Source organism: Parageobacillus thermantarcticus (assembly GCF_900111865.1).
GTDB lineage: Bacteria > Bacillota > Bacilli > Bacillales > Anoxybacillaceae > Parageobacillus > Parageobacillus thermantarcticus.
Genome location: NZ_FOJS01000003.1, coordinates 1 through 57,671 on the forward strand (window position 1 = coordinate 1; position 57,671 = coordinate 57,671).

55 protein-coding genes and 3 pseudogenes (1 of these 58 running past the window's edge) are annotated in these 57,671 nt (G+C 43.8%); 7 read left to right on the forward strand and 51 right to left on the reverse strand.

What is annotated here, in order from left to right:
• From BM278_RS03190 to rpiB, 7 genes and pseudogenes are all read right to left on the reverse strand, one after another.
• On the reverse strand, positions 1 to 240 hold a 240-nt coding region (locus BM278_RS03190), incomplete at its 3' end, for a DUF4277 domain-containing protein (RefSeq protein ID WP_025039372.1).
• A 268-nt stretch (positions 241 to 508) separates the two neighbouring features.
• Positions 509 to 2,153: pseudogene (locus tag BM278_RS03195) on the reverse strand (IS1634 family transposase).
• 415 nt (positions 2,154 to 2,568) lie between these two features.
• A complete protein-coding gene (locus tag BM278_RS03200) occupies positions 2,569 to 3,432 on the reverse strand; it encodes a class II fructose-bisphosphate aldolase (protein WP_013401204.1) in 864 nt (287 codons plus the stop codon).
• A 106-nt stretch (positions 3,433 to 3,538) separates the two neighbouring features.
• Positions 3,539 to 4,477 (reverse strand): class II fructose-bisphosphatase, encoded by a 939-nt coding sequence (gene glpX, locus BM278_RS03205; RefSeq protein WP_244151081.1) that lies wholly within the window; start codon positions 4,475 to 4,477, stop codon positions 3,539 to 3,541.
• Between the two features lie 366 nt (positions 4,478 to 4,843).
• Entirely contained in the window at positions 4,844 to 5,503 is a 660-nt protein-coding gene (gene dhaL / locus BM278_RS03210; protein ID WP_013401206.1) for a dihydroxyacetone kinase subunit DhaL, read from the reverse strand.
• Between the two features lie 309 nt (positions 5,504 to 5,812).
• Positions 5,813 to 6,814 (reverse strand): dihydroxyacetone kinase subunit DhaK, encoded by a 1,002-nt coding sequence (locus BM278_RS03215; protein WP_013401207.1) that lies wholly within the window; start codon positions 6,812 to 6,814, stop codon positions 5,813 to 5,815.
• A gap of 82 nt (positions 6,815 to 6,896) precedes the next feature.
• Positions 6,897 to 7,367, reverse strand: a complete 471-nt coding sequence (rpiB, locus tag BM278_RS03220) for a ribose 5-phosphate isomerase B (RefSeq protein WP_041269496.1) — start codon at positions 7,365 to 7,367, stop codon at positions 6,897 to 6,899.
• A gap of 487 nt (positions 7,368 to 7,854) precedes the next feature.
• Between rpiB and BM278_RS03225 the strand changes: the two genes are divergently transcribed.
• Positions 7,855 to 8,625, forward strand: coding sequence for a DeoR/GlpR family DNA-binding transcription regulator (locus BM278_RS03225; RefSeq protein WP_013401209.1), 771 nt, complete (start codon positions 7,855 to 7,857; stop codon positions 8,623 to 8,625).
• Between the two features lie 249 nt (positions 8,626 to 8,874).
• On the opposite strand, the gene BM278_RS03230 is transcribed toward BM278_RS03225, so the two are convergent.
• The 3 genes from BM278_RS03230 to yneA form a co-directional block, all read right to left on the reverse strand.
• The gene (locus BM278_RS03230) at positions 8,875 to 9,105 is read right to left on the reverse strand and encodes a DUF896 domain-containing protein (RefSeq protein WP_013401210.1); all 231 of its coding nucleotides are present in this window, start codon (positions 9,103 to 9,105) and stop codon (positions 8,875 to 8,877) included.
• 165 nt (positions 9,106 to 9,270) lie between these two features.
• The gene (locus BM278_RS03235; protein ID WP_013401211.1) at positions 9,271 to 9,912 is read right to left on the reverse strand and encodes a YneB family resolvase-like protein; all 642 of its coding nucleotides are present in this window, start codon (positions 9,910 to 9,912) and stop codon (positions 9,271 to 9,273) included.
• A gap of 20 nt (positions 9,913 to 9,932) precedes the next feature.
• Positions 9,933 to 10,238: a cell division suppressor protein YneA gene (gene yneA / locus BM278_RS03240; protein ID WP_090947932.1), complete on the reverse strand. Its 306-nt coding sequence runs from the start codon at positions 10,236 to 10,238 to the stop codon at positions 9,933 to 9,935.
• Between the two features lie 150 nt (positions 10,239 to 10,388).
• Here yneA and lexA point away from each other — a divergent pair, with 150 nt between their 5' ends.
• Entirely contained in the window at positions 10,389 to 11,012 is a 624-nt protein-coding gene (gene lexA, locus BM278_RS03245) for a transcriptional repressor LexA (protein WP_090947933.1), read from the forward strand.
• A gap of 54 nt (positions 11,013 to 11,066) precedes the next feature.
• Here the strand turns inward: lexA and glnA are convergent, their stop codons facing one another.
• The 13 genes and pseudogenes from glnA to BM278_RS03310 all read right to left on the reverse strand — a co-directional run bounded on the left by glnA (position 11,067) and on the right by BM278_RS03310 (position 24,573).
• Positions 11,067 to 12,401 carry a type I glutamate--ammonia ligase gene (gene glnA, locus BM278_RS03250; protein ID WP_090947934.1) on the reverse strand — a complete coding sequence of 445 codons (1,335 nt, stop codon included), beginning with the start codon at positions 12,399 to 12,401 and terminating at the stop codon, positions 11,067 to 11,069.
• A gap of 38 nt (positions 12,402 to 12,439) precedes the next feature.
• Positions 12,440 to 12,844 (reverse strand): MerR family transcriptional regulator, encoded by a 405-nt coding sequence (locus BM278_RS03255; RefSeq protein ID WP_090947935.1) that lies wholly within the window; start codon positions 12,842 to 12,844, stop codon positions 12,440 to 12,442.
• A 75-nt stretch (positions 12,845 to 12,919) separates the two neighbouring features.
• Positions 12,920 to 14,188, reverse strand: coding sequence for a methionine gamma-lyase family protein (locus tag BM278_RS03260; RefSeq protein WP_090947936.1), 1,269 nt, complete (start codon positions 14,186 to 14,188; stop codon positions 12,920 to 12,922).
• 13 nt (positions 14,189 to 14,201) lie between these two features.
• Positions 14,202 to 15,452 carry a GTPase HflX gene (hflX, locus tag BM278_RS03265; RefSeq protein WP_090947937.1) on the reverse strand — a complete coding sequence of 417 codons (1,251 nt, stop codon included), beginning with the start codon at positions 15,450 to 15,452 and terminating at the stop codon, positions 14,202 to 14,204.
• 190 nt (positions 15,453 to 15,642) lie between these two features.
• Positions 15,643 to 15,855 (reverse strand): annotated as a pseudogene (locus BM278_RS03270) (steroid 3-ketoacyl-CoA thiolase); the annotation flags it as partial.
• Between the two features lie 8 nt (positions 15,856 to 15,863).
• Complete coding sequence (locus BM278_RS03275; protein ID WP_090947938.1) at positions 15,864 to 16,943, reverse strand: CaiB/BaiF CoA transferase family protein; 1,080 nt, start codon at positions 16,941 to 16,943, stop codon at positions 15,864 to 15,866.
• Positions 16,944 to 16,958: 15 nt separating this feature from the next.
• Positions 16,959 to 18,104: an acyl-CoA dehydrogenase family protein gene (locus tag BM278_RS03280; protein WP_167359572.1), complete on the reverse strand. Its 1,146-nt coding sequence runs from the start codon at positions 18,102 to 18,104 to the stop codon at positions 16,959 to 16,961.
• Between the two features lie 204 nt (positions 18,105 to 18,308).
• A pseudogene (locus tag BM278_RS19130) lies at positions 18,309 to 18,593 on the reverse strand (AMP-binding protein); the annotation flags it as partial.
• A gap of 167 nt (positions 18,594 to 18,760) precedes the next feature.
• Positions 18,761 to 19,693 carry a stage V sporulation protein K gene (gene spoVK, locus BM278_RS03285; protein WP_167359570.1) on the reverse strand — a complete coding sequence of 311 codons (933 nt, stop codon included), beginning with the start codon at positions 19,691 to 19,693 and terminating at the stop codon, positions 18,761 to 18,763.
• Positions 19,694 to 20,101: 408 nt separating this feature from the next.
• Entirely contained in the window at positions 20,102 to 20,326 is a 225-nt protein-coding gene (gene hfq / locus BM278_RS03295; RefSeq protein WP_064550928.1) for an RNA chaperone Hfq, read from the reverse strand.
• Between the two features lie 33 nt (positions 20,327 to 20,359).
• Positions 20,360 to 21,307, reverse strand: a complete 948-nt coding sequence (gene miaA, locus BM278_RS03300; protein ID WP_090947941.1) for a tRNA (adenosine(37)-N6)-dimethylallyltransferase MiaA — start codon at positions 21,305 to 21,307, stop codon at positions 20,360 to 20,362.
• Positions 21,308 to 21,434: 127 nt separating this feature from the next.
• Positions 21,435 to 23,126, reverse strand: a complete 1,692-nt coding sequence (locus tag BM278_RS03305; RefSeq protein ID WP_090947942.1) for a methyl-accepting chemotaxis protein — start codon at positions 23,124 to 23,126, stop codon at positions 21,435 to 21,437.
• 94 nt (positions 23,127 to 23,220) lie between these two features.
• Entirely contained in the window at positions 23,221 to 24,573 is a 1,353-nt protein-coding gene (locus BM278_RS03310) for an MDR family MFS transporter (RefSeq protein ID WP_090947943.1), read from the reverse strand.
• Positions 24,574 to 24,798: 225 nt separating this feature from the next.
• Between BM278_RS03310 and BM278_RS03315 the strand changes: the two genes are divergently transcribed.
• Positions 24,799 to 26,310: a glycine betaine uptake BCCT transporter gene (locus BM278_RS03315; RefSeq protein ID WP_090947944.1), complete on the forward strand. Its 1,512-nt coding sequence runs from the start codon at positions 24,799 to 24,801 to the stop codon at positions 26,308 to 26,310.
• A gap of 209 nt (positions 26,311 to 26,519) precedes the next feature.
• The gene (locus BM278_RS03320) at positions 26,520 to 26,765 is read left to right on the forward strand and encodes a WGxxGxxG family protein (RefSeq protein WP_090947945.1); all 246 of its coding nucleotides are present in this window, start codon (positions 26,520 to 26,522) and stop codon (positions 26,763 to 26,765) included.
• A gap of 222 nt (positions 26,766 to 26,987) precedes the next feature.
• Here BM278_RS03320 and BM278_RS03325 read toward each other — a convergent pair whose 3' ends face one another.
• Positions 26,988 to 27,500, reverse strand: a complete 513-nt coding sequence (locus tag BM278_RS03325; protein WP_090947946.1) for a DUF3231 family protein — start codon at positions 27,498 to 27,500, stop codon at positions 26,988 to 26,990.
• A 296-nt stretch (positions 27,501 to 27,796) separates the two neighbouring features.
• On the opposite strand from BM278_RS03325, the gene BM278_RS03330 reads away from it, so the two are divergent.
• The gene (locus BM278_RS03330; protein WP_090947947.1) at positions 27,797 to 28,216 is read left to right on the forward strand and encodes a hypothetical protein; all 420 of its coding nucleotides are present in this window, start codon (positions 27,797 to 27,799) and stop codon (positions 28,214 to 28,216) included.
• A 257-nt stretch (positions 28,217 to 28,473) separates the two neighbouring features.
• Positions 28,474 to 28,905 (forward strand): CBO0543 family protein, encoded by a 432-nt coding sequence (locus tag BM278_RS19435; protein ID WP_279625737.1) that lies wholly within the window; start codon positions 28,474 to 28,476, stop codon positions 28,903 to 28,905.
• Here the strand turns inward: BM278_RS19435 and BM278_RS18625 are convergent.
• Together BM278_RS18625 and BM278_RS03340 are read right to left on the reverse strand one after the other, a co-directional pair.
• Positions 28,862 to 29,071 carry a hypothetical protein gene (locus BM278_RS18625; RefSeq protein ID WP_167359571.1) on the reverse strand — a complete coding sequence of 70 codons (210 nt, stop codon included), beginning with the start codon at positions 29,069 to 29,071 and terminating at the stop codon, positions 28,862 to 28,864. The genes BM278_RS19435 and BM278_RS18625 overlap by 44 nt on opposite strands.
• An 18-nt stretch (positions 29,072 to 29,089) precedes the next feature.
• Positions 29,090 to 29,320 (reverse strand): hypothetical protein, encoded by a 231-nt coding sequence (locus BM278_RS03340; RefSeq protein ID WP_090947949.1) that lies wholly within the window; start codon positions 29,318 to 29,320, stop codon positions 29,090 to 29,092.
• A 177-nt stretch (positions 29,321 to 29,497) separates the two neighbouring features.
• On the opposite strand from BM278_RS03340, the gene BM278_RS03345 reads away from it, so the two are divergent.
• Entirely contained in the window at positions 29,498 to 29,668 is a 171-nt protein-coding gene (locus tag BM278_RS03345; RefSeq protein WP_244151082.1) for a YjcZ family sporulation protein, read from the forward strand.
• Between the two features lie 261 nt (positions 29,669 to 29,929).
• Here the strand turns inward: BM278_RS03345 and BM278_RS03350 are convergent, their stop codons facing one another.
• From BM278_RS03350 to BM278_RS03470, 25 genes are all read right to left on the reverse strand, one after another.
• Positions 29,930 to 30,265 (reverse strand): L,D-transpeptidase, encoded by a 336-nt coding sequence (locus BM278_RS03350; protein WP_090947951.1) that lies wholly within the window; start codon positions 30,263 to 30,265, stop codon positions 29,930 to 29,932.
• A 230-nt stretch (positions 30,266 to 30,495) separates the two neighbouring features.
• Positions 30,496 to 32,355 (reverse strand): DNA mismatch repair endonuclease MutL, encoded by a 1,860-nt coding sequence (gene mutL, locus BM278_RS03355; RefSeq protein WP_090947952.1) that lies wholly within the window; start codon positions 32,353 to 32,355, stop codon positions 30,496 to 30,498.
• Positions 32,356 to 32,368: 13 nt separating this feature from the next.
• The gene (gene mutS, locus BM278_RS03360; protein WP_090947953.1) at positions 32,369 to 34,960 is read right to left on the reverse strand and encodes a DNA mismatch repair protein MutS; all 2,592 of its coding nucleotides are present in this window, start codon (positions 34,958 to 34,960) and stop codon (positions 32,369 to 32,371) included.
• 139 nt (positions 34,961 to 35,099) lie between these two features.
• Entirely contained in the window at positions 35,100 to 35,645 is a 546-nt protein-coding gene (locus BM278_RS03365) for an outer spore coat protein CotE (RefSeq protein WP_090947954.1), read from the reverse strand.
• Positions 35,646 to 35,838: 193 nt separating this feature from the next.
• The gene (locus tag BM278_RS03370; protein WP_090947955.1) at positions 35,839 to 36,276 is read right to left on the reverse strand and encodes a YlbF/YmcA family competence regulator; all 438 of its coding nucleotides are present in this window, start codon (positions 36,274 to 36,276) and stop codon (positions 35,839 to 35,841) included.
• A gap of 1 nt (position 36,277) precedes the next feature.
• Entirely contained in the window at positions 36,278 to 37,849 is a 1,572-nt protein-coding gene (miaB, locus tag BM278_RS03375; protein WP_090947956.1) for a tRNA (N6-isopentenyl adenosine(37)-C2)-methylthiotransferase MiaB, read from the reverse strand.
• Between the two features lie 187 nt (positions 37,850 to 38,036).
• Positions 38,037 to 38,903 (reverse strand): 2-oxoacid:ferredoxin oxidoreductase subunit beta, encoded by an 867-nt coding sequence (locus BM278_RS03380; protein ID WP_090947957.1) that lies wholly within the window; start codon positions 38,901 to 38,903, stop codon positions 38,037 to 38,039.
• Positions 38,904 to 38,905: 2 nt separating this feature from the next.
• Positions 38,906 to 40,642, reverse strand: coding sequence for a 2-oxoacid:acceptor oxidoreductase subunit alpha (locus BM278_RS03385; protein ID WP_090947958.1), 1,737 nt, complete (start codon positions 40,640 to 40,642; stop codon positions 38,906 to 38,908).
• A 194-nt stretch (positions 40,643 to 40,836) separates the two neighbouring features.
• Positions 40,837 to 41,760 carry a dipeptidase gene (locus BM278_RS03390; protein ID WP_090947959.1) on the reverse strand — a complete coding sequence of 308 codons (924 nt, stop codon included), beginning with the start codon at positions 41,758 to 41,760 and terminating at the stop codon, positions 40,837 to 40,839.
• Between the two features lie 90 nt (positions 41,761 to 41,850).
• A complete protein-coding gene (gene spoVS / locus BM278_RS03395; protein ID WP_003251598.1) occupies positions 41,851 to 42,111 on the reverse strand; it encodes a stage V sporulation protein SpoVS in 261 nt (86 codons plus the stop codon).
• A gap of 126 nt (positions 42,112 to 42,237) precedes the next feature.
• Positions 42,238 to 43,032 (reverse strand): TIGR00282 family metallophosphoesterase, encoded by a 795-nt coding sequence (locus BM278_RS03400; protein WP_090947960.1) that lies wholly within the window; start codon positions 43,030 to 43,032, stop codon positions 42,238 to 42,240.
• An 83-nt stretch (positions 43,033 to 43,115) separates the two neighbouring features.
• Positions 43,116 to 44,681 (reverse strand): ribonuclease Y, encoded by a 1,566-nt coding sequence (gene rny, locus BM278_RS03405; RefSeq protein ID WP_090947961.1) that lies wholly within the window; start codon positions 44,679 to 44,681, stop codon positions 43,116 to 43,118.
• A gap of 461 nt (positions 44,682 to 45,142) precedes the next feature.
• Positions 45,143 to 46,195 carry a recombinase RecA gene (gene recA / locus BM278_RS03410; protein WP_090948078.1) on the reverse strand — a complete coding sequence of 351 codons (1,053 nt, stop codon included), beginning with the start codon at positions 46,193 to 46,195 and terminating at the stop codon, positions 45,143 to 45,145.
• 163 nt (positions 46,196 to 46,358) lie between these two features.
• Positions 46,359 to 47,606, reverse strand: coding sequence for a competence/damage-inducible protein A (locus BM278_RS03415; RefSeq protein WP_090947962.1), 1,248 nt, complete (start codon positions 47,604 to 47,606; stop codon positions 46,359 to 46,361).
• A 103-nt stretch (positions 47,607 to 47,709) separates the two neighbouring features.
• Positions 47,710 to 48,288 carry a CDP-diacylglycerol--glycerol-3-phosphate 3-phosphatidyltransferase gene (gene pgsA, locus BM278_RS03420; protein WP_090947963.1) on the reverse strand — a complete coding sequence of 193 codons (579 nt, stop codon included), beginning with the start codon at positions 48,286 to 48,288 and terminating at the stop codon, positions 47,710 to 47,712.
• A gap of 54 nt (positions 48,289 to 48,342) precedes the next feature.
• Positions 48,343 to 49,218, reverse strand: coding sequence for a helix-turn-helix domain-containing protein (locus BM278_RS03425; RefSeq protein ID WP_090948079.1), 876 nt, complete (start codon positions 49,216 to 49,218; stop codon positions 48,343 to 48,345).
• 24 nt (positions 49,219 to 49,242) lie between these two features.
• Positions 49,243 to 50,034, reverse strand: coding sequence for a DUF3388 domain-containing protein (locus BM278_RS03430; protein ID WP_064550971.1), 792 nt, complete (start codon positions 50,032 to 50,034; stop codon positions 49,243 to 49,245).
• Positions 50,035 to 50,172: 138 nt separating this feature from the next.
• Positions 50,173 to 50,421 (reverse strand): DUF3243 domain-containing protein, encoded by a 249-nt coding sequence (locus BM278_RS03435; RefSeq protein ID WP_090947964.1) that lies wholly within the window; start codon positions 50,419 to 50,421, stop codon positions 50,173 to 50,175.
• A 62-nt stretch (positions 50,422 to 50,483) separates the two neighbouring features.
• Positions 50,484 to 51,200 carry an elongation factor P 5-aminopentanone reductase gene (ymfI, locus tag BM278_RS03440; RefSeq protein WP_090947965.1) on the reverse strand — a complete coding sequence of 239 codons (717 nt, stop codon included), beginning with the start codon at positions 51,198 to 51,200 and terminating at the stop codon, positions 50,484 to 50,486.
• A 39-nt stretch (positions 51,201 to 51,239) separates the two neighbouring features.
• Positions 51,240 to 52,532: an EF-P 5-aminopentanol modification-associated protein YfmH gene (yfmH, locus tag BM278_RS03445; protein WP_090947966.1), complete on the reverse strand. Its 1,293-nt coding sequence runs from the start codon at positions 52,530 to 52,532 to the stop codon at positions 51,240 to 51,242.
• 2 nt (positions 52,533 to 52,534) lie between these two features.
• Positions 52,535 to 53,815 carry an EF-P 5-aminopentanol modification-associated protein YfmF gene (gene yfmF / locus BM278_RS03450; RefSeq protein ID WP_090947967.1) on the reverse strand — a complete coding sequence of 427 codons (1,281 nt, stop codon included), beginning with the start codon at positions 53,813 to 53,815 and terminating at the stop codon, positions 52,535 to 52,537.
• Between the two features lie 139 nt (positions 53,816 to 53,954).
• A complete protein-coding gene (locus tag BM278_RS03455) occupies positions 53,955 to 54,914 on the reverse strand; it encodes an ABC transporter permease (RefSeq protein WP_090947968.1) in 960 nt (319 codons plus the stop codon).
• A complete protein-coding gene (locus tag BM278_RS03460; protein WP_090947969.1) occupies positions 54,915 to 55,985 on the reverse strand; it encodes an ABC transporter permease in 1,071 nt (356 codons plus the stop codon).
• On the reverse strand, positions 55,982 to 57,511 hold the full coding sequence (locus BM278_RS03465; RefSeq protein ID WP_090947970.1) for an ABC transporter ATP-binding protein: 1,530 nt from the start codon (positions 57,509 to 57,511) through the stop codon (positions 55,982 to 55,984). Before BM278_RS03465 ends, BM278_RS03460 begins: the two co-directional genes overlap by 4 nt.
• A 133-nt stretch (positions 57,512 to 57,644) precedes the next feature.
• A protein-coding gene (locus BM278_RS03470) for a BMP family lipoprotein (protein ID WP_090947971.1) crosses the window boundary here: on the reverse strand, positions 57,645 to 57,671 show its final stretch. Its footprint extends 1,059 nt past the window's final position; the window shows 27 of its 1,086 coding nt (coding positions 1,060–1,086); the start codon falls outside the window, past its right edge — the gene reads right to left on this strand; it ends in the stop codon at positions 57,645 to 57,647.

Genomic DNA, 57,671 nt, shown 5'->3' on the forward strand with positions numbered 1-57,671 from the left:
GGGACGGATGAGTTTCTCTAGATCGATCTCCTGAGCCCATCGTTCCACGTGAACGAGGGCTTGCCGGCCGTCAAACATATTGTAGATGATGGCCTGAACGGCATCGCTGACTCGAGTCTGGCACTGTGGATCAACGGGAACGAGATGGTCAATCAATTGGGGCAGGCCCAGTTTCTTGAATAGGGCACTTATTATATTCAAATAATAATTGCGATAGACCTTTTTGACTTGAACGTTCATGAGAGAAAAACTCCTTCACTTTCCTTGTATGTCAAGGATTCATTCGACGATGGACACAAAAAATCCTCCCGATTTTCGTTGGGAGGGTGCGAAATGTGAGTTTTAAAAAGAAACACTTCAGCAATGATTTTTTCGATACCGGCGGTCTTCCTGTTACATACGGTATCTCTGGTAACCCCGAGTTCGACACTTACTAGGTAAACAAATCGTTCATCAGCCCCTATGGATCAAGGGGTGATGAGCGATCGGGCATACTTCACGCGTGTATCTATGAGTTTGGCTGAATGTCTGGGATTCTTGGAGGACGCTCCACTCCTACAACCGCAAAGATTTGACGCTGTTTGGCAGTGGGCTCTTGTGCACTGATACAAGTCACCATATTTCGAAGAAAAATGGCCTAAAGTCAGTCGCTGTAGCTCGTCCCGCACTTTCCGCCAGGACTCCCCGGTACGAATTTCGATCATTCGGACTAATAAAAGGGCCAGCCAGCTAATCAGCACATGTGTACGAATGCGGCCTTCCAAGCGATGATACATAGGTCGCAATTCAAGCATGGATTGGAGTGTTCGAAAGGTATCCTCTACGTCTACCAGTTATTTAGAGCCACTTCTTCGGCAGACAATGTATCATGGACGTTCGGATGAGATACTTCCCATCATACTTCTCCGCGTACCGAATCGCCTATTTATCGATGCGAAGCGTTCCATCTTTTAATTGGCGTAAATATTTCCCGTAGGAAGGATTAGAACGCAAACGGCATGGCGCTTTATATGGGCTTCATTTCGCAGCTGCCAAAGTCCCTTTAATTCCACCTGCAGCGCCTCCAACCATTTCTGGCACTCTTGTCGTTGACGATCAGCTTCTTTCGGGTTGTAGGTTGTACACCAGCACATAGCGCTGACGTGTCTCGCTATCTTCAACCATGATCTCTTTGACATGTAAATTTTCTCGAACTTGGTGATATCGATCCCGGCGGCTCATCGCTTCTTCCGTGGCGGCCTTTGCCAACCGCATTTTTTCGCCTACAATATTATGTCACCCCACGCTGTAAGATTCGTAAGTTTTCGTCGAAGGAAAACCCACGATCCATGACGATGACGACCCGTCACAGTTTCCAGCCAATCAAGTCTTTTTTCACCTGCCCGGAGGACACTGTCATGTCCATCGTATTTCCCTGCCACCCCCAGACGCTGATTGGGATTCCTTCGTGGGTGACAGCAAGTCCAATGACGACTTGCAAGAGATCGGAACGTTTATCTTTCGAAAATCCTTGTTTTCGGAAGGTCTCGTCTTCCGATGCTTCGGACGGATCCACTTCAAAGTAGGAAGATGTTGTATCGAAGTAAAAAAGATCCGCTTCCAAATTCAACAGATCCGCGACAGCATAAAACACTTGACGTTCTAGTTCGGATTGAACAGCAAGCAATCTATCCATCCATCGCCCGGTACAACTGGTGACTCGCCACTTGTGGAAGATCCGGAATATAGACTTCATCTTGAACCTAGTCCTCTATCGCTAATTTGCTGGAAGGATGAAGAGCCCTATTCGCTACCATAGCGAAAATCAAACCATTCTAAGGGGATATGATGGTGACGGGAAGCAAATAGCTTCTCGAGAATCTTATCGAATCCCAATTGATCCACAGCCAAACGCCGTCAAGACGTTTGCAGGATTGGAATAAAAAATCAGACGCTTCTCCAATCGCTTCACATGCTTCCCATGCCTTCTCGGGAGAAAGGAATCGCGAGATGCTTTTGACCAGACGTTCCAGTATAGCACGGTCGACTTTGCCTTCACGTACGAAAGAATAGCTCACCTTCGCTTTCGCATATTTAGCCTTCGGATCCCATTTGTTATGAGCAAACCGGAGATAAGCCGTTGTGGTTCCATTTTGTTTTTGTTTGTTACTCATCGAATATATAAACTTGCATTATAAACCATAAACCTTTATATTAAAAGGATAAATTTACAAAACGTGTGTCTATGAAATTCGGCGATTTTTTCTAGCACAGCGGCTTCAAAACCCTTTATACAAAAGGATTTAGGAAATTTTATTTACCTAAATTGTGCTTCAAACTGTCGAACTCGGGGTAACGATAGAGAATCAATATATCAAAATAAGGCTTCTAAAAAGTGGGGCGATTTCATAGTACTGTGCATGTTCGCTGTTCCAATTGGAAATCATGATAGTGTCCACCCCTTGGCAGTTGTTTTTGGTCAATGTATATGATTTCCGAGGTGGTGGATTTTTTGCATCCTTTATACATCGATTATGCGTTTTGCAACACGTTCAATAATCCTAACCTAATATTAACTAGTTATCGATGTTACGATAATGCCTTTCCCGAGGAACCAAATTCACGCATTTTACGAATTACTGTTTCTTTAACAGCTTCACGTCCAGGACCAATAATTTTGCGCGGATCATATACTTTTTCGTCTTTTGCTAATAGCTCGCGGACAGCTTTTGTAAATGCTATTTGGTTTTCCGTATTAACGTTGATTTTGGACGTACCAAGAGAAATGGCAAGCTGAATTTGTTCGGTTGGAATACCTGTGCCACCATGAAGCACAAGGGGAACACCTGTTAAGTCACGAATCATTTCCATTTCGGCAAATCCTAGCTTTGGCTCTCCTTTGTACGGTCCATGAACAGAGCCTAACGCTGGAGCTAAGCAGTCAATACCTGTCCGTTTGACCAATTCTTCACATTCTTTTGGATCAGCATAAATAATTCCTTCCCCCATAGTATCATCTTCTTGACCACCTACAATACCCAATTCAGCTTCCACCGATACGCCACGTGCATGAGCGTATTCAACCACTTCAGATGTAATTTTGACATTTTCGTCAAATGGGTAATGGGATGCATCAATCATCACAGAAGTAAATCCTGCATCAATAGCTGCTTTACATTTTTCAAAACTGGAACCATGGTCAAGATGAATGGCCACAGGAACGGTAATGTTCATGTCCCACATTAATCCTTGTACTATATTTACTACAGTTTTGAATCCCCCCATATAACGAGCAGCCCCCTCAGATACGCCTAGAATGACTGGTGATCTTTCTTCCTCAGCTGCTGCTAAAATCGCCTGCGTCCACTCCAAGTTATTAATGTTAAACTGACCAACGGCATATTTTTCCTGAAGTGCTTTATGAAGCATTTCTGTCATAGAAACTAAAGGCATACGAAAAACCTCCCTGCTCCACATCATAAATTACTTTATAAAATTTACTTTTTTTAACGACTTTAATAATCAAGAAAAAACAAAAAGCGATACAAAGATAGCACTTTTAAAACACATAACACGGGGAATGATGGAACGACTGAATAAATTGATATCCTTTAGAGCCGCCGTAAGTCAAAAATGAATGTGTAACCTTTTTGCCTGAATAGGTACTGTGAACCCCTTTTAAGAGTATTCCATCAGTAATCCCTGTCGCAACAAAAATACAGTCGTCTGTTTTTATAAGATCATTCATCAACAACTTTTTATGAGGATTTTCTAGCCCCATTTGTAAACAACGACCATATTGTTTTTCATCTTGGGGTAAAAGCCTTCCTTGCAGTTCTCCCCCAATTCCTTTTAATGCAACAGCTGCAACTACACCTTCAGGTGCACCCCCGATGCCAATAAACATATCAACATTTAATTCACTAATAGCAGGAGCAATAGCTGCTGTTACATCTACATCGGAAAAAAGAATTACACTCGCTCCTGTTCTTTGAATTTCATCAATAATGTACTCGTGCCTTTCTCTCTCCTGTACCATAACCCTTAAGTCAGATACACGTTTATTCTTTGCCTTCGCTACATTTTTTAAGTTTTCATATACTGGAACATCGAGGTCTATACATCCTACCGCTTCCGGACCAACTGAAATTTTTTCCATATATATATCTGGTGCACAGAGAAGCTTTCCTCTAGGCGCCGCTGCAATAACAGCAATAGAATTCCCCTGACCTTTTGCAACTAAATTTGTACCGTCTAACGGATCCACCGCAATATCAATATCAGGTCCTTCTCCAGTTCCTACTCTCTCCCCTATATACAGCATAGGAGCTTCGTCCATTTCTCCTTCTCCTATTACGATGACACCGTTCATTTTTATTTGATTTAATTGACTTCTCATAGCTGCGGTACAAGCACCATCAGCTTTTATTTTATCTCCTCGACCTATCCATTCTAATGAAGCTATAGCTGCTTTTTCTGTTACTTTCACAAATTCCATTAGTAAGTGTTTCACTTCCTATCTTCACCTACTTTCAAGAAAAGGATTAGCTAGTTTTCTATGAAAATAGCCATACCGCTTATGAGAGATAAGTAACCTCTCTATTCACATACTTAATAACCCAAACTAGTTATATTAACAACCAACATGAGTAAGAGGTTTAAGTTAGACAAAAGAACGGTTGAAATACTTTATACAATATATGTCGAAAAATCAATATTCAATTTATATACATTAACTCTCATTACATATTCCTGATTTTCTAAGCATAAAGTAGGGGATTCTTTTATTTTAGATTTTACATTACATTGGAGAATCCCCTACCTTCCGAACTTATAGAAATATTTTATTGATGATAAGTATGAACTAAACATTATGTTTTAATTGGGTATTTTCCAAGTATTGTAAAAAAGCAGAAAGAATAAAATAAGCAGACGTAGCACCTGGATCCTGATTTCCTAAAGACCGCTCACCTAAACGGCTAGACCGACCCTTTTTAGATATCATATCTTTTGTTGACTTCATTCCTTCTTCTCCCGAAGCAACCGCTTTCCTAAATCCGGTTAAAAAATCTTCTCCTTGTTCATACGATTGCTCAAGAGCTTGTACTGCCGGTGAGATGGTATCCCACATTGTTTTATCCCCGACTTCAGCTTTTCCTCTCTCCTGAATTCCTTTCCCAGCACTAATCCAAAACTTATAAAGATCCTCATCATTCAGCTCTGTTTTTCCTTGTAATACCTTACTGCCTCTTAAAAATGCAGTTGCATATAAAGGACCTACCGATGAACCCACTGCGTTCAAAAACGTTTTTGCAACTACTTTGCAAATTTCCCCACAATCCTCTTCCTCTTTTAAATCTGTATTTAGCTTTTCAACGACTGCTTTCCATCCTATTGACATTGTCACCCCATGGTCGCCATCTCCTATGGCACGATCCAGTTCAGATAAATATTCTTTTTCTACTTCTATTTTGTTAGCAATATCCTTTAAGGCCTGTTTAAATGAATCTGCCTTTATTAACATTACTATATCCTCCCTCATATAAACATTGATTTTCTCCTTGTATATTCAGTTAACATACAATTTTTCTTCCTTTTGCAATTTCATTAGAGAGGGAAGGGCTCTCATAGTATATTCTATCCCCTATATAGTCTTTGCAATAATGGTCATCTTATTACCATAGGACAATTTTAAAAACATCTTAGAAAGTTTCGTACCACTATTAATCAGAAAATTTATTTATCGTATTTGTGAACTAAATAACCTATTAAAACGATTACAACATACACTTAACAAAAACTTCTAGTACGTCAAACTTATTACTTTAGAGTACTATTTTTGCACAAACATCGGGCAATCAGCAGGATAGTCTACTAATTGTGCTAATTCCTCATCTAATTTCATGAGAGTTATTGAACAACCGCCCATTTCAAGAGATGTAACATATTCCCCTACATAAGAACGATAAATCTCGATTCCTTTTTCGGCAAGTACTTGAGATACTCTTCTAAACATAATATATAGTTCTAAATAAGGAGTAGATCCTAACCCATTAACAAGAACCGCAACTCTATCCCCCTTTTCAAGTGGCATATCAGCCAAAATAGTATTAAGCAGTCTATCCGCTACTTCATCAGCTGGTTTTAATTCTCCACGTTCTACCCCAGGTTCACCGTGTACCCCTAAGCCTATTTCCATTTCATTTTCTCCTAACTCAAAGCTAGGCTTTCTAGTTTGTGGAATTGAACATGGGGTCAATGCAACCCCCATTGTGCGAGTGTTATCGTTTGCTTTCTTTGCTAAACGTACAACTTCATCCAAACTATGTCCCATAGCCGCCGCAGCCCCTGCAGCTTTATACACAAAAAACCCACCTGCAATCCCCCGACGCTTCTCAATTTCTGAATTAGGTGCAGATGCTACATCATCAGTAACACGTACTGTTTCAACACGAATATTTTCTAACTCTGCCAATTCAGCAGCCATATCAAAATTCATACAGTCACCTGCATAATTTCCATATAAGTAAATAACTCCTGTACCTTTATCTACAGCTTTTGTAACCTCTAGGATTGGATCCGGCGGCGGTGATGCGAAAATATTACCAACCGGAACGCCATCTGCTAATCCTTCTCCTATATAACCAATAAAAGCTGGCTTATGCCCAGACCCCCCACCGATGACAACTCCAACTTTCCCCGGTCTAGTTTCCCGATTAATTACAATAGATCGTTTATTTTCCGGCAACTGTCTAACATATTGAGAATGGGCTTTTACAAATCCCTCTAACATTTCATCAACAACTAGTTCTGGATTGTTTATAAGTTTTTTCATAATTTACCTCCTTTTATAGTCAACATGTCTTATTAGCCGCTTTTTTAGAAGCAGTACATAGAATGATTTTTAATCCTGTCTTCTACATTATTGTATTGCCCCAGGATTTCAACAACTCTTTTTCTTGATCAATGATTTTTTGAACCTTTCTCGCTGAATTTCCACCATCAAACTCAGAATTCATCCATACCTCTACTATCTTTTTTGCCAACTCCGGCCCAATTATTTGTGCACCCATCGTCAAAATTTGTGCATTGTTACTTTTTCGTGCTCTTTCCGCAGAATACGTATCATGGCATAACGCAGCTCTGATACCTGGTACTTTCCCAGCAGCAATCGCCACCCCAATACCTGTACCACATATTAAGATTCCTCTATCCATCTTATTAGCGGCAATATCTTTCGCGACTTGAAATGCAACATCAGGATAGTCTACTGCCTCGCATGAGTAGCATCCATAATCCACAACATCGTATCCTCGCTCTTTAAGAAACTCTTTAATAATCTCTTTCATATTGAAAGCGTTATGATCACAACCAAGCGCGACTTTAATCGCCACTTCCCCACTCCTCCTTATTCTTAAAATTAATTCAATATTAAATATTTCAAAAAATGAAAATCATATTTACTAACATTCTACACCATATAGATTTTTTGTCAATCCATTTTCTTTTGATTATTTTCATTTATTTTTGTTTACTATCGTTTATTTTTTTGTTATTTTTGTTGAATATAAATTTATTTTAAAATATTATAGATTTATACACATTAATAATACCTGTTTGTTCTTAACACTATTACTTATGGTAGCCCTCTCTCATATCTTTATATTTACTAAGAATATGAAAACAAAAAAATATACAAAACAACAGATCAGTGCCATGATGAAATAATTGTTATTGAAAAATGCCTTTTGTTCTAACTAATCGGGTATTTATGTATTGGAAAACAATAGGTATTGCTCAATAATGCTTTGGATAAAATTTAGCTTGTAACACGGGGATTATAAAAAATAAATATAAAAGAAAAAGGTGATTTTTATGGCTAAGATGTTTGTTACAGAAAGAAGGAATAAAATTCTTGAATATTTAAGCATCAAAAAAAGAGCGACTGTAAAAGAACTTTCGGAAAAGCTGAGTGTTTCTGAGGCTACCTTACGTTCTGATTTAAATGATATGGAAAAAGAAGGACTTTTAGTAAGAACACATGGGGGAGCAGTTCTTCATGACTACATTAAACCCGAGTTAAATTTCTCTACAAGGGAAAAACAAAATCATAGTGAAAAAGTCATTATCGGTCAGCTAGCTGAAAAATTAATCGAGGGAGATCAATGTATTCTGCTCGATGCTAGTTCAACTGTACTTGAATTAGCAAAAATTTTAAAACATAAACCAATGCGTCTAACCGTATTAACTAATGGAATATATACTGCTCTAGAGTTACGTGACAATCCCGAAATAACAGTAATCATGCTGGGGGGAATTGTCCGGATGGGGTCGAGCTCTATAGAAGGAACCTTAGGGGCTAACATTTTAAATAATATTAACGTTGATATAATGTTTACTTCCGCTCATGGTTTTACCTTTGAAAATGGATTAATGGATTTTAACATATATGAGGTAGAGCTAAAAAAAGCTATGGTTGAGTCTTCGAATCGTGTAGTTGCCTTATTGGATCATAGTAAGTTTGGAAAAAATTCTATAGCAACATTTTGCGATATTGAAAAAATTGATACTATAATTACAGATCGCCCCCCTACTGAAGAATTCATAAAAGAATTAAAACAAAAAAATATACACCTCGTTTACTAAAATGATCAGGCATGTAAAACAGAGAAAAGAGCTGAACTTACACAGCTACTTTTCTCTGTATCTAATTATAGAGCAAACCGCTTTAAAAATTCTTTTGTAAACACATCCACTGTCATCAACTGCCGCTTGTTTTACAACCGAAACATTACAATTATTAGGTTCGTCTTAACTCCCTTTGGATCAGTTTCTATTGTTCCGTTTTCTAACCATTTATTAGTTAAACATACAACAAATTAAGATGTGTTTATTTTAATGAAACCGCTTCTTTTGACTTTCTTTTAATTTTTTTGGAGTCACATCATTGCCATTGGGATCGATAACCGTTACGGAATGCAACATATCCTCCATCGCTTCGCGAAACGCTTGAATATATTCGCGGCGAAGCTGCTGCTGCTCAAGCGTTTCTTCCTCCGTTAAACCAGATGATTTTGCCTTTCTGGCCAGTTCGTTAATTCGCGCCATTTTTTGTTTTGATAACATAGCTGCCTCCACCTTATCATTGTATTGCTACTCCCCCATCTTATACGACAGCAACGGAAAGCGCAACTATCTTGCTTTTCCGCGCGCCAAGCATTCGCGATAAAACGTTCCGGCCGCAAAATGATTTGCCCGGTGCCTTCTGCATAATAAAAAACGGCGTGATCCTTAATCAGCATCGATATATTCCCGGTAGCGGCGGTGAACGGTCGCTTTTGAAACATCGTAGCCAAATCCGCGCAATGTCGCGGCGATTTCCGCAAACGTCAAACCATTGTGGCGCAGGCGGACGATTTCTTCAATGGGAAGGTCCATTTTCTCTCTTCCCGCATTTTTTCCGACGCTCTTTAAATTTCGCTCAGGACGATACCCTTGGGCAATCGCCCGCTGCATTCCGCGCTTGATTTTTAAATTATGTATTTTCCGCTGATATTCTTCGACAATGCTGAGAATGTTTAATACCATCGAATCCGCCTCTGATAGCTGCATTTCGCCGTTATGGGTGATCGTATATATTTTCACTCCTTCTTTTTGGATGCAGTGAAGAAGCGCGATTCTTGCGTGCCCGCGTCCCAACCTTGTCTCATCTTGAACGAGAAGCGCATCAATCTGCTCCTCTTTTAATGTGGAAAGCAGATCAAACACGCCGTCTCTGTCCACTTCGTAGCCGCTGGCCTGCTCCATAATGATTTTGACCACCTCAAAACCGTGCTGTTCAGCAAGGCGTTCCAGCTCTTCCCGCTGGCGTTCCAGCGATGTTTCTTGTTCTTCTTTATTTGTGCTGACACGACAATAAATAACCGCCTTCATGTAATACCATCCTCACGATTTTATTTTCTGACGACGAGCGATTCATTTTCCTTTGATTTTAGCACAGGAATAACAATTTTTTCACCGGCGACAATTTGCTGACTCGGTAAATGATTGACATCGACGACCCACTCGATAAATTCCGCTGTCGAAAGCCGATGTTGTTCTTCATATTCCTTCGCCAGCTTCCAAAGCGTATCTCCCGACGCAACCGTAATTTCCATATATTTATCTTTTTCAATCGGCTTGTTCGCGTATAAAAACGCCCCGATCACCATAAACAAAAGCGCTGAAAAAATCATGTAATGAGCAAACATACGTTTCATATCGCCCACCTCTTAAGAATGTTTGTTCGGTTTACCCACATTATAATGAAGAACATTTGTTTGTGTCAATATAATTTTCGAACTTATGTTTGTTTTTTCAAATTCCGCATGCTATAATGTAGGCAAATGATGTGGTAAGAGGTGTATACGATGACGAAATTATCAAAGCGGCAACAGCAAATTTTGGATTTTATTAAAAAAGAGGTAAAAACAAAAGGTTACCCACCTTCTGTCCGCGAAATCGGCGAGGCGGTCGGACTCGCCTCCAGCTCCACCGTACATGGGCATCTTGCGCGGCTTGAAAGCAAAGGATATATTCGCCGCGATCCGACAAAACCGCGCGCCATTGAAATATTGGATGCTGATTTCTCCATGCGAAACGAAACGGACGACGTCATCTCGGTGCCGATCATTGGCAAAGTGACAGCCGGTCAACCGATCACGGCCATCGAAAACGTTGAAGACTATTTCCCTTTGCCGAAGCGGCTCGTTTCATCGGAAGACCACGTTTTTATGCTGGAAGTAATGGGCGACAGCATGATCGAAGCGGGGATTTTAGACGGGGACTACGTGATTGTGCGGCAACAGCAATCCGCCGATAATGGAGACATCGTTGTCGCGATGACAGAGGAAAACGAAGCAACGGTAAAGCGGTTTTTTAAAGAGAAAGATCATATTCGCCTGCAGCCGGAAAATTCTAATTTAGAACCAATTATCGTTCGCGATTGTACAATTCTCGGCAAAGTCATCGGCGTCTATCGCGTCATTCATTAAACATCTGCAAACAAACAAAGGCTATCTCGTTTCGTGCGAGATAGCCTTTTGCTTTTAATAAAGTTCCATATATTGGTCGCGCTCCCATTGATGCACGGCCGTGCGGAACATATCCCATTCGATTTCTTTCGCTTCAACGAAGTGTTCGAACAAGTGTTTTCCGAGCGCTTGAACGATGACTTCGTCCGATTTCAAGTTTTCGAGCGCTTCTGCCAACGTCGCCGGCAAGTCAACGATTCCTTCTTCCAATCGCTCTTCTTTTGTCATCACATAAATATTACGATCCACCGGAGCCGGAGGAGTTAATTTGTTTTTAATTCCATCTAGTCCAGCTGCTAACAATACCGCCATTGCTAAATACGGATTCGCCGATGGATCGACGCTGCGCACTTCAATGCGCGTGCTCATTCCGCGCGAAGCTGGAATACGAATCAGCGGACTGCGGTTGCGGGCAGACCATGCCACATAGCATGGCGCTTCATAGCCAGGCACAAGACGTTTGTATGAGTTCACCGTCGGGTTTGTCACTGCCGTAAAGTTCGGCGCGTGTTTCAGCACACCGGCGATAAATTGGCGCGCTGTATCGCTTAATTGCAAATCGGCGTTTGGATCGAAAAACGCGTTTTCATTATTTCTAAATAACGATAAGTTGCAGTGCATTCCAGACCCGTTAATGCCAAAGATCGGTTTTGGCATAAATGTTGCGTGTAGGCCGTGTTTACGCGCGATCGTTTTGACAACAAGCTTAAACGTTTGAATGTCGTCGCACGCTTTGACCGCATCTGCGTATTTAAAGTCGATTTCGTGCTGGCCAGGCGCTACTTCATGGTGCGAAGCTTCAATTTCAAATCCCATTTCTTCTAATTCAAGAACGATGTCGCGGCGGCAGTTTTCTCCTAAATCGGTTGGCGCCAAGTCAAAATAACCGCCTTGGTCGTTCAATTCAAGCGTAGGGCGCCCATTTTCATCGAGTTTGAACAAGAAGAATTCCGGTTCCGCGCCTAGATTGAAAGCGGTGAATCCGAGCGCTTCCATTTCTTTTAACATCCGTTTTAAGTTATAGCGAGGACACCCTTCAAACGGAGTGCCATCGGCATTGTAAATGTCGCAAATAAAGCGGGCTACTTTTCCTTTTTCTGCCGTCCACGGGAAAATAACGAACGTATCTAAATCAGGGTATAAATACATATCTGATTCTTCAATGCGAACAAATCCTTCAATCGAAGAACCGTCAAACATAATTTTGTTGTTTAACGCTTTTTCCAGCTGGCTGATTGGGATTTCCACGTTTTTAATGGTGCCAAGAATATCGGTAAATTGCAGACGGATATACTTGACGTTTTCTTCTTTGACGATGCGCATAATGTCTTCTCTCGTGTACTTTGCCATTTGTTAATTCCTCCCCGGCTCCCAATTTTAATTATTTATTAGTGAAAGAAGCGAGCGAGATCTCCTTGGCGAAGTGATGCACGATGGAAACGACCCGCCTGCATTAGCTCCGTTCGCAAAATTTCGCGCAATTCCTCATCGGACAAGCTTTGTTTTACAACTTTTTCGACCTTTTCCCCTTGTTTTTCATGCTTATCCGATTGTCGCGCCGCAAAAATTTGCTTAATGCCGGCCAAGTTGACTCCTTGATCGATCAAATCCTTAATCTCCAGAAGGCGATCGATGTCGTTTAGCGAAAACAAGCGGCGATTTCCTTCTGTGCGCGCAGGAGAAACAAGGCCATGCTCCTCGTAATAACGGATTTGGCGGGCAGACAATTCTGTTAATTGCATCACTATCCCAATCGGAAACAATGGCATGGAACGACGAATATTACTATTCATGCCAATTCCTCCTCGCTTATGATGAATTTATTTTATATCATGTTAAAATATATGTCAATATTATGTTAGATTTTATCACAAAGAAATTAATCGTTTTTCGAGCAACTGATCAACTGCCGTACAAATCGCGATTTTTACGTGCGAATACGTCAGTCCTCCTTGCACGTAAGCGACATATGGGGGGCGGATCGGACCATCCGCAGTTAATTCAATGCTCGCTCCTTGAATAAACGTTCCTGCCGCCATAATGACGTCGTCTTCATAGCCGGGCATATAGCTTGGATACGGGGTAAAATGCGCGTTTACCGGAGAGGAAAATTGAATCGCTTGGCAAAACGCGATCATTTGCTCCGGATCATTAAATTGCACTGATTGAACTAGATCCGTCCGCTTCGCATTCCAAGACGGCTGCGTATTTAAACCGATCCGTTCAAGCATCGCTGCCGTAAAAACCGCTCCTTTCAACGCTTGGCCGACGATATGGGGAGCGAGGAAAAACCCTTGATACATTTCATGCAAGCTGTATAACGTCGGACCCGCTTCAGCGCCGATGCCCGGGGATGTCATACGATATGCGCATGCTTGCACATATTGTTTTTTTCCAACGATATACCCTCCCGTTTTTGCGAGCCCCCCGCCGGGATTTTTAATCAGCGATCCTGCCATTAAGTCGGCACCGACGTGGCACGGTTCTTTTTCTTCGACAAATTCGCCATAACAATTGTCGACAAAAACAACAACGTCCGGCTTAATCGCTTTGACAAACGAAATCATTTCCCTTATTTCCTCAATCGTAAACGATGGTCGCGTCGCATATCCTCTCGAGCGCTGAATGCCGATCATTTTTGTCCGCTCGTTGATCGCGTTTTTGACAGCGGCAAAGTCGACGCGTCCTTCCGGCGTTAGCGGCACGCTTTGATAATGAATATGAAATTCTTTTAAGGAACCGACGCCGCTGCCGCGAATGCCAACGATTTCTTCTAACGTATCATACGGGTTTCCCGTGATGTAAAGCAGCTCATCGCCCGGGCGAAGAATGCCAAATAGCGCGATCGAAATCGCATGTGTGCCGGAAATAATTTGCGGGCGGACAATTCCCGCTTCGCCGCCGAATACGTCCGCATATATTTGTTCGAGCGTATCTCTGCCGATATCGTCATACCCATACCCTGTCGATGGGATGAAATGGCTGTCGCTCACTTTATGGCGCCGAAAGCTATCCAACACCCGATATTGATTGATATCGATCCGTTCATCAATCTCTTTGTGAATTGGCGCGATTTGCGCTTCGATTTCTTTCACAAGTGCAGCGATTTTTTCTCCATGTTGCAACTGTGTAAACATATAATGACCCTTTCTATTTTTGATATTGTCGCAATTGTCCGGATAGGGGATGTTTTGGCATCATATAGCCACTACATTCATACATGCCGCATTTTTCATTATAATGCAACTCTCGTAAAATGGTTTCCGCTTTTAACTGAGCAAGCAATTTCCCTTCATAGCTCGGAATCGATACGCGATAATGAATCATTTGCTTCATCATCGCTTCTTCAATAAATTGCCGCAGTCTCCGCAAATCATGTACATTAAAAGCGCTGATGATGATTGCTTCCGTCTTCGTGCTTGGAACAAAGCTGTGATGAGCGATATCGCGTTTGTTATACACAGTAACGATCGGAACAGTGGAGACACCCAGTTCATCGAGCAATTCGTAAACCGTCTGTTCATGATGATAATAATCCGGATTCGATGAATCGACAACGTGCAAAATTAAATCCGCTTCTTTGACTTCTTCGAGCGTGGAACGAAACGCCGCCACTAACGTTGTCGGCAAATCTTGAATAAAGCCGACCGTATCCGTTAAAAGCGCCGTATAGCCGCTTGGAAGCGTTATTTTTCGCGTGAGCGGGTCAAGGGTGGCGAACAATAAATTTTCTTCTAACGAATCCGCGTCAGTCAGACGATTAAATAGCGTCGATTTTCCCGCGTTCGTATATCCGACAAGCGAAATTTGAAAAGCGCGATTTTTTTTGCGGCGCTCCCGGTATCGCTCGCGGTGTTCGGCAACCAATTTCAATTGTGTTTTAATTTCATCGATGCGCCGATAAATATGGCGGCGGTCCGTTTCCAGCTTCGTTTCCCCCGGTCCTCTTGTTCCGATTCCGCCGCCAAGGCGAGATAATTCCGTTCCTTGTCCGCTTAAACGCGGCAATAAATATTGCAATTGCGCGAGTTCTACTTGCAATTTCCCTTCTTTCGATTGTGCGCGTTGCGCGAATATATCTAAAATCAGCTGCGTCCGGTCAATAATGCGGACGGATAGCCGCCTTGACAAATTGCGGTTTTGGCTCGGCGATAATTCATCATTAAAGATAACAACATCCGGCTCTAATTGTTCGACAAGGCGGGCAAGCTCCTCGACTTTCCCCTTTCCGATATATGTTGCCGAATGAACCGCTTCCCGCTTTTGCGCAACGGTCATGATGACTTCGCCGTTTGCCGTGCGCACTAGCGATGCTAATTCTTCCATCGAATAAAAAAACCGTTCGTCATCCATATGGGGAAGCTGGCATCCGACTAAAATCACTTTTTCTCGTTCTTCCAATGCTGCACCTTCTTTCCACTGACGTAACTTAACCTGCATCCATCATAACAAATCTTATCGCAAATCGCTATATAATGAGCATAAAGCCTTCTGGCTATGCTACGTGCATTGGAAACTTTCGCACCGTTTATCGCAAAATCAAGCGATGATCGTTCTAAAAAAAACGGCGCATTCATTGCGCCAATTCTCATCACAGCCGTTCGATAATCGTTGCGGTAGCCATTCCGTGGCCGATGCAAATCGTGAGCAACCCGTATTTGCCGTTTCGCCGTTTAAGTTCGTAAACGAGCGATGTCATTAATTTCACACCGGTCGCCCCCAACGGATGGCCTAACGCAATGGCGCCTCCGTTTACGTTCACTTTGGAAAGCGGGGCGCCGATTTCTTTTTGCCACGCTAACACATCATCGTTCACCACTCCTTCTTTCGCAATAGATCGCCATGTTCATCTAGTGACGGCGCCGGTTTTCGTTTTTGTAATAATGTTTCGTCATACCGGGTCGCTACTTCTATGCGCCGTCCGGCAATATGAATCATTTTGCGATAGCTGTCCGCGGCAAACAGCGCTTTCGCTTCATCTGTTTCCAGCACAGGAGCAAGGCAGCAATCGACCGTTTGGCTAAATTCGATCCATTCTTGAAGCGTTTTTGTTTGAAATAGATGAACAATCTCATGAAAAATTGGATTTTCTTCGCTTGCGGGCGAATCATGATGCAAAATCCACTCCGGCTTTTCAACAGCATGGCAAAAGTTTTCCCAAAATTTTTTCTCAAGCGCCGCTAAGCTGACATACCGCCCGTCTTTCGTTTCGTACAAGCGGTAGGAGACGACCGTGTCGGCAAGTTCGGCGATGCCGTTTTTTCTTCCTGTATCATGCTCGATAACAAAATGGTTCATCATCATCGATAGCAATCCATCGACTAACGAAAGGTCAATGTACGTTCCTTTTCCTGTCCGCTCACGGTAATATAGCGCAGCGACGATTTGCTCTACAGCATGGATGCTCCCAATCAAATCGGCAAGCGTAATCGTCGGATGAATAGGGCGTCCTTCTTGATCTTTCAACTGCGCCAGCACACCGGTCATCGCCATGTAATTTAAATCGTGGCTTCCAAATAAAGAATACTTGCTCTGTTGCCCGAAGCCGCTGATCGAACAGTAAACGACCGTTTCATTCATCGCACGGATATCTTCGTAGCTTAAACCGAGCCGTTTCATCACTCCCGGACGAAAGCTTTCAATGATGACATCGGCCTTTTGGATCAGCTGTTTTGCCGTCTGTAAATCTTGTTTGTTTTTTAAGTCAAGGGCAATGCTTTTTTTGCCTGCATTGTTTGCGCGAAACACGCATTCCTCCGCAAGCGAACGCATCATATCTCCCGTTTTTGGTTCAATTTTGATGACTTCTGCTCCTAAATCAGCCAAACGCAGGCTGGCGAATGGACCGGGAAGGTAGTGGGAAAAATCGATAACCGTTACTCCGTCTAACACGGCGTCACCTTCTTTCTATAATTCAAGGTTCCTCGCAATAATCGTTTTCATCATTTCATTCGTTCCGGCGTAAATCGCGCTGACAGGGATATCACGGTAACGTCTAGCAATCTCGTATTCTTCCATATACCCGTAGCCGCCATGAAGCTGCATGCTTTCCGCGGCAATTCGTTTCGCCATTTCCGTAATCCACCATTTTGCCATCGAAACGTGCGCTACCACGTTCTTTCCTTGCATATGCTCTTCAATAACGCGGTCGACAAACGTCCGACCGATGGCGATTTCCGTTGCCATTTCGGCAAGGCGGAATTGGACGGTTTGAAACTCGCTAATTCGCTTTCCAAACGCCGACCGTTGCTTTACATATTTCTTCGTCAACTCAAACATAACTTCCGCTGCCGTCTGCGCAGCAATCGCCACTACAAGCCGCTCTTGCTGGAGCTTTTCCATCAAATAATAAAATCCTTTTCCTTCTTCGCCAAGCAAGTTTTCTTTCGGCACTTTCGCGTCGTGAAAAAACAATTCGGCCGTATCTTGCGCGCGCAATCCGACTTTATCAAGCTTTCTTCCGCGCGTAAATCCTGGGGTATCGCGCTCAACAACAAGAAGGCTGATGCCTTTATGCGGCGGTTGGGCCTTTGGATTCGTTTTGCAAGCAACGACGACTAAATCCGCGTGAATGCCGTTTGTAATAAACGTTTTTTGTCCGTTGACGATATAGTAATCGCCGTCTTTAATCGCCGTTGTTGAAATCCCCGCCAAATCCGATCCGGTTCCTGGCTCGGTCATCGCAATCGCGGTAATGATTTCACCGGATATGCATTTCGGAAGCCACTTTCTCTTTTGTTCTTCCGTACCGTAAGAGGCGAGATACGGAACGACAATGTCGTTATGCAGGCCGATGCCGATCATGCTCGAACCAACTTTTTCTAATTCTTCGTTAATTACAACCGAATACGCAAAATCAGCGTTGAAACCGCCGTACTTTTCATCAACCCACGGACAGAGAAAGCCGTTTTCCCCCATTTTCGCCCAAAACGAACGGGGAATGATTCCTTTCTTTTCCCATTCGTCATAGTATGGATATGCCTCTTTTTCTAAAAACTTGCGAAAGGCATCTCGGAAAATGTGATGCTCTTCGCGTAAATATGCGGCTGTCATCCCATCCCCTCGCTTTCGGCCAAGTCTTAATGTTTGTGTAAAATCCGATTCCCAGTCTAGTGAACACATGTCTCCGGAAAATAAAACCGATTTATGCCCGCTTCTTTTTTTACACAAATTTCTGGGCTTCATCCTTTCTTTCAGTTTTTTGTCGCGTTTTTCATTTGTTCGCGGAGCAAAAATTTTTGAATTTTCCCGTTTCAAACGAAAATTAATCGGATTGAAAATCGCTCCAATTTTTGCGCAGGCAAAAAACGCCGTGCCAAGTTCCAATGTATTGAACAAAACAGTCGACACGCGATCTCCTTTTTGAACACCGGCTTCTAACAGCGCGTTCGCAAGACGGTTTACCTCCTTTTCCCACTGTTCGTACGTATAGCGGCGCCCTTTCGCTATATCGACAAGCGCTTCTTTTTTCGGAAATTTCCGCACCGTCTGGGAAAATACTTCGCCAATCGTCATATACATGCTCCACACCCTCCTTGTCATTTTCAAACATCACTATTATCTTATTGTGTTAATATAAATAAAATATAAAATATAAATACTATTCTGAATATTAATCACCCGATTTCTTTATGTGTAAACTATTCTACACATTATTCAAAACTCCTCTATTTGCATAAAAAAAGAAAGGGCTGTTTCCCCTTTCTCGCTTACGTACCTACTATAAGATCCCGGCTGCGGATTAGCGTTAATTCCTTTTTATCATATTTTCCTTCGTGCAACAAGCGCACCGCTTGTTTGCGAATCGCTTTTTCAATCAAGTTGCGCACATAGCGCCCGTTGCTGAATTTTCCGCATTGCTTCGCCTCAATCATTTCTTCCATATGATAATATAGCTTTCGCTCCGCTTCCGGCGTGAATTCGTATTCTCGTTCACGCAACATTTGTTTAGCGATTTTCACCAGTTCGTCGACCGTATAATCAGGGAACTCGATCGTCAATGGAAAACGGGAAGGCAACCCTGGATTTAACGATAAGAAATAGTCCATCTCTTTTGGATAACCGGCTAAAATGACGACTAAATCATCGCAATAATCTTCCATTCCTTTTACAAGCGTGTCGATTGCCTCTTTGCCAAAGTCTTTTTCCCCGCCGCGCGCAAGGGAATACGCTTCATCGATAAACAAAATGCCGCCGCGCGCCTTTTTAATCAAGTCTCTCGTCTTGTTTGCCGTATGCCCGATATATTCCCCGACTAAATCAGCCCGCTCCGCCTCGATAAAATGTCCTTTCGAAAGAACGTTCATTTCAAAAAACAGTTTCCCTAACAAACGCGCCACCGTCGTTTTCCCCGTGCCTGGATTTCCTTTAAAAATCATATGAAGCGCCTGCTTATTCGATTTTAACCCATTTTCTTTGCGAACTTTGTTAATATATAGCCATGCATAAATTTCTTTAATGATTTTTTTGACGTGATCAAGCCCGACCAGTTGGTTCAATTCTTTTTGGATATCTTTTAACACACGATGCTCTTCGTAATTAATCACTTCATTCCGATCGTCTTTGACAAGATGGTTAATATTTTTCGAATTGAGGACAACATTAATTTGCCCTTTTGCTTTGTTCATTGTCAATTCCGACAATGGGGTGTCACCTCACTTTCCCGTTTGCTTCATTCTTTATCAGTATACGGTTTTCATCGTCAATTCGTGACAATCGCCCAAACGAAAGGAGCAAGCGGGAAATTTCGCTTCGGCGGTCAAACGGCAAATCGCTGTTCTCCAATAGCGTGCTTGAAAAAACGCCATCCCTCATTATTGTGCAACGTTCCCCACTTCGCTCAATGAACTCAAGAAAGCAAAATCGCTTTTTTGCCGTCTTCTTTTTATCCATTTCAAGGAACTTAACCCGGAACATGATTCCACGAACTTTAAAAAATAAAGTTTTGTATATTTTATTCAGCACGATCTGTTTTTACGCGTAAAAAAGCGCCCGTCTTCTTTGACGGGCACTTTTGCTGTTTTCGTCGCTATCCAACTTGGACACGACGATTACTCTGTTTCAAATTGAACATTTTTTTCCGGCGCGAATGTAGAAATCGCGTGCTTATAAATAAGCTGTTGCTTTCCTTGCACTTCCAACAGAACCGTAAAGTTGTCAAATCCTTTAATATAACCGCGAAGCTGAAAACCATTCAATAAAAATACGGTGACTTGTGTTCCTTCTTTTCGCAATTGATTTAAAAATTGGTCTTGAATGTTAATCGAATTTTTCATGAGACGTCCTCCTCTTTTTCTCTCTACCTAATTTTATATATTCGCTTCTAATTGAAGCTTTCCTGCTACGTATTGAAAAATTTCCTCCACTTTTTCATCAAACATTGCCACATCGGTCATATCGAACCATTGCACAGGCATTTGATTGCGAAACCATGTAAGCTGGCGCTTCGCATAGCGGCGTGAATTTTGTTTTAGCTGTTCAATCGCTTCTTCCAAAGAGACGCGCCCCTCAAAATAGGCATACAACTCCTTATAACCAATCGCTTGGACGGATTGGCAATCGCGAATGCCGCGATCGTATAATGCTTTCGCTTCTTCGAGCAACCCTTCGGCGAGCATTTCGTCTACCCGTTCATTAATACGGCGATACAACTGTTCACGTTTCATCGTCAGTCCAATAATCGCTGCATCGTAAAGAAGCTTTTTTGTTTGTCCCTGCTGCCATTCTGTCATCGTCTTACCCGTGCAATGATATATTTCTAGTGCGCGGATGACGCGGCGAACGTTGCGCGGATGAATCCGCGCCGCGCTTTCCGGATCAACCGCTTTCAGCATGTCGTAAAGAGCCATTTCCCCTTTATCCTCGGCGATCTGCCGCAGCTGCCGGCGATACGCTTCATCGGAAGGAGCCGCCGAAAAACGGTAGTCGTAAATGACGGATTGAATGTAAAGCCCTGTTCCGCCAACGATCATCGGCAAGCGCCCGCGCTCGGAAATTTCATGGATTAGCGAACGAGCAAGATGTTGAAATTCGACAACGGAAAACGATTCCCACGGTTCTTTAATGTCAAGCAAATGATGCGGAATCCCTTCCATCTCCTCCGGTTTAATTTTCGCCGTGCCGATGTCCATTCCTTTATAAATTTGCATCGAATCGCCGCTGATAATTTCCCCATGTAACCGCTTCGCTAAAGCGATGCTTAATTTTGTTTTTCCTACGGCAGTCGGCCCGATGATGACGACAAGCTTCTCTCCCATCAATAACTTCACTACTTTCTTTCAACAATTATGTACATTTATTTATTATATCCAAATCAGCAAAAATTTTGCATGTATTTTTCATGACAAAATGACAAAAAGAAACGAACGCCGCAATGGACGTTCGTTACACGTTGAATCGTTTTACAAGTGACTGCAAGTCTTCCGCCATTTTTGCCAAAGAAGCGGAGGAAGCAGAAATTTCTTCCATTGATGCAAGCTGTTCTTCCGTTGCCGCCGATACTTCTTGCGTTCCCGCCGCGGCAGATTCGGCAATTTGCGTCACTAGATGCACCGATTTCACTACTTGTTCCGCAGCAGCCGACATTTGCTGTACGGAATCAGAAACGTCTTGAATTTGCGCGGCAACTTCATGAACAGCAGCCTGAATTTGTCGAAAAGCTTCTCCAGATGTACTGATGGCATTGGCCCCAGTCGCCACTTCTTTTTGCACCGTTTCCATCGATTGAACGGCCTCATTCGTTTCCTCTTGAATCATCTCAATTAACGAAGCGATTTGTTGCGCCGACTGCGCCGATTGTTCCGCCAACTTCCGCACTTCATCGGCCACAACGGCAAAACCTCGCCCATGCTCGCCTGCCCGCGCGGCCTCAATCGCCGCGTTCAGCGCCAAAAGATTCGTCTGCGCCGCAATTCCGCTGATCACTTCGGTAATTTTTCCGATTTGTTCAGAACGATTTCCTAATCCTTTTACGATCCCTGCAAGGCGCTCAACGGTATCATTGACTGTCTTCATTTGCGCAACGGCTGTTTGGACCGTTTTAACGCCTTCCGACGCTTTTTCCGACGTTTGCATCGCAATTGCCGACACGTTTTGCGCGCGTTCAGAAATTTGCTGAATTCCTTCGGACATTTGATCGATCTTTTCTGATGTTTCTTCTACGCTTTGCACCTGTTTTTCCACACCTGCGGCAACATCTTGAATCGTTAACGCAATTTGTTCCGTCGCTTTGCTTGTTTGTTCGGCACTTGCCGTCAATTGTTCGGAAGACGCCGCGACTTGTTCAGCGCTCATCGTCACTTTCTCCAACACATCACGCAAATTTATTTCCATTTGGTTAAACGATGCGGCCAACTCCCCGATTTCGTCACGATTATGAACGACAATTTTCTTTACAGTTAAATCGCCGTTAGCAATTCGTTTTGCTGCTTCAGAAAGAGTAAGAAGCGGACGGGAAATGATGCGGCTGATATAAAAGGTAACGATGCTGCCGATGATAAGCGCCACCACTCCAATGATGATCATCCATGATTTAATGGCCGCAGCTCCTGCGGTTGTCTCTTTATTTGCCTGATTCATATCCTTTTGTTGAATTTCCGTCAGCTGTCGAGCCAATGTGTCAAATTGCGATGTAATGTCTCTTCCTGTCGTAGTGATTAGCTGTGTATATGCCGCCACATTATTTTCTTTCTTCAATTGAAACGTTCTTTGCCCTAGTTCATAAAACTGCTGTTCTAGCTCATTCAACTGTTCCAACAATTTTTTTGTATCCGTTCTTGTCAACGTTTTCTCTAATTCTTTACTTAATTTTTTATACTCATTGTGCGCTGCCGTAAAGTTGATTAATGATGTTTCATCGCCAATAAGCAAATAGCCGCGCATACTTCCTTGCTCACGCCGAATAATAATTTCCAGTTGTTTAACATTAACAACATTTGAAACTTTATCGTTAAAAAGGCGCGTGTAATTAGCATCAATCGCAGAAATTTCATAATATGCAAAGCCAATAAGTATAACTAACAATAAATATATCGCGCCAAATCCTGCGATCAGCTTTTTTCTCACCGTCATATTCATTGTCATAATCCTCCATTCATTGCACCATATAATTCCCTAATTATATAGAAAATTACTTTCCCTCTCTTTATTATCGATATATTAACTCAAATATTTAGTTTATCTCTCCAGAACGAAGCAAATTATTTTCTTCATGTTCCGACTCATCGCGGATAAACAGCGATGTGACTAAAGCGACAAAGCTGCCGACAAACCCGAACAAAAACAAATGATGGATGCCTGTCATAAAATCGGCCGCTTTTGTTAAAAAGGCGCCCATAATCGTTACGCCGATTGCGGTGCCGATGTTGCGGCAAAACATGAAAAAGGAAGTGGCGATTCCTTTTTCGTGCGCGTCGGCAAGCTGCTGCGAGCCGATGATGCCGACAGTAGAAGTCAAGCCAAACGATAACCCTTGAATGAACATAACAAAAAAGACGTATAAAAATCCGTGGCTTTCGTTTAACAGAGCAAGCAACACCCCAGAAAGCACGAGAAGGACGTTTCCGATAATCAACAAAACCCGATAGCCGTAACGTATAATCCATTTTCCTGCCGGCACGGCAGCAATCATCCAACCAATTGACGTGCCTAAAAGAGCGATACCGCTCATAAACACCGATGTATGTACAACATTTTGCAAAAATAACGGAATATAGCTTGATGTGCCGAATAAAGCGACACAGCCGACAAAGCCGTTTATGTTCATCCATTTTAACGTTTTATGCTGGACGAGCGTCAATGGAACAAGCGGAGACGTTTGCTTTTTTTCGTATAAGTAAAAAACCATTAATAACGCAGCGCCAACGACGCCGTACACCCACTGGTTGCTTTCGACCACCGTCATCAATAAAAGGAGGCTGATCGCAGCAGAAAACAATACCGCCCCAATATAGTCAATCGCCGCCCGCTTCGGTTCGTACACTTCTTTATATGGCAGTAACGTAAGTAACGAAAGTAAGCAAATTGGAATATTGACATAAAAAATCCAGCGCCATGATGCGTATTCAACAAACAAAGTTCCTAACAGCGGCGCAAGAACGGCGGAAATCCCCCACATTGCCGTAAAAAACGCTTGAATTTTGCCGCGCTTTTCAATTGGAAATAAATCTCCGGCAATAATCGCGGGAAACGGCATCATAAAACCGGCGCCGATTCCTTGTAACGCGCGGAAGACAACAAGCTGAACCATATTTTGCGACATTCCGCAAAGAAGAGAACCGATTAGAAATAAAATAATGCCGAAGCTAAACACTTTCTTTCTCCCGAAAATATCGGAAAGTCTTCCGGCAATTGGCGAAAGAACGGTCGTTGTAATCATGTAGGAAGCGAATGACCAAGCATAAAGGGAAAATCCTCCGAGTTCTTTAGCGATAATCGGCATCGTCGTGTTCATAATCGTCGTATCCATCGATGCTACAAGCATTGCCAACACAATGCTGATCATTACGGATATTCTGCTATTCACTGTGTCTATCCCCCTTTTTTATCTGTCATGAATATTTTATTTTACACGACATCATCGTTTTTTTACAAAGAAAATGCTTTTTTTATAGCGAAGCAAATCAATTGATCTTTCCACGTTTTTTCGTTACCATAAAATTGGAGAGTTTTATATTTCCTTCTCCGGCGCCCGAAAACGCTAACACGATCCTCAACGGCACATACTATACTAAACTAAAGGAGGAATTGGATGAAAAAAACAACAAGCGTATTTTATTTCTCAATAGCGATTGCTGCTTTATTTATTTTTTGGGGAATGATTCCTGCCAACAAGCTGCCCGATTATAACTTAGGTGCTGTCAGTACAGCGGTGCATTCCTTTTTAATTGATAAATTCGGCTGGTTTTATTTATTGGCGGCGACAACATTTCTTGTCTTTTGTTTGTTCTTAATTTTTTCCAAGTACGGCAATATTCGTCTTGGCGGAGACAATGAAAAGCCAGAATATAGCAACTTGACATGGTTTGCAATGTTATTTAGTGCCGGTATGGGAATCGGGTTAGTGTTTTGGGGGGTGGCTGAACCAATTTCCCATTATTACGAGCCACCTGCCGGAAAAGGAGGAACGCCGGAAGCGGCGCGCACGGCGATGCGGTACGCCTTTTTCCATTGGGGGCTGCATCCGTGGGCGATTTATGGCGTAATTGCGCTGGCGCTTGCGTATTTCCAATTTCGCAAAAAAGAACCAGGTGTCATTAGCCGCGCATTGCGGCCAATATTTGGCGACAAAATAAATGGCGCTGTCGGTGTCGCGATTGATACGCTCTCTGTATACGCAACGACCTTTGGTGTTGCAACTTCGTTAGGGCTTGGAGCAATTCAAATTGGCGGAGGATTGTCACATTTATTTCCATCAATACCAAACAACTTTACAACTCAATTGATGATTATTATCATTGTTACATTTTTATTTATGCTTTCCGCACAAACAGGATTGAATAAAGGAATTAAAATATTGAGCGATATGAACATCATTCTTGCCGTTCTGCTGATGTTTTTTTTGCTTTTTGCTGGCCCGACGAACTTTATTATGGACGTATTTACAACAACAATTGGTTCTTATTTGCAAAACTTGCCGTCCATGAGTTTTCAGTTGGCGCCGTTTGAACAAAGCGACTGGCCAAAATCGTGGACAATTTTTTATTGGGCATGGTGGATCGCGTGGGCGCCGTTTGTTGGAACGTTTATCGCCCGCATTTCCAAAGGGCGCACAATTCGCGAATTTATGATCGGAGTGTTAGCTGTACCAACAGTATTCAGCGCCTTATGGTTTTCCATTTTCGGCGGTTCAGCGCTATATTTAGAACAATTTCGACATATCGGAATGATGGATGTCATGAATGAAAACGGAATGGAAACGGCTCTTTTTTTCATGCTACACCAGTTTCCGCTCAGCGCGATTTTGTCCGGATTGGCGATTTTACTCATTTGCACATTTTTCGTCACATCGGCCGATTCGGCTACGTTCGTTCTCAGTATGCAAACAACAAATGGGATGTTGAACCCACCGAATTCCGTAAAATTTATTTGGGGGATCGTTCAAGCGACAACCGCCGCTATCTTACTTTGGACAGGCGGTTTAGAAGCATTGCAAACCGCATCGATCATCGCAGCGTTTCCGTTTGCGATCATTATGATTTTGATCGTCATCTCATTAATTCGTTCGTTTCAAAAAGAGCCGATTGCCAAAAAACGAATATAAAGCAAAAAAGCGGATGCCGTGTATTGTTGGCATTCGCTTTTTTATTTTATTGCGAAAAGCTTATTCCTTCCCGACCTGCACCTTGCCGCGCTGTGCCTCATGCATCGATGCGAGCCGATCTCTTGTCATGAAAAAGACGAATAGAAAAAAGAAAACGTAAATATTCCTGATGAATTGGACACATTATTAAGGAAAAGGAGGTGAAAGCCGTGCTGCAAAAAATTCTCCATTCATTTTGCGCTTTATTGGTTACAGCAATGCTTTTTGGGATAGCTGCTTACGCGCAAAATAACAACATGGATGTCAATAATAACACAAACAAAATAACTAACATGGCTCAAAATGGAGACGTTGCTGATAATAACGATGATGATAATGACACAGATTGGGGATGGATTGGTTTATTGGGTTTGGCAGGACTTCTCGGGTTAAGAAGAAATGACAGAAAAGATTAGAAACCATCGATCTTTTTCCATAAAAAATATAAAAGCCGAGGTTGTTCCAAAAACGTTTATTTTTGGGACAACCTCCTTTTTTGCATAATAAAACTATCCAAAATAAAACAATTGATGCAATCGCGCTTGTTTTGTTTGACGCAAGCTGCAGCAATTTGCAATAAAACTCCACTAGCGGCGCAAAAAAGCAAAAGCTTGCGGCAGCGCAAGCTTTTCGACGAACTAACAATCCGAACCTTTCACATGAAGCGGCGGCGGAACGATCCATCCTTTTTCCTTGTTCATTTTCAACAATCTGGCGCCATATTGCGCTTTTTTCATATGAAATTGGCCATACATCGCGGCGATATCTTCCCTGATGCACTGCCCCATTATCGTGCTGCACGCCACTAAACCGGCAGCAATATCTTTGCTAAGCATGGCAGCAATTTCCGGATCAGTAAACCTCGCGCCGGCCGGGATGTCTTCCAAACATGCTTTTGGCCGTTCCGGCGGTGATGGCGGAAGCGCTACTCCATTTTCTTTTAGCAAGTTTTCCGTTTCCTGCATCTCCGGTTTTAAAAGGTTTTCGATACTATCCTCAATAAACCGTTTTAAATCTTCATCACCCGTGTGGTTGAGCAATGTTTGATATCCGGATACTAACCCTTTTGTCGTTTGCAAATGCGACCATACGCCAAATATTTCTCCGTAGTGCATCGGCTCTTCTTTTGGATTGCCACTTAAAATACCCATCATATCCCTCCTAAAAAATTAGACGTTTGGATGTTACCTTTTCTTTAGATAATATGGATGGGGTTAAACAAAATTATACAAGAAAAACAAAATTTTCAATGTTTTTCTCCTTCGTGAGGAAGGCAAAATTCCCCACCCAGTAAAAACTCGGATTACTTTTTTTAGACTTGCCCACATTCTTCGTTCTTCTTGAAACACAGCAAATACATAAAAATAAAGGAAATACAAAACCTAAACAACAAAGCGACATCCACCAAAATAACGATTTTGCTGAAAAAAGTACGGAAGGAGATATCATGAGGAATATCGCCGCCTTATTTTCCATGTTGATGCCGGGATTCGGACAAATATATAATGGCCAGTTCATGAAAGGCGTCTTCTTTGTATTAATCGAACATTTCGATAATGCGCTAGGGCAAATCAACAAGGCGATCCACCTTGATTTTAACGGATTACACCAACAAGCTTTGGAAGCGGCAAATTTTGAATATGTCTTATTCTACCCCGGATTTTACGCCTATTGCGTATGGGACGCATGGTATTACGCAAAACCCGATGCTGATAAAGAAAAAACTCCGATTCCTTTTATCATTGGGGGATTCCTTGGAGCGGTCGGCGCAATATTTGGGAATCGATTGCCGGTACCTACTTTAACAGTTGCAATGCTAATCATCATTCCGATCATTTGCGGGATGGTGATATTTAGAAACGAATGAGTACCCTTATGTTCAACTAACTGCCATCTGTTTCCTTGTTCAACATCCATACATGTTCGCATATAACATTTTATTTAGGTGACAATATTTCAAAAAGAAGAACCGCGTCAAAAAATTTTTTTGACATCCATGAGACGGCTACAACGTTGATTTACCAACATTATTTATAAAGGGAGGATTTGGAATTGGCGCACAAAGTCGAAAAAAACATTATAATTTCTTCTTGGGTCATTACGTCTTTATTATTAATTTTATTTGTGCCAAGGGATAAAATCCGTGAAGCACAAATACCGTTTCTTTTTAAACAAGTGATCACTTGGCTTTTTGGATTAGTTGTAGTGGAAAAAGGTTTCATTGAATATCCTTATCGACTTTTCTTTAAGAAAGCTAATAAATCGAGCTTTACGTTTGAGTATTTTGTTTATCCAGCATTATGCACGTTGTTTAATCTTTATTATCCAGAAAGAAGGAACGCTTTGATAAAAGTGCTTTACTATTTTTTCCATACTTCGATTATTACATTTTTGGAAATCATCGCAGTCAAGTACACGAAGCTGATTCGATACAAAAAATGGACGTGGTATTGGAGTTTTATTACATTATGGATAACTTATTACATATCGCGCGTATATTATAGATGGTTTTTTAGAAATCGATTCTCCAATACATTGACATCATCAAGCAATTAGAACGCTGGCGCAACTTTGCCCAAAGCCACAAACCTGCGAGCCAAATCATACTTACCAGTTCGCATTCAGCCACTTTCTTTTGTTGATCTGAAGCAAAATTTTGGTTTACATCTTCCCGTGGCTGTTCTGTTTCTTTTTCCACTGCCGTTTTCTCTGATTGTTCCATCGTCTTTTCAGATTTTTTCTATTTTTGCTGCTCTTGCCTTGGCTCATCGACAGGTTGTTTTACTGGTTCTGTTGTTATTCCAAATGTAATTAATCCTGCCAAAAATACCACCAAGGCGATAAACGCCCGTTTAAATGACCCGTCTTTTTTGTCATCTTGCTTTTTAGCGGCCGCAACCCCACCCGTAAAGAAATAAAAAAGAAAGTCAACAAATGCAAGCAAAGCAACAATAAGAGCAATATTATCCATAATGCACCTCCCCTTCTCGCCTACACCATATCATAACTAACCCAAACATATTGTCGAATTATGTAAAAATTTAATAGAAAATTACCCATTGATGCGCTCTGTTAAATCCGCATTCGCGGAAAATTATTGAAGCCCAATCAAACTGATAAAAAATCCTGTATTATAAACTGAAGGGAAATGAAATGGAGGTGTCATTCAATGAGTGCTGGAGGATATGCAGGCGCTGGCTTTGCATTAATCGTCATCCTGTTCATCTTATTAATCCTTGTCGGTTGTGGTTGCTTTGGTGGTTACAGAAGAAGATATGGCTATGGTGGTTACGGACCAGGATTTGGATTCTGGTACTAACTTTTCTTTTTCATCTTAATGACGATTTGGGAATTTTGTTGAAATGCTTATGTTGAACTACGAGTGCCAATGGCCAAGACACACAAAAAAGGCGAGATTTATTTCGGTCTTTTCAGATTGTAGACAAAAACGCCAAAAAAGAGCATCTGCCTAGGAAAGCAGATGCTTTTTCAACAAAAAGGGGAATACGTTATAATCTTTTCCATTTTTTTAGATAGCGTTGAATTTTCATAAAAGAAAATATCGGTCTGCTTTAGAACCTCATTTGTGAATATAGACACGTGTTCCAATAGGGACCATCGATGATAATTCTATCACATCACGGTTATGCATTCTAATACATCCATGTGACACATTTTTTCCGATAGAATAGGGATTGTTTGTTCCATGTATTCCATAATGAGGCTTTGATAAACCCATCCACAATGCCCCGAAAGCACCTCCGGGGTTGCGTTGTTTATTGATAATTGTATATATTCCTGAAGGTGTCGGGGTTAACATTTTACCAACCGCAATGGGATACACTTTGATTAGCCTATTGTCATCATAAAGTTTTAATTGATGTTTGTTTGTTGATACATCGATCCAGCGTGCCATCAGACCATCTCCAGACAAAACAATTTAACATTTGTATTATTGTATGAAGTTTCTGGGGTTTTGCCATTAAGTTGTTTTCATTCCGCCCATCGCCTTATTGGTTTAAGCTAAATGATTCGCACGTCTATTCATCATTGAAAGGAAGAGCAAAAAATCAAGTCAAAATGTGGTCAAATGCTAAAAAATAGAGCGCAATCCCTTGATAAAACAAGGGTGTTGCGCTTTTGTGTTTACATCACCCGCTTAAACATTTTTTCGAGCTCATATGTGGAAAAGTGGATGATGATCGGGCGGCCGTGCGGGCACGTAAACGGATCGGTCGTTTTGCGCAATGATTCCAACAGGGCGAAAATTTCGTCATCGCGCAAGTATTCGTTCGCTTTAATCGAGCGTTTGCAGCTCATTAACATCGCCGCTTTTTCACGGAGTTGCCTAATATCGACTTTTTTCATCTCGAGAACTTGCTGGATCATCTCTTCAATAATCTCCGCTTCTTCTCCTTTCGGAAACCACGATGGATGGGAGCGGACGATGAACGTATTGTGGCCGAACGGTTCCAAAAAAACGCCGCATTTCGCCAATTCCTCACGATGCGCGTCAATCAGCACATATTCGTCTGCCGGATAATGAAACGTAAGCGGAACGAGCAATTCTTGCACTTCGTTTGTTACTTCCCCAACTTTTTCGCGAAAATATTCGTACTTAATGCGCTCTTGGGCGGCATGCTGGTCAATGATGTAAAGCCCTCTTTCGTTTTGCGCCAAAATGTACGTTCCATGCATTTGTCCGATTGGATAAAGCGGCGGAAGCCGGTCGTTCACGCGCGCTTGTTCTTGTTTGTCTGATTCCGTTTGCTCGCTCATCCCGACCCATTCATCGTTATCCGCGCTATGTTGTGTCGCTTCCGCTTGCGGCAACAGCGTGCGTTGTTTTTCCTTCGGCTCTTCCTTCTGTTCTTCCGCCGGACTCGGCTGTTGCGGTTCCCCGACATGAATGAGTGAAGAAACAACTGGCTCTTTCACGACATGTTCCAACGTCCAAGCTGCCTGTTCCGCTTTTTGTTTTGGCGTTTCTTTTTGCTTGGCGGTCACCTCGGGAATAAGCGTCCGCGCTTGAAGCGCCCGGCGGATGGCTTGGGTGACAAGCTCATTTAATTCGGCTTCTTTGCTGAAACGCACTTCCAATTTCGCTGGATGGACGTTGACATCGACTAAAATCGGATCCATCATCACCGATAAAAATACAATCGGATAGCGGCCGATCGGCAAAAGCGTATGATATCCCGCTTCGATCGCTTTCATAAGCGGAATGTTGCGCACATATCGCCCGTTGACGATCGTGGAAATGTAATTTCGCGACGCGCGCGTCACTTCCGGAAGCGAGATGAAGCCGTGAACGGTGAAATCGAGTGATTCTGCTTGAATCGGAACCATTTTTTTTGCGACATCCATGCCATAAATCGCGGCAAGCACATGGCGCACATCGCCGTTTCCGCTTGTATAAAGCAACTGTTTCCCGTGATGGCGCAAGCGAAACGAAACATCAGGATGCGCCATAGCAAGGCGGTTGACGACATCGGTGATATGCCCAAGTTCTGTATGAATCGTTTTCATATATTTTAAGCGAGCCGGTGTGTTAAAAAACAAGTTGGATACAGTAATATCCGTCCCTTTGCGGCTTGTTGTCCGTTCGCGTTTGACGAGTTTGCCTCCTTTTAAGACAACCCGCGTTCCCGGACCGTCTCCGGTGCCTGTTTTCATTTCGACTTCCGAGACGGAGGCGATGCTCGGCAGCGCCTCGCCGCGAAAGCCAAGCGTGCGGATGCGGAACAAATCGTGCTCGTCCTTAATTTTGCTTGTCGCATGCCGTTCAAACGCGACGAGACAATCATCTTCTTCCATTCCATCCCCGTTATCGATGACGCGAATTTTCATCAGTCCCGCTTCTTCTAATTCAATTTCAATGATGGTGCTATTGGCGTCAATCGCGTTTTCCACAAGCTCTTTGACGACGGAGGCAGGGCGCTCGACGACTTCTCCCGCGGCAATTTTATTGGACAGCTGATCGTCGAGCTTATGAATTTTTCCCATCGCTATGCCCCCTTTACTTTAATAGTTTTTGAATTTCGTACAATTTATTTAACGCTTCAAGCGGCGTCGTTTCCAGTAAATTGACGGACCTTAGCGCCTCAAGCGCCTTTTTTTCTTTTTTCGATAAACGCGATTCTTCCTTGGAAGGTTTCTCGTCGGCGAACATGCTGAGTTGTTCAAAGACCGCTTCGTTCTTGCCGCTCGCCTCTTCTTTTTCTTCTTTTCGTTGCTCTTGCTGCTCAAGCTCTGTCAAAATTTCTTTAGCGCGCTCGATGAGGGAGGAAGGAAGGCCAGCAAGTTCGGCGACATGAATGCCATAGCTTTGGTCGGCCGGACCTTCTGCAATTTTGTGAAGAAACACGACTTTTCCGTTTTCCTCGACGGCGCTCACATGGACGTTTTTCAGTTTCGGAAGCGATTGCTCTAGATCCGTTAATTCGTGATAATGCGTGCTAAACAACGTTTTCGCGCCAATATGGTCATGAATGTATTCGATGATCGCTTGCGCCAGCGCCATTCCGTCATACGTCGATGTGCCGCGCCCAATTTCATCGAACAAAATGAGGCTGTTTTGCGTTGCGTGAACGATCGCGTTGCGCGCTTCGAGCATTTCGACCATAAACGTGCTTTGTCCCGACACTAAATCATCAGCCGCGCCGATTCTTGTAAACACTTGATCAAAAATCGGGAGCACTGCTTTCTCTGCTGGCACGAAACAGCCGATTTGCGCCATGATGGCGGTAAGGGCAATTTGCCGCATGTACGTGCTTTTCCCCGACATATTCGGCCCTGTAATCAACAACAATTCCCGTTCTTTATTCATATAGCAATCGTTCGGTACATATGTTTGCGCTCCAAGCACTTTTTCTACTACAGGATGACGGCCAGCTTGAATGACAAGTTCCCGATGATCGGAAAACTGCGGTTTCACATAATGTCGCTCTTCACTGACGGTCGCAAACGACTGCAAAACATCAAGCTCGCTGATTGCTTTCGCCAACGATTGCAGCCGCGGAATATATTGTTTGACTTGTTCTCGGATGTCGACAAATAATTCGTATTCTAGTTCAATGCTTTTTTCTTCCGCTTCTAAAATGAGCGCTTCTTTTTCTTTTAATTCCTGGGTAATAAAACGTTCAGCGTTGGCAAGCGTCTGTTTCCGCTCATAGCGCCCTTTTGGCAATAAATGAAGATTCGGCTTTGTCACCTCAATGTAATAGCCGAACACGCGATTATAGCCGATTTTCAACGATTTGATCCCGGTTAGTTCCCGTTCTTTGCTTTCCAACTGGGCAATCCATGATTTTCCGTTGCGGCTTGCATCGCGGAAACGGTCGAGCGTCTCATTATACCCGTCCTTAATGATATTACCTTCTTTTACGGACAACGGCGGATTTTCTTGAATGGATCGCTCTAACAGATCGACAAGCTCCGAACATGGATCGAGCTTGTCGGCAAGCTGCTGCGCTTCACCATCGGAAAGATTTGCGACAATATCTTTTAACGCCGGGATTTGCTGAAGCGATTTTTTTAGCTGAATTAAATCGCGCGCGTTGACGTTTCCGTAGGCGACGCGGCCGGCGAGGCGCTCGACGTCGTACACTTCACGGAGGCGTTCGCGCAGCTCTTGGCGCTCAAAATAGTGGTGAATCAATGTTTCCACCATATGCAAGCGCCGTTCGATTTGTCCGCGGTCCAAAAGCGGACGGTCGAGCCATTGTTTCAGCAACCGTCCGCCCATCGCCGTCACCGTTTCATCAAGCAGCCATAAAAGCGAGCCTTTCCGCCCTTTGGAACGGATTGTCTCAGTTAACTCTAAATTTCGCTTCGAATACAAATCGATTTTCATATAGTGGTCGACTTGATACACTTGAACAGGCTGCATATGATCAAGGCGACGCTTTTGCGTGCGAATAATGTAATGAAGAAGACGGGCGAACGTGATTTGCAGCTTGTCCTGCGCAAGCCCGCCGGCAATCGCCGCAAACCCTTCCGGCATTTCCGTCCCGTCTTCGTACGAGATCGTCACTCCATATCGTTCTTTCAACAGCTGTTGCTCGCCGTTTGGAAAATCACTGGAAAGAACGATTTCTTTAGTCCCAATCGCATACAGTTCGTTCATCACGTCTTCAAAGGAGGCAAGAAGCGTGATGCGATTTTCTCCTGTTGATAAATCCGTATAGGCAAAACCGTACGTGCCGTCAGCGAACATCGTTACCGTCGCCAAATAGTTGTTTTCTTTTTCAAGCAGCCCTTTCCCCTCCATCACCGTTCCGGGGGTAATAAGCTGAACGACTTCGCGGCGGACAACGCCTTTTGCTGTCTTTGGATCTTCGACTTGCTCGCAAATCGCCACTTTATATCCTTTTGAAATCAACTGTTCAATATACCCTTGCGCCGAATGATACGGAACGCCGCACATCGGCACCCGTTCTTCGCCGCCGCCATCGCGGCTTGTCAACGTAATTTCCAATTCCTGCGCCGCTTTGATTGCATCATCAAAAAACATTTCGTAAAAATCGCCAAGACGAAAAAATAAAAAGGCATCCGGATATTGTGCCTTAATGTCCAAATATTGCTGAATCATTGGCGTATATTTTGCCATCGTTCTCCTCCAACCTTTTCTTTCCTTGCTTTTTCAACGACAATTTTAGCCCTCTTTGCTTATTTCAACGAACACTTTACACTTTATTTATTATAACAAGGGACAAAAGAAAAAACTAGGAAAGATGATTCCTAGTTTTTTACTCTTCATCGTCAAGAAGCAAATCTGGGCTTAAATCTTCCAATTCTTCATCAAGTTCGTCGTATTCGAAATCACTGTCACTGCTGCAGCCATCTGGGTGAATGGCGACACATACTTTCGTTTCTCCAATGACCTCGGCGACAAATTCCCGTTCTACATCGACGACGATTTTATTTCCGTTTGGCGAAATGGTGCACTCCAAGCAGTTCGGCTGTTGGATGACACGGACGATAATATCTGTATCATCGTTAATAATGTCATCATTGTCGCGGTATTTTAATTTCACGACATCCGTATAAGAGACGGTTTCCGTGACGACTTCTGTCTTTGTGTTGTTGTTGTACGAATACCAAACGTTAATGTCATAGTTTCCATGAATTTCTACGTTTTTATCACATTTTTTCGCGTCATAGCGATGGTTAATAATCCAGCACCCTAAAATGCTTGATGGCCGATTTGGAGACGTAACGGTATGCGTCGATTGCGTAAATTTACGGCCTTTCCCGACAACCGCTTTTGTAATAATTTCTCTGTATTCCGACATCCGAAAAACCCTCCTCAAATGAATCTTCATTTCATCCTATGCATGATTTCGCCTAATGTGCACATAAGTTGATGAATCATTCCCTTATAGTTCATTGTATGCATCGGTTTCGTATGATGTGCCTACTTTTTGGCCATAAAAAAAGACGCCCTTCCTCACAAAGGGCGTCTCCTTTTCCTTTCTTTAACGAAGATTAATGACAGCCGCAGCCGCCGTTTTTGCTATAGCGTATTTGCGCGCCCGTTTCGCCGCGCAATACGTCGCCGCCTGTTGATGCGATAATCTCATCAGTCACTGTATTGGAAATGGTAGAAGCAACAAGTTGGAGAAGATCGTTCACTTCCATTTGTGACTGCTGAAATTCACTGACGATTGGAATTTGCGAAAGTTCTTCATAAATCTCATCAATTTGTGCTTCTACTTTTTTCAGCGCTTCGTATTTGCCGTAATGTTTTAAATTGACCGCCTGTTTTTGCAGCGACTTAATTTGCTCGATCATCGTGCGCACTTTTTCATTCTGGTGTATTTTTTCTTCCGCGCGTTTAAAAAAATCGACTTCTTCCGTTTCCGCAATCATTTTTGCCAGTTCTTTCGCCTGCGCTAAAACTTCATCACGCGTATATTTTGCCATCTTATTTCACCTCGATCGCTTCTTCTACCATTTCCCCGTTCAATGTCCATGTTTTCGCCTCAGTAATCCGCACTTTCACCAGTTTGCCAATCGCCGATTTTGGCCCGGTGAAGTTGACCAATTTGTTTTTCCGCGTGTATCCGGCAAGGACATCCGGGTTGTTTTTGCTTTCTCCTTCTACTAATACTTCGACAACTTTCCCTTCATATTCCTTCATTTTTCGCGCAGAAATTTCATTGACAAGCGCGTTCAACCGGTGCAAGCGTTCTTTTTTCACTTCCATCGGTACATTGTCGGCCATTTTCGCTGCCGGCGTGCCTTCGCGCGGCGAGTAAATGAACGTATACGCAGAATCAAATTCGACTTCACGGTATAATGACAGCGTCTCTTCAAATTGTTCTTCCGTTTCGTTCGGGAAGCCGACAATAATGTCGGTCGTTAATGCAACGTCCGGAATCGCCGCTTTAATTTTGCGGACAAGTTCTAAATATTCCTCGCGCGTATATTTTCGGCCCATTAATTTCAATATTTCCGTGCTGCCCGATTGCACCGGCAAATGGATATGCTCCACTAAATTGCCGCGTTTGGCGAGCACTTCGATTAAACGGTCGTCAAAATCGCGCGGATGGCTGGTCGTAAAGCGGATGCGCGCAATATCGATTTTGCGGAGTTCATCCATCAAATCGCCAAGACCATATTTCATATCAGTGAAATCTTTTCCATAGGCGTTGACGTTTTGCCCGAGAAGCGTAACTTCTTTATATCCTTGGGCGGCAAGATGGCGCACTTCTTGGATGATGTCTTCCGGACGGCGGCTTCGTTCTTTCCCGCGCGTATACGGGACGATGCAGTACGTACAGAATTTGTCGCAGCCGTACATAATGTTTACCCATGCTTTAATGTTGCCTTTGCGCGCTTTCGGAAGATTTTCGATGACATCGCCTTCTTTTGACCATACTTCGACAACCATTTCTTTTGACATATATGCTTCATGCAAAATGTACGGCAAGCGGTGGATGTTATGCGTACCGAAAATCATATCAACATATTGATATTGTTTCAAAATTTTGTTGACGACCGATTCTTCTTGCGACATGCAGCCGCATACCCCAAGGAGCAAATCCGGGTTGTTTTGCTTAAGCGGCTTTAAGTGGCCGATCTCGCCAAATACTTTGTTTTCCGCGTTTTCGCGAATCGCACACGTATTCAATAAAATAACATTCGCATCTTCCGGGCGGTCGGTCGGCTCATATCCGAGCTCCATAAAAATTCCCGCCATCACTTCCGTGTCATGTTCGTTCATTTGGCAGCCATACGTGCGAATATAAAACTTGCGGCCTTTGCCCATGCCGCGGAATTGGTCCGGGATCGTGAAATCTTTGAAATATTTCACTTCTTCTTTTCCGCGTTTTTTCGCTTCTTTTAAGTTTGGCGGAATAAATACGCTCGTAAAATATTTTTCGTAATCTTTGCTCGTTTTTTTCTTTAACGCATCCAAAGCGGATTTTTTGTCCGTTGGATGATCAGCTGTTTGAATTTGCCCTGTTTGTGCTAAACGTTGTTTTTCGTTCATAATAATCTCCTTTCTATAAGAAAACTGCAAGAACAATGTTTTTCTCACATCATACACATTATCATAGTATATAATTCAGAACAAAATTAAACAATACTTTTCTTGTTCCGATTTATACGGAACATGCCATCATAACAAAATCACTCCCAACTAGGCAATACCTAATTGGGAGTGAATCATTTCCAAATTACATAAATTCAGCAACTAATTCTTCGAATTTTTCTTTGCTTAAGCGAAGGTCTGCTTCCGTAAGCGGTGTTTCGCTGTAACCGTGAAGCAACTCTTGGTAAGATTTTTGTTCTTTGTTTTGGTAAATAAGCCCCGTCACTAGTCCTTTATATTTCATCACCGTTTGCATTGCCATGGCGCGGTCAGACGGATCATATCCTTCGATGTCGCTGACTTTCACAAGATTTTCTTTAAACCAATCATATGTGTTCACTTTATTATATGTAACACACGGACTGAATACGTTAATAAGCGAGAATCCTTTATGCTTAATCCCTTCTTCAATTAAACTCGTCAATTCTTTTAAGTCGCTCGAAAAGCTTTGCGCGACAAACGTTGCGCCGGCACTTAAGGCGATTTCCATAATCGAAAGAGCCGGTTCGACAGATCCTTGCGGGGTGCTTTTCGTTTTAAAACCGACATCGCTTCGCGGCGATGTTTGCCCCTTAGTCAAACCGTAAATTTGGTTGTCCATCACAATGTACGTAATATCGATGTTGCGGCGGATCGCATGAATCGTATGCCCCATTCCGATCGCAAATCCGTCACCGTCGCCGCCGGCGGCAATGACCGTTAAATTGCGGTTCGCCATTTTCACGCCTTGCGCAAGCGGCAGCGCGCGGCCGTGAGTGCCGTGAAATCCGTACGAATGAATGTATCCAGAAATACGGCCCGAGCAGCCGATACCAGAAATAACTGCTAATTGGTGCGGCTCAAGTCCAAGGTTTGCCGCAGCGCGCTGAATGGCAGCCTGAACGGAGAAATCGCCGCAACCCGGACACCAGTTTGGTTTTACATCGTTGCGAAAGTCTTTAAACGTCGCCATGTTTATAACAACTCCTTGCATTTTGTATAAACTTCATTCGGCAAAAATGGGTTGCCGTCATATTTCAAGACATTAACGATTTTTTCAGCATGTCCAACATTCATTTTAAGAATGTTTGCAAGTTGCCCAGTTGCATTTTGCTCAACGACAACGACTTTTTTCGCCGCTTCGACAAGCGGTAGCACTTCTTCCGTTGGGAACGGATGAAGAAGGCGAATGTGCGCGTGGTTGACTTTCACGCCATCTTGTTCGAGGCGCTCGATCGCTTCTTCGATCGCGCCGCGCGTGGAAAGAAAACCGACAATGAGCAAATCAGCTTCATCGTGTTTAACATTTTTATGAACTGGCGTGTTGAATTGAATATTTTTTAATTTGCGCAAACGTTTATCCATCTGCGCTTTCCGGTTTGCCGCGGCTTCAGACGGCGTTCCCGTCTCTGCGTGCTCCACTCCCGTCACATGGTGAATGCCGTTTGGCGTTCCTGGAAGCACGCGCGGAGAAATGCCATCTTCTGTCACTTCGTAACGTTTAAAATTGCCTTTTTTCTCTAGCGGCGGAAGTTCACCTGTTACTAGTTTGCCGCGACGGATTTCGATTTTATCGTACTCCAACGGCTCAACCGTCTGCTTACCAAGAGAAAGCTGCAAATCAGACAGCACGATGACCGGGCATTGATATTCTTCCGCAAGGTTGAACGCTTCCGCCGTATCGTAAAACGCCTCTTGCACCGTGCTTGGCGCCATCACGATTTTCGGAATCTCGCCATGCGTGCCGTAAATCATCGCCATCAAGTCCGATTGCTCTTGTTTTGTCGGCAAGCCTGTGCTTGGACCGCCGCGCTGTGTATCCACGATGACAAGCGGCGTTTCTGTCATTCCGGCAAGCCCGATTGATTCCACCATAAGGGAAAGACCTGGACCTGCGGATGCCGTGAACGCCCGCACTCCAGCGTAGTTAGCGCCAATCGCCATCGTGCATGCGGCGATTTCGTCTTCCGTTTGAATGACGGCGCCTCCTAGTTCCGGAAGTTTTTTAATTAAATATTCCATAATTTCCGAAGCAGGAGTAATCGGATATGCTGCCATAAAACGCGCTCCGCCGGCTAGCGCCCCTAAGGCAATCGCGTCGTTGCCGATCATAAACATCCGCTTTTTCCCATCTGCTTTGGCTAGCTTCATCGTTTGCATGCGATCGCCGAGCTGCTCTTTCATATATTGTGCGCCGGCGCGAATCGCTTCCATATTTTTTTCTACTACTTGCTGGCCTTTTCTTCCAAAAATTTCTTGCACCACTTCTTGATATGCGCTAATATCAATGTCAAGAACTGCGCTGGAAGCGCCGACAGCGACCATGTTTTTCATAAGCGATGTTCCTAAATTTGTCGCGATATCCGTAAATGGAACGGCATACAACGTTACATTTCGATCTTCCGGAATCGTTGGATTAAATTTCGCGTCAGCGATCACGATCCCGCCATCGCGCAATTCATGAAAGTTAAAATCAATCGATTCTTGGTCAAACGCTACTAATATATCAAGATCATCGGCAATGGAACGGACTGGCGTCGTGCTTACGCGAATCTTGTTGTTTGTATGCCCCCCTTTAATCCGCGAAGAAAAATGGCGATACCCATATAAATAATAACCTAGACGGTTTAGCGCAATGGAGAAGATTTCACCGGTACTTTCGATCCCTTCTCCTTGCTGCCCCCCAACTTTCCATGAAAGCTGATGAATCATTGCTTACACCCCTTTAAGTTCGGTCAAAAATTACAATTATAAGTGTAGCACTTTCCCGATAAAATCACTAGACTTTAAGACAATGATTTTTGCAAAAATTTTAGCATATAAAAATCTTATATCCAACTATTTCGTTTTAGCAAAAAAAGCAGCTGCGCTTATCGCAGCCGCCGCGAATACTTTTGCTTTTTCCATTACTGCGGCAAATGATCGTAAAAATTGCGGAATAAAAACCGTTCCACTTCTTCTTCCGAATAATGTTTTTGCAGCTCGTTCACCAGATTTACATAGCATCTTGCATTTTCAAGTCCTTTTGCCGTTTCTTCCATCCCGTCAAAATCGGAGCCAAATCCAACGTGTCTCGCGCCTCCGAGCGAACAAACATGCTCTAGATGGCGGAGAACGTCAGAAATCGCCGCTCTTTCACTCTCTTTCGTCAAAAAATATGGAACAAATGTAATTCCGATCATCCCGTTTTTCTCCATTAATGCGCGAATTTGTTCGTCGCGCAAATTGCGAGGATGCGGGCAGAAACGATATGTATTAGAGTGGGAAGCAATCGGGAATTGCGCGATTTCTAATGCGTCCCAAAACGCTTTTTCTGATAAATGGGAGACATCGACCCAACGTTTCGCTTCATTCAGATGCTGCACGACTTGTTTTCCGAATTCTGTTAATCCAGCGCCGCGCTGTTCCCATGCTCCGTCCGCTACGGCGTTCGCCCAATTCCATGTAAGTCCGACGGACGAAACGCCAAGGCGAAGCAACGTTTTTAGCTTCACAAGGCTTGTCCCAATCGCGTCACACCCTTCGAGCGTTAGCATCGCACCAATTTCATTTTCTTCCAATGCGTCAATATCCCGTTTGGAACGGATGAATTTCATTAACGGAAACCGGTCAATGATTCGTTCAAAAAAGAGATCGATCATTTCCAGCGCAACCGTAAAACGTGCTTCTTCCGGAACGTTTTCCGGAATATAAATGGCGAAACATTGAACTTTTACTTTCGCCTCTGCAAGCGCTGAAAACGTAACGTGAAGATGTTGTCCGTCGTGAAACGATAAAGATCGATCCATCCATAATTTCATTAAAGCATCACAATGGGCATCGAAAATCATAAAACTCCCTCCGCAATAAAACTAAAAATAACCTGCTTGCCTCCCATTTAGGCTCAAGCAGGTTATATTCCTAATCATAAATGTTAGCAGTTAACGTGGCTCTACGATTAATTTAATCGCCGTCCGCTCTTCCCCATCAATGATAATATCGGTAAACGCAGGAATGCAAATAAGGTCCATGCCGCTCGGTGCCACAAACCCTCGTGCGATGGCTACTGCCTTAACGGCTTGGTTTAATGCACCTGCACCGATCGCTTGAATTTCGGCTGCTCCGCGTTCGCGCAATACCCCGGCAAGTGCACCAGCTACAGAGTTAGGATTCGACTTTGCTGAAACTTTTAATATTTCCATTTCTAGTTCCTCCCTCATTTCCTCAAAAATTCTTTACAAAAATAGTTCTATTGTTACTATATTCACTGTTTTGCCAAGTATTCCTGCTATGTTCGCAAATATTTTTAAAAATTCCTAAAACAACGATTATTCAAAATAAGGATAATCATCATTGATGAAAATTCGTTCAATTTTGTTGGCTCGTCCCGTTTTCGCGTCAATATCAATGAGCACGGCGTTTAATTGGCTTCTCCCTTCTTTCACTTCAAAGCGGACAGGCAACGATGTTAAAAATTTCCGCAACACCGCCTCACGATCTACTCCTAAAATTCCGTCATACGGGCCAGTCATCCCAACATCCGTAATGTATGCCGTCCCTTTTGGCAAAATGCGGGCATCTGCTGTTTGCACGTGCGTATGCGTGCCGACAACCGCGGACACCCGCCCGTCCAAATACCATCCCATCGCTTGCTTTTCGCTTGTCGCCTCCGCATGAAAATCAACAAAAATCATCGGTGTTCGCCGAGACGCTTCCTCAATCAGTTCGTCCGCTTTTTTAAACGGACAGTCAATGGCCGGCAAAAAGATTCTTCCTTGCAAGTTAATAATCGCTACTTCCATATTCTCTACTTGCACATATACGATCCCTTTCCCCGGCGCTCCTTCGGGCAAATTGGCTGGTCGTATCAGCGCCTTGGCATCATCGATAAATTCAAAAATATCGCGTTGATCCCATGCGTGATTGCCAAGTGTCACGACATGGACGCCTTGTTCGAGAAACGCACGATAAATTTTTTCCGTAATACCTTTTCCTCCTGCCGCATTTTCTCCATTCATGATGATCACGTTCGGTTTATGCTTTTCTTTTAATTTTGGCAAATATTGTTCTACCATTTTTCTTCCTGGCGAACCGACAACATCGCCGATAAATAATAATTTCATTATATATCCCTTTCTAAGCTGAAATATAACTAGTTCAAGTTTGTCATAAAATATAAAAAAAATAAAGTGGCGATGCCGCCACTTTATTTTGCGTATTCAACCGCTCTCGTTTCACGAATAACGGTAATTTTAATATGGCCTGGATAATCGAGCTCTTCCTCGATCCGTTTGCGGATTTCCCGCGCCAATCGATGCGCTTCTAAATCATCGATCGCGTCTGGTTTCACCATAATGCGCACTTCCCGTCCCGCTTGGATCGCGTATGATTTTTCGACACCTTCATATGATTCCGCGATTTCCTCCAATTTTTCAAGACGGCGAATATAGTTTTCCAACGTTTCGCTGCGCGCTCCCGGTCTTGCCGCCGAAAGGGCATCCGCCGCTGCGACAAGCACCGCAATGACGGAAGTTGGCTCCGTATCACCGTGATGGGAAGCAATGCTGTTAATGACAACTGGGTGTTCTTTATATTTTGTCGCTAATTCCACCCCGATTTCCACATGGCTACCTTCCACTTCATGGTCAATCGCTTTGCCAATATCATGAAGAAGGCCGGCACGTCTTGCCAACATTTCATCTTCGCCAAGTTCCGCCGCCATCAAACCAGCTAAAAACGCCACTTCCACCGAATGCTTCAAAACGTTTTGCCCGTAGCTTGTCCGGAATTTAAGCCGACCTAAAATTTTGATCAAATCCGGATGCAGTCCGTGAACGCCAACTTCGAACGTCGTCTGTTCGCCGACTTCACGAATATGCTCATCCACTTCCCGTCTTGCTTTTTCCACCATTTCCTCAATTCTCGCCGGATGAATGCGCCCATCTTGAACCAATTTGTCCAAGGCGATTCTCGCCGTCTCTCTACGGATTGGGTCAAATCCCGATAAAATAACCGCTTCCGGCGTATCATCAATAATTAAATCGATGCCGGTAAGCGTTTCAAGCGTACGAATATTCCGGCCTTCGCGGCCAATGATTCGTCCTTTCATTTCGTCATTTGGCAGATTAACGACAGATACAGTCGTTTCGGCAACATGATCAGCCGCACAGCGCTGAATTGCCAGCGATAAAATTGCTTTTGCCTTTTTATCCGCCTCTTCTTTCGCGCGTGTTTCCGCTTCTTTCACCATCACCGCAATTTCATGAGACAGTTCTTTTTCGACACGTTCTAAAACGATTTGCCGCGCTTCTTCGCGCGTTAAACCGGAAATTCGTTCTAATTCCATTTGTTCTTTTTGAACAAGTTCTTCCACTTTGCTTTCCATTTGTTCAATATGTTGTTGTCTTTGATTAAGCGCATCTTCTTTCTTTTCTAAAAGCTCCTCGCGTTTGTTTAGCGCTTCATCCTTCCGCTCCAGATTTTCCTCTTTTTGCAGCAATCGATTTTCTTGCTTTTGCAATTCGCTTCTACGATCGCGAATTTCGCGTTCGACTTCTGTGCGAAGTTTGTGAATTTCATCCTTTGCTTCAAGAAGCGCTTCCTTTTTCAGCGCATCGGCTTCTCGTTTCGCTTCTTCAATGATTTGATTTGCTGCTGCTTGTGCGCCGCCAATTTTCGCTTCCGCAATGGATTTCCGAACAAAAAAGCCAACAACGGCACCGACAACTAAGGCAAGCAAGACAAGCAAAGCGGAGATGATGATGGAACTCATTTCTTTCACCTCCTCTTGCTACAAACTAATTGTTACGAAATGACTGTCAGCATACAACGTACAGTATTTCTTATTGGCATCAAAATCAGCAACACATACAATCCGCCCATGAATGGAACTGGTGTACGGCTGAAGCCGATAAAGCGAGAATTTCTTCATTTTGCGCAAACGCGTTCCCATTTTGCCGAATGTCCCATACAATAAACACCATAATTGGCGTTTAACGTCCAGTTGGCTCAATCCAAAATTTTTCTTCTATAGCGCGTAACCTTTGTATGTGAGCCATTTTTAGCTAGCCGGAGTCACGGGCGTTTATAAGGTTGATTATTGTAAAATATACATGTTAATTTTAAAGGTGGCAAATTTTATTGTCAAGATATAGCAAGTTTCTCCCTATAACAAACAAAGATATATTAAAGCAAAAGTAAAAAAAGGAAGGAAACAATCGTTTCCTCCCTCGTTTATTCTTGCAAAAGTCCAAACTCCTCCTGTTGTGGCTCGTTTGCATCATTTGAATTTGAAGGCGACTCAATCCCGTAATGTTTACGAATTTCTTGAGCAATTTCTTCCGCGATATGCGGATTTTCTTTTAAAAATTGTTTTGCATTTTCGCGGCCTTGACCTAAGCGCTCGTCTTTATACGAATACCAAGAGCCGCTTTTTTGCACGATATCTAACTCTGACGCCATATCAATAATTTCGCCTTCTCGGGAAATTCCTTCCCCGTACATAATATCTACATCAGCCGTTTTAAATGGTGGGGCGACTTTATTTTTCACGACTTTGATTTTCGTTTTATTTCCGACCATATCGTTGCCTTGCTTGATTTGTTCAGCGCGACGGACTTCAAGACGAACCGAAGCGTAAAATTTTAACGCGCGACCGCCTGGAGTCGTCTCCGGATTTCCGAACATCACACCGACTTTTTCGCGAATTTGGTTAATGAAAATCGCAATCGCCTTTGATTTATTAATCGCTCCTGATAATTTACGCAACGCTTGCGACATGAGGCGAGCCTGCAAGCCAACGTGAGCGTCGCCCATTTCTCCTTCAATTTCCGCTTTCGGCACAAGCGCTGCGACAGAGTCAATGACGATAATATCAACCGCACCGCTTCTTACGAGCGCTTCGGCAATTTCCAGCGCCTGCTCGCCTGTATCCGGCTGGGAAAGCAGCAACTCATCGATGTTCACGCCTAATTTTTGCGCATAAATTGGATCAAGCGCATGCTCTGCGTCGATAAACGCCGCTTGCCCTCCTTGTTTCTGCACTTCGGCGATCGCGTGCAACGCAACCGTCGTTTTCCCGGAAGACTCAGGTCCATATATTTCAATAATGCGGCCGCGCGGATATCCGCCAACACCTAAAGCGATATCGAGCGCAAGCGATCCGCTTGACACGGTGGATATTTTGCGATCCGTTTGTTCTCCAAGCCTCATGATCGATCCTTTTCCAAATTGCCTTTCGATCTGTTTTAACGCCTGTTCCAAGGCAGCTTGACGATCTTGATTCACCAACAAACTCCTCCTTTTTCTTGACTACTTATACTATACCTTTTTTTAAGGCGGTTGCCAAGAAAAAAATCGAACGTTCATTCGTTTTTTGGATGGCGGGAATAGAAAAATTCTCCTTTTGCAGTGAAAAAAAGCAGTGAGGACAGCGAGAGAAGGAAGACAGCTACAAACATGTAGCTGCCAATTTTTTTAATATAATGGAGCAGCCGTATTTCGCAGTGCGAGTGCGAATCGCATCACGCTGGCCAGATAATGAGAGGGCGTAGACGTCCGTTTCATTTTCAGAGGTGGAAATGCCAATATATACGGTACCGACCGGTTTCCCTTCAAGCGGATCAGGCCCTGCTACGCCTGTAAAACTTATGCCAATATCCGCATGGCAAAGCGTGCGGACATTTTCCGCCAACAGCTTCGCGCAGCGTTCGCTTACCGCACCGTCGGTTGCTAACACAGAAGCGGGAACGTGAAGAACTTTCTCCTTTACTTCATTGGCATAGCAGACGACCCCGCCGCGAACCACTTGGGAAGCGCCGGGAACGGCGGTTAATTCCGTTAAGAAAAGCCCGCCCGTGAGGCTTTCGGCAGCCGCGATCGTTTTCTTTTTTTCTTTCAACATCTTTACGGTCTTTTGAAACAGCGTTTCATCGTTGTAACCATAAAAATAACGACCGACGCGCGCTAAAATCGCTTGTTCAGTTTTATCAAGAAGCTTTTTCGCTTCCATTTCGGAATGGTGTTTCGCTGTCAAACGCAGCGTTACTTCCCCATCGCCGGCAAGGGGGGCAATCGTCGGGTTTGACTGCTTATCAATAAGATCTTCAATTTCCGTCTCAAGCTGCGATTCACCGATTCCGAAAAAGCGCAGCACGCGAGATTCGATGCGCTCATGACGGTCGAGCTTCTCCATTAAGAACGGGCGCCCGTATTTGCTGAACATCAGCTGCATTTCCTTTGGAGGGCCAGGAAGAAGCATGTACGTAATCGCATCGATCGTTAGTGCCATTCCAGGCGCCATTCCGTGCTCGTTTTTCAACACGGTGGATCCTTGCAATACAAGCGCCTGTTTTTTATTGTTTTCTGTCATCGTTCGGCCTGTGCGGGCAAAATACGCTTCAATGGAATGAAGCGCCTCCTTGTCGATGACAAGCTCCCGCCGCAATAGGCGAGCGATCGTTTCCTTCGTTAAATCATCTTTCGTCGGGCCAAGCCCGCCTGTGAAAATAATTAAATTCGCCCGCGTTTGCGCCACTTTTACCGCTTTTTCCAGACGAGCGGCATTGTCGCCTACAACAGTATGAAAATATACGTTAATGCCAAGTTCAGCGAGCTGGGCAGATAAAAACTGCGCATTCGTGTTGGCGATCTGCCCAAGCAATAATTCGGAACCAACAGCGATAATTTCCGCGTTCAATGAAAGCGCCCCCCTTTGTTTGGGTCAAGCCAGTCTCAAATGATTGAATCCAACAAGCTTGGGTTTAATACGATCTTTTGTTTTGACTGTGCGCATATTTCCGTTATTTTGAATGCAAGAAAACATGTTTATTTTTCACAAAATAATCCCAACCAGACCAAATCGTAAAAATGACTGCCACCCAAAGCGCTAAATCAGCAAACGGAAAGGAAATAAGAGAAAAAGGAAAATTATGCAAGAGAAGGGCGGAAATCGCGACAATTTGCGTCCATGTTTTAATTTTACCAAGCATGTTGGCGGCCATCACTTCCCCTTCTCCAGCAAGCACAAGCCGAAGCCCCGTAACGGCAAACTCACGGCTGATGATGACAATCACCATCCATGAAGGCGCATAATGAAGTTCGACAAGCACAATGAGCGCCGCTGAGACAAGCAGCTTATCAGCGAGCGGATCCAAAAATTTTCCTAAATTAGTCACAAGCTGATATTTCCGGGCATAATATCCGTCAATCCAATCGGTTGTCGAAGCGATGATAAAAATAAGCGCGCCGATCAGGTGGGCGATTGGCAGCGTTTCTGTTCCAATTTTCACGCTACCCCACCCAAATGGGACCAACATAACTATTAAAAATAACGGTATGAGCATAATTCGTGCCACTGTTATTTTATTAGGCAAATTCACTGTGAATACCTCCGCTGCTAAACATGTAAAAGCGCCATCTCATCAAAGACGACGTTACGATTTTTTAAAGACAAATTTCAGTTTTTGATATACTTCGTCGTTCGGATCGATTGGATAGTTGAAAGGTTGTCCGTTTACTTTCACGTCGACATCGAGCGTTCTGCCGACTTTGACAAACACTTCCGTCTCCGTCGATAAATCGAACGTTTGCGTTTGCCCGTTCGCTAAATTTCCTTTGAAAAAGGAATGGCCTTTTGTATTATACACTTCTACCCAAGAATTCCCTTTCGACGTCAATTCAATGACAAATTTGTCCGTATTCGTCAATTCGATCGTTGATAAATTTCCGCTTTTTTCTACAACTGTAAGCGTAAAATCCGAAGAAGGAGATTCTTCTGTTTCTTGCTGCTTCTCCGCGTTTTCCTGTTTTTTCTCTTTTTCTTCCTTCGCGGCCTTTTCAAGCGGAGAGTTTTTCGGACGTTCCACCTCTGCCGTCGTATCTCCTGTAATCTGATTTTCCGATTTGCTTCCTGCGTCATATTGCTGCAAAAGCAGCCAAATCACGACTGCGATGCCGACGACCACCGCAGCAATCAGCAATTTTGGCAGCAAATCCCCCCATTTCAAACCGCTCGTGGAAATTTGTTGCCGCGTTTTTACTCGCGATAATTGTTGCGGAATTTCTTCTTGATACGACTGCGGAATATCTTGCTTGTACTCTTCAAATATTTCTTCTGGGTCAAGCCCGACGGCCTCAGCATATTGTCTAATAAACGCTCGAACATAAAAGTTTCCCGGCATAATCGCATAGTTTCCTTCTTCAATGCCGATCAAATAGCGCTTCTGAATTTTCGTCATCTCTTGCAACTCGTCCAAACTAATGTTTTTCGCTTCTCTTGCTTCCTTTAAACGTTTACCTAGTTCCGTCAACGACAAACACCTTCCACTTTTTTATTAAAAGTCAAAATCAGAAAATCCATCATTGCCAAACAGCGACGGCTGTTCGATGATATCGTACGTAATTTCTTCATTTGGATCATTGCGCAATTCAATAATATAATGAAAATCATCCAAAGTGTACTCGGTATGACGGATAAAAATATCCGGATGCTCCACCACCTTTGTCGCTTCAAGGCGCATCAGTTCCCGAATAAGCTGCCAATGCCTTTCGTTCGCCCGCCGAGTGGATACGATACCGTCAATGATAAAAATATTGTCTTCGCTATATTCGTCTTCAATCAGCTGGCTGCGCACCGTTTGCTTAATCAGCGTTGATGATACGAAAAGCCAACGTTTATTCGCACAAACACTTGCGGCAACGATCGATTCCGTTTTGCCGACGCGCGGCATTCCGCGAATGCCAATTAGTTTATGGCCTTTCTCTTTAAAAATCTCTGCCATAAAATCAACAAGCAGCCCAAGTTCATCGCGGACAAAGCGAAACGTTTTTTTATCATCGGCGTCGCGCTGGATATAGCGGCCATGACGGACGGCAAGGCGATCGAGCAGCTTCGGCTGCCGCAGCTTTGTCACTGTAATATTATCCATTGTTTGCAAAATGGTAGACAACCGTTCGATTTGTTCGTTATTATCGCAAAGAAGAAGCATGCCACGCCGCGAACCATGGACGCCGTTAATCGTAACGATATTAATAGACAACATTCCTAATAATGAAGCAACGTCGCCTAACAACCCCGGACGGTTAATATGTATTTCATATTCCAAATACCATTCCTGCTTCCCCATCCCGTCTCTCCTCCCACATACAAAATGCCCGCACAAACTCCCATGATAAGTTCATACTACTATAATATCGAATGGAAAAGCAAAAGAAAAGGGAATATAGAATGAAAAAAAGAGGGGAAATTTCCCCTCTCTACACGTTTATTTTTGCTGCACCAATTTGATCATCATGTTTGCAATAGCGTGCTGCTCTTGTTCGTCAGCAACGCTCCAGAGGTCAGCAAGCAACCGTTCTTCCGGGTTTTTTGGATCTACTTGTTTTGCTAAATAATCACCGATTTGATAAGCGACGTCTGCGATCACTTGTTGGTTTAACCCTTGCTGCTGCGCTTGTTGAAGGCGGTCTGCCAGGAAGTCTTTCCATTGTTCGAAGTTGTCCAATACAGACATACGCGTAACCTCCTTGATTTTCGTTTCAAGGATAGTTTGCCTGCTTTTTGTTAAAAATATACTTAACAGTACCAACCGCCATTGACGGAAATAATTTGTCCCGTTATGTAGGAAGCAGCGTCAGAAAGCAAAAATGCCACTGTTTTCGCCACCTCATCCGGCGTGCCGATGCGCCCGATCGGAATATCGTCGGCAATCGAGCGCAATTCTTCCTCGCTGAATCGGCGCAACATATCGGTATCGATCGCCCCCGGAGCGACGGCGTTTACGCGGATGCCGCTAGGTGCTAATTCTTTTGCTAGAGCTTTCACAAACGCGTTTTGCCCGCCTTTGACCATGGAATAGACAACTTCGCAAGACGCGCCTGTTAAACCCCAGATCGATGAAATCACAACGATATTTCCCCGCTTGTTTGCGATCATCTGTGGCAGCAGCTTTTTCGTCAATAAAATCGGGCTTGTTACATGAAGCTGAACCATTCTTCGCACCAACTCATCGCTCATATCCGTGATGAGACCGTAATAGCTGTTCCCGCTATTATGAATAATGACATCGATGGGACGATGAATTTGCGAAAGCAGCGTATCTACGCCATTTTCATGTGAAAGATCGGCTTGAACGGGAATGACATGGACGTTGGTTAATTCATTTTTCAATTTTTCTACTTGCTCGCGGCGGCGGTGATAGTGCAAAAAAAGACCGTAGCCGTCAGAAGCGAGCTGACGGGCAATGCTTGTCCCAATTCCCCCGCTTGCTCCGGTAATAAGTGCGTATTTCATCACAATCCCCCTAAAAAAGCATCCTCCATAAGAAGGATGCTACTTTCGTTCTTTTGGAACGACTTGGCATACCGCAATTTGCGATTCGCGGAAACATTGTTTAGCGATTTGATCGATCTGTTCGATCGTTAATGTCTGTAATACTGGTATGACATCAAACAAGCTTACTTCGTTAAACGCGTATCGCGTAAATTGGTTGGCGATATATTCCGGAGAATTCAGCGAACGCAAAAACGCGCCGATTTTTTTCTTTTTCACCCGCTCTAATTGCGCTTCTGTTACGGAGTCGCTCGTGAAAGATAGCAATATTTGTTTAATTTCTTCGCTAAGCCGGTCCGGATCGCTCGTATCCCCACCGACCATCGCAAAGCCAAACTCCCGCTCTTCCGTGTAATCGTACATAAACGTTTCATCAATGAGCCCAAGCTCATACAGCCGTTCATAATGCGGCGAACTTTTTCCAAACAAATAATCTAACAAAACATTGAACGCCAACTCGTGAACCAACTTTTCTTTACCAGCTGGGCGAACCATTGGCGCCTTAATTCCGACGATACATTTGCTCGTTTGCACATGCATCGGAATGACTTTCTTCGCTTCCGCTCTCTCTTTCGGCTCATCGTACACAAAACGCTGAATCTCGCTGGCTTTTGGAAACGATTTTTTTGCTTGGTTATCGCGAATTTGCTGCATGATTTTTTGTTCATCGACTGGCCCGACAATAAACAACAGCATATTGCTCGGATGGTAAAACGTTTCGTAACATTCGTACAACAGTTCTTTCGTAATATGGGAAATGGATTCAACCGTGCCGGCAATATCAATTTTCACCGGATGGTTTTGATACATGCTTTCAATGGCACCGAAATAAACGCGCCAGTCCGGATTGTCGTCATACATGCGAATTTCTTGGCCGATGATTCCTTTTTCTTTTTCTACCGTTTGCTCGGAAAAATATGGGCTTTGCACAAAATCGATGAGCGTTTCCAAATTTCCCTCGACATTTGCCGTGCTCGAAAACAAATAGGCCGTACGCGTAAACGAAGTGAAGGCGTTTGCTGACGCCCCTTGTTTGCTGAACTGTTGGAACACATCGCCGTCTTCTTTTTCGAACAGTTTATGCTCTAAAAAGTGGGCGATTCCGTCCGGCACCCGTTTCATCTCCGTTTTTCCGAATGGAACGAACTGATTGTCAACCGACCCATATTTTGCCGTAAACGTTGCATACGTTTTGTAAAACCCTTTTTTTGGTAAAATGTACACATCTAAACCGTTTTCCATTTTTTCATAAAACAGCTGTTCTTGCAGCTGCTCATAGACGATTTTCTCCATCGCTATTCCGCCCCCTCCATTCCGGTCAGGAAGTAAATCGTATCAAGCTTGACTTTGCCGGCAACGCGCATGATTTCCTCCCGCGATACACGGTCTGTGCCTGATAGCCATTCTTCAATCGAGCGCTTCCGCTTCGCGACAACGTTATGGTAAAGCACTTCCACTAATCCGCGCGGCGTATCGATCGTTTCTAACAATTGGTTGCGGATCACCGCTTTCGTTTGCGCGATTTCTTCATCGGTAATATCGCCGTTTTTCATCGCTTCCATTTGCTTTTCAATAATTTGCAGCGCCTTTTGGTAATTCGCAGGTTCGATGCCGGATGTGACGATCAATAACCCTTTATGGCTTTCCAAGCGCGAGGCGGCATAATATGCCAAGCTTGCTTTTTCGCGAACATTCATAAACAATTTGGAATGAGAAAAACCGCCAAAAATGCCGTTAAACATTTGCAGCGCGTAATAATCGTCGTCTTCATATGTGACGTTCGTCCGATAGCCAATGTTCAATTTTCCTTGTTTAATATCTTGCTTTTCGATCACTTCGTTTACTTTATCGCGCGTTTTGCTTGAAACCATTTCTTCCGTAGATGCGCGAACCGTGCGGTTTGGCAGCGAAAAATGCGAGGCAACTGCTTCCAATACCGTTTCTTCTTGCACGTCACCGATCACGTATAAATCGATTTCATCTTCTTGCAACGTTTTTTGATAATATTGAAAAAGTTCCTCTGCCGCAATGCGGTCGACATCGTCTAGTTCGCCGTTAGCGTGCAGGGCGTACGGCTCTCCTTTGCACATTTCTTGAATAAGCCGCAAGTTGGCATACCGAATTTTATCGTCGTATACCGCTTGAATGCGTTGCTTTAGCGCTCGCTTTTCTTGCTCAACAATGCGTTCGACAAACCGGCCGTCTTGCAAAGCGGGGCGGAGAACAATATCGCTCAACAGCTTGACGGCGTTGCGAAGAAGCGGCATTTTCTCTTGTAAAAACACTTCGTTTGCCACGTCGATGCGAATCGTAATAATATGGCTTTCGCCTTTTTTCGCTAAATCAACATTTAATGTCGCGCCATACAGTTCATCTAAGTATGTGCGCAGCTGCTTCACGCTTGGATGCTCGGCGGTGCCGCTTTGCAGTACATACGGCAAAAGGGCGCGCAACGTCACCGTTTCGTTTGCCAGCGGCGCTTTCATTTTCCATACGAGCGTATTTGTTTTATATTTATTCGTCGGAATCGTATGGACGTTGATATTCTCTATTGCCGTTATTTTTTCATTGATCAATCGAACTCCTCCTTTAACGTGAGCTTGCCGATATTTTATTGTTGTGTTCATCATATCAACAATATACCTTTTATAAAACGCAAAATGCAAATAAAAGCAAAAAAGAACTCGAACAAACGTCGAGTTCTTTCCGCAGCTTTCACCGTTTTCCTTTAATGTAAGGAATGCCTGAAGCTTTCGGCGCTTCCGCACGGCCGATAAAGCCGGCAAGCGCTAAAATCGTCAGCACGTATGGCGCGATCAGCAAATAGACTGTCGGCACATTTTTTAAAAACGGAATCGTTTTTCCGACGATGCTTAAACTTTGCGCCAAACCGAAAAACAGCGCTGCTCCCATCGCGCCGATCGGATGCCATTTGCCAAAAATCATCGCCGCAAGCGCCATAAAACCGTGCCCAGAAATTGTCGCATGGCTAAAATCGCGAGAAATGATCGTCGCGTACACCGCACCGCCGATTCCGCCTAATGCGCCGCTGATCATAACGGCGATGTAGCGCATTTTCGTCACATTGATTCCCATCGTATCCGCCGCCATCGGATGTTCGCCGACTGCGCGAAGACGAAGGCCGAACGGCGTTTTGTAAATGACGTACCAGGCGACAAACGCCAAAATGATCGCCAAATACGATGGAACGTACGTATTGGAGAAAAAGAGCGGTCCAATCACGGGAATATCGCTTAATATAGGAACATCAATTTTATCAAATCCGATTTGAATTTGGTTGGTCTGCCCTTTTCCGTACATTTTTTTGACTAAAAAGAGCGACAAGCCAAGCGCTAAAAAGTTAATCGCCACACCGCTGACGACTTGATCGGCGCGAAACGAAATAGACGCAACGGCGTGGAGCAGCGAAAAAATGGTGCCGACGATCATCGCAGCGAGCAAAGCGAGCCATGGGGTGAGCGCCCCGAACGTGTCGGCAAATGTCAAATTGAAAACGATGCTAACAAACGCTCCGATGATCATTAATCCTTCTAGCCCGATGTTCACAACGCCGGATCGTTCGCTAAATACGCCACCAAGCGCTGTAAAAATAAGGGGAGCAGCAAAGAAAATGGCAGATGGAATAATTACTTGCAATACTTCATAGACGCTCACTTATTCCGCCCCCTTTTTCAAACGAGATAATAATAAGCGAATAACATAGCTTGACGCGACAAAGAAAATAATGAGCGCAATAATAATATCGACTAGTTCTGTCGGCACACCCGCGCTTGATGGCATCTCTAACGCCCCGACTTTCAACGCGCCGAACAATAGAGCCGATAGCAATATCCCAAATGCGTTGTTTCCGCCAATGAGCGCGACGGCAATCCCGTCAAATCCTACACCGGTAAAACCTGCTTTCACAGAAATATTTCCGAAAGTTCCTAACCCTTCCATCGCTCCGGCAATTCCGGCGAACGCTCCGGAAATTGCCATCGATAAAATAATATTCGCTTTTACGTTCATTCCCGCGTATTGAGAAGCGTGCTGGTTAAACCCGACAGCGCGCAGTTCAAACCCTTTCGTCGTTTTTTCAAGCAGAAACCACATGATGACCGCGCCGATGATCGCAATAATGATGCCGTAATGCACGGAAGAGTGGTACGTGATTGATTCTAAAAACTCTGAGCGAAGCGACGCGCTTTCATGCACTTGCTTTGATTTAAATCCTTCCTCCGATAAAACAGAGCGGATGATCGCGTTTGTCATATGAAGCGCAATATAGTTCATCATAATCGTAATAATCACTTCATGCACTCGTAAATACGCTTTTAAAATTCCCGGGATGAACGCCCATAGCGCTCCTGCCAGCGCCGCCGCTAAAATCGCCAGCGGCAAATGAATGGCTTTTGGAAGTTCAAACGATACGCCGACCCACACTGCCGCGAGCCAACCGACAATGAGCTGTCCTTCCACACCGATGTTAAACAGACCGGTACGGAAGGCAAAAGCAACTGCAAGACCTGCTAAAATATAAGGTGTCGTTTGTCGAATCGTTTCTCCAATGTAATATGGATCGCCAAATGCACCGTATAGAAGAGACGAATATCCGGCGAGCGGATTATAACCGCTTGCGATCATTACAACCGCACCGACAATCATCCCTAACAATACGGCCAATACAGGAACAACAAAGGCAGACGATGCGGAAACAAAAAATTTTTTAAGTTCACTCAACTTCATGAAGACACACCTGCTTCCTTCCGTTTACTTCCCGCCATTAACAGCCCGAGTTCTTGCTCCGTCGTTTCTTTCGGATCGACAATGGCAACGATTTTTCCCTCGTAAATAACGGCAATGCGGTCACTTACATTCATCACTTCATCTAGCTCAAATGACACAAGAAGCACCGCTTTTCCTTTGTCGCGCTGTTCGATCAAACGCCGATGAATAAACTCAATTGCCCCAACGTCAAGACCGCGCGTCGGCTGAGCAGCAATGAGCAAATCCGGGTTGCGATCGACTTCCCGGCCGATGATCGCTTTTTGCTGGTTTCCGCCGGACAGCGCGCGCGCTTTCGTATATTCATCTGGAGTCCGCACATCAAATTCAGCAATGAGCTGGCGCGCTTTTTCATAAATCGCTTTAAAGTTTAAAACTCCGCGTTTCGAATATGGCGGTTTGTAATAAGTTTGCAGCACCATATTTTCCCCGATCGGAAAATCAAGAACAAGCCCATGTTTGTGACGGTCTTGCGGGATATGGCCGACGCCTGCTTCGATAATTTTTCGCGGCGGAAGGTTCGTAATATCGCGGCCGTTCAGCAAAATCGAACCCGATTCCACTTTCACAAGCCCTGTAAGCGCCTCGATCAGTTCCGTCTGCCCGTTGCCGTCCACTCCGGCAATGCCGACGATTTCTCCAGCATGCACCGTTAAATCGAGATGATTGACCGCAGTCACGCCGCGCGCATCTTTGACGACCAAGTCTTTGATTTCGAGCACCGGTTTGCCCGGCTGCGCCGGTTTCTTTTCTGTTTTAAACTGTACTTCGCGGCCGACCATCAGAGACGCGAGTTCGTTTGGATTTGTTTCCGCAACGTTTAACGTAGCGATTCCCTTCCCGCGGCGAATGACCGTGACGCGATCGCACACTTCCATAATTTCTTTTAATTTGTGGGTAATTAAAATAATCGATTTTCCTTCTTTTACTAACTTTTTCATAATTTGAATGAGTTCATGTATTTCTTGCGGGGTTAACACTGCCGTCGGTTCGTCAAAAATTAAAATGTCGGCACCGCGGTACAACGTTTTTAAAATTTCGACGCGCTGCTGCATACCGACGGAAATATCAGCGATTTTCGCGGTCGGATCTACCGCAAGCCCGTACCGTTCCGACAGTTCGCGCACTTCTTGTTCCGCCCGCTTCATATCAATGGCGCCGCCTTTTGTCGGCTCGCTACCTAAAATAATATTTTCCGTTACCGTAAACGTATCGACAAGCATAAAATGCTGGTGTACCATGCCAATTCCAAGCTCGTTCGCAACGTTCGGATCGGTGATGTTTACCTTTTTTCCTTTTACGCGAATCTCGCCGCCATCCGGCTGGTAGAGACCAAACAGCACGTTCATGAGCGTCGATTTCCCTGCCCCGTTTTCCCCTAGAAGCGCATGAATCTCCCCCTTTTTTACCTGCAACGTAATGTTGTCGTTTGCGACGAAATTGCCAAACACCTTTCGAATATTCAACATTTCAATAACATATTCCAAATAAATTCACTCCTTACTTGAGCAAGGTAAAATCATAAAATGGAAAGAGGCAATAAACGGTAATTGCAACCTTTCATTTTATGATTTTTGGGCGAACAAAAAGGCTAGCGAAAACACTAGCCTTTTTATTCAGTTATTTTAAGGATGCTTCAAATTGTTT

Coding starts and splice junctions, on each gene's coding strand:
- glnA (WP_090947934.1), bottom strand. CDS start 12,401: ATGGCAAAGTACACGAGAGAAGACATTATGCGCATCGTCAAAGAAGAA.
- BM278_RS03230 (WP_013401210.1), bottom strand. CDS start 9,105: ATGTTATCAAAACAAAAAATGGCGCGAATTAACGAACTGGCCAGAAAG.
- mutS (WP_090947953.1), bottom strand. CDS start 34,960: ATGGCAAAATATACGCCAATGATTCAGCAATATTTGGACATTAAGGCA.
- BM278_RS03370 (WP_090947955.1), bottom strand. CDS start 36,276: ATGGCAAAATATACGCGTGATGAAGTTTTAGCGCAGGCGAAAGAACTG.
- rny (WP_090947961.1), bottom strand. CDS start 44,681: ATGAGTTCCATCATCATCTCCGCTTTGCTTGTCTTGCTTGCCTTAGTT.
- BM278_RS03215 (WP_013401207.1), bottom strand. CDS start 6,814: ATGAAAAAACTTATAAACAATCCAGAACTAGTTGTTGATGAAATGTTA.
- dhaL (WP_013401206.1), bottom strand. CDS start 5,503: ATGTTAATAAAGGCAGATTCATTTAAACAGGCCTTAAAGGATATTGCT.
- BM278_RS03345 (WP_244151082.1), top strand. CDS start 29,498: ATGAAATGGAGGTGTCATTCAATGAGTGCTGGAGGATATGCAGGCGCT.
- BM278_RS03385 (WP_090947958.1), bottom strand. CDS start 40,642: ATGATTCATCAGCTTTCATGGAAAGTTGGGGGGCAGCAAGGAGAAGGG.
- ymfI (WP_090947965.1), bottom strand. CDS start 51,200: ATGAAATACGCACTTATTACCGGAGCAAGCGGGGGAATTGGGACAAGC.
- BM278_RS03225 (WP_013401209.1), top strand. CDS start 7,855: ATGGCTAAGATGTTTGTTACAGAAAGAAGGAATAAAATTCTTGAATAT.
- spoVS (WP_003251598.1), bottom strand. CDS start 42,111: ATGGAAATATTAAAAGTTTCAGCAAAGTCGAATCCTAACTCTGTAGCT.
- lexA (WP_090947933.1), top strand. CDS start 10,389: ATGACGAAATTATCAAAGCGGCAACAGCAAATTTTGGATTTTATTAAA.
- BM278_RS03460 (WP_090947969.1), bottom strand. CDS start 55,985: ATGAAGTTGAGTGAACTTAAAAAATTTTTTGTTTCCGCATCGTCTGCC.
- miaA (WP_090947941.1), bottom strand. CDS start 21,307: ATGGGAGAGAAGCTTGTCGTCATCATCGGGCCGACTGCCGTAGGAAAA.
- BM278_RS03255 (WP_090947935.1), bottom strand. CDS start 12,844: ATGAATAGTAATATTCGTCGTTCCATGCCATTGTTTCCGATTGGGATA.
- BM278_RS03400 (WP_090947960.1), bottom strand. CDS start 43,032: ATGAAATTATTATTTATCGGCGATGTTGTCGGTTCGCCAGGAAGAAAA.
- BM278_RS03350 (WP_090947951.1), bottom strand. CDS start 30,265: ATGGCACGCTGGATCGATGTATCAACAAACAAACATCAATTAAAACTT.
- glpX (WP_244151081.1), bottom strand. CDS start 4,477: ATGGAATTTGTGAAAGTAACAGAAAAAGCAGCTATAGCTTCATTAGAA.
- BM278_RS03315 (WP_090947944.1), top strand. CDS start 24,799: ATGAAAAAAACAACAAGCGTATTTTATTTCTCAATAGCGATTGCTGCT.
- BM278_RS03340 (WP_090947949.1), bottom strand. CDS start 29,320: ATGGATAATATTGCTCTTATTGTTGCTTTGCTTGCATTTGTTGACTTT.
- BM278_RS03305 (WP_090947942.1), bottom strand. CDS start 23,126: ATGAATATGACGGTGAGAAAAAAGCTGATCGCAGGATTTGGCGCGATA.
- BM278_RS03235 (WP_013401211.1), bottom strand. CDS start 9,912: ATGAAGGCGGTTATTTATTGTCGTGTCAGCACAAATAAAGAAGAACAA.
- BM278_RS03260 (WP_090947936.1), bottom strand. CDS start 14,188: ATGTTTACACAGTTGCAACATGGAGAAAAAATCGCTGCACTTGTGAAA.
- BM278_RS03200 (WP_013401204.1), bottom strand. CDS start 3,432: ATGCCTTTAGTTTCTATGACAGAAATGCTTCATAAAGCACTTCAGGAA.
- BM278_RS03365 (WP_090947954.1), bottom strand. CDS start 35,645: ATGTCGGAATACAGAGAAATTATTACAAAAGCGGTTGTCGGGAAAGGC.
- BM278_RS03325 (WP_090947946.1), bottom strand. CDS start 27,500: ATGGGTATTTTAAGTGGCAATCCAAAAGAAGAGCCGATGCACTACGGA.
- BM278_RS03330 (WP_090947947.1), top strand. CDS start 27,797: ATGAGGAATATCGCCGCCTTATTTTCCATGTTGATGCCGGGATTCGGA.
- BM278_RS03390 (WP_090947959.1), bottom strand. CDS start 41,760: ATGATTTTCGATGCCCATTGTGATGCTTTAATGAAATTATGGATGGAT.
- BM278_RS03380 (WP_090947957.1), bottom strand. CDS start 38,903: ATGGCGACGTTTAAAGACTTTCGCAACGATGTAAAACCAAACTGGTGT.
- yfmH (WP_090947966.1), bottom strand. CDS start 52,532: ATGGAGAAAATCGTCTATGAGCAGCTGCAAGAACAGCTGTTTTATGAA.
- yneA (WP_090947932.1), bottom strand. CDS start 10,238: ATGAAACGTATGTTTGCTCATTACATGATTTTTTCAGCGCTTTTGTTT.
- BM278_RS03430 (WP_064550971.1), bottom strand. CDS start 50,034: ATGGGGAAGCAGGAATGGTATTTGGAATATGAAATACATATTAACCGT.
- hfq (WP_064550928.1), bottom strand. CDS start 20,326: ATGAAAAATTCGATTAACATTCAAGACCAATTTTTAAATCAATTGCGA.
- BM278_RS03435 (WP_090947964.1), bottom strand. CDS start 50,421: ATGTCTGTATTGGACAACTTCGAACAATGGAAAGACTTCCTGGCAGAC.
- miaB (WP_090947956.1), bottom strand. CDS start 37,849: ATGAACGAAAAACAACGTTTAGCACAAACAGGGCAAATTCAAACAGCT.
- BM278_RS18625 (WP_167359571.1), bottom strand. CDS start 29,071: ATGGAACAATCAGAGAAAACGGCAGTGGAAAAAGAAACAGAACAGCCA.
- mutL (WP_090947952.1), bottom strand. CDS start 32,355: ATGGGAAAAATTCATAAGCTCGACGATCAGCTGTCCAATAAAATTGCC.
- BM278_RS03280 (WP_167359572.1), bottom strand. CDS start 18,104: ATGACAGCCGCATATTTACGCGAAGAGCATCACATTTTCCGAGATGCC.